Consider the following 57,377-nt stretch of genomic DNA (forward strand, 5'->3'; position numbering starts at 1 on the left):
ACGCCCCCGGGTTTGCAAGCGGCTTTTTTGACGTTGGCAACAGCACTGCGGTCGAGTTCCTTCGTGTATCCGGCCTCTGGTTGCGACCTTCAACGTCGCGGGCCCTCATGGTGAGTTCGAGGAACAGGTCCAAAACGAGAGGCCGTAGTACAAGCTACTCGGGACATTACTGGTTTTCCTATTCCTGATCTCGTCGACGCTTTGCCATGACCTCCGTTCAGAACCGCCGCACCCCAGCCTGCCTTCGCGCTCAGGCGTTGGCAGGTTTCTTGTAGACGCCGCCATGAGCCATGATCGCCCATGCCATCCGCGCCATCTTGTTCGCCAATGCGACCGCTACCAGCATTTTGGGTTTGCGCATAAGCATGCGAGCCAACCACGACCCCTCCGGCGCGCCGCCGCGCTTTTGCGTTGCTTGAATCGCCGACATGGCACCGATGATCAGCAAGCGTCTCAAATCGCGTTGCCCCATCTTCGATATCTTGCCCAGCCTTGTTTTGCCGCCCGTAGAATGCTGGCGTGGTGCTAGCCCGATCCAAGCCGCAAAGTCGCGTCCCTTGCTGAACACCTCTGGTGGTGCAGCCAGCACGGCAATTGATACAGCCGTCACCGGACCGATCCCCGGCATGGTCATCAACCTGCGCGCCACATCGTTCTGACGTGCGATTTGGCGGAGCCGCCTGGTCAGTTCATCAATGCGTTCGCTCAGCCCATCAATCATATCGAAGAACATTTGGCAGAGGCTCGTCACATCGGCTGGCAAGCGCTCGGCATTCTCAGCCACATCCCTCTCCAACCGAGGAAGATGTTGAGGGCCCTTCGGAGCAACAATCCCATGTTCTGCCAGATGCCCTCGCAGCGCATTGATTGTTTGGGTGCGCTGCCCGGTCAGCAGATCGCGGGTCTTGAGTACCATCGACTGTCCTTGTTGTGCGGTGGTCTTGGTCGCCACAAAACGCATGGTTGGCCGGGACGCTGCTTCAGCGATGGCCGCAGCGTCGTTCGCATCGTTCTTTTGCCGCTTCACGTAGGGTTTGACGTATTGCGGGGCGATCAGCTTGACATCGTGACCAAGTCCGGAAAGCTCCCGGCTCCAGTGATGCGCACCTGCACAGGCCTCCAGGGCGATGATACAGGGCTCAACCCGACCGAAAAACTCCAACACTCGGCCTCGCGGTAAAGCCTTACTAAAAACCTTCGATCCGTCCTCGGCCGCTCCATGTGCGTGAAATGAATTCTTGGCAATATCCAGCCCAACAATGCTAACCTTTTCCATGGGCGCTTCCTCCTCGTAGCAAGTTTCGACACCGCTACCTTGGCACAAAGATGCCGTGAGGGGGCGTCCACCCCATCAAGAGGGAGCGCGGCAACGTGCAGCCGCCCTACCTTGAAGCCTTCCTGCACCAGCAGGCCCCGCAGCATGCGGCTGCCCGCGAACGGGAATTCCATATAAGGCTTGTCGATCCGGTGCATCAGCTTCGGATCGGCGTCCGACACCGGGCGGGGCTTGTAACACACGCTGCCGCGGCTGATCCCCAGCATGATCGCCTGGCGGCTGACGCTCAGCTTGGCGGTGGGATCGATCTTTTTTGCGCGCGCCAACAGACCCGCCTTGCCGAGCGCGCCGGACAAAAAATCGTTCTCCAGCGTCAGCTCTCCGATCTTCGCATGCAGGGTCTTCACGTCGATCACCGGTTCCGGCGCGGCCTTCATACCGTTCTCGTCCTCCAAAGCCCGCAACCGCTTCGCAACCGACGGCTCCATGCCCCCATATTTCGGTTTGTATTTGTCGAACGTCGCCGAGCTGATCCCGAGCCGCCGACATAGATCAGCCGTCTTCTCGCCAGCTTCTTGTTACCTGATCATCGCAATAATCTGTTCATCCGCAAATCGTGCCTTCATGTGTCCGTCCTTTTGTTGGGCGGACTCTACACAAATCTGGAGAAGTTTTAGGGGTACAGATCAGGTTACCATCCAGCACATTCACCCCGGTCAGCCCCATCAAAGCGCCTAAATCCATTGTCCGGCCGACGATGCAGGCACCGTTGGGGGGCGTACTACAACCGCCCTTCCAGCCGTGAGTGGCTCGACCAATACAATCATGCAAACCATCGAGGACGCACAAGATCACGCTGCGCAATGGTTATGGATTCTGTGGTTGCCGCCGTTTGTCCAAGAGGTTTTTTCCCTTATAAACAAGAGATCAGTGCAGTCGTGTATCCGGCCTATCTATGCGGCTTTCACACGCCGCTGGCCTGTTCTCTGATAGCGGCCCTGTCAAGCGGCAAAGCTGAATATCCGTCCGGGGTCATGGTTCTCTACGAGGTCGCCATTTTTTCGCCTCACTATGGTTTTCGTCAGTGGATCGTCTCCAATGCGTGGTACGGGTTATGCGGAACAATCCACATCCCAGCAGCCAGCACGAGATCGATCAACCTGCACCCCTTCGGGACTTGGCTTCCCGCCTCCTCGGGCGAGAATTCAGGTCAAGCAATGGTCTCCTTTGTCCCTTTGAACTCGGTTTCCTTTTTCCACTGCGTCAGCATCAGCACCGCGATTTTCCGGGCGGTTGCGACTGCGGCCTTGGCAAACCCACGTCGTCCAGCAAGCCTTACCGCCCAGCTCTTAAGCGCCAAGAACCGCTGCACCCGATTGATCGAGGTACTTGCGGCCTCGACCAACGCACTACGCATGGCCTTATCACCGCATTTGAGATGCGGCCGGACCAGCCCATCTCGTCTGATTGATATCGTCGTGGCGTAAAGCCGAAGAAAGCGCCACCATCGCTCGCCCTGCGAAACTGCGCAGGATCGTCGACCAGCGCGAAAAAACTCAGCAAAACGATCGGGCCAACCCCAGAGATTGTCATCAGTCGTCGGGCTACAGAGTGGCTCTGCGCTTTGTAATTGACCGCACGATCCAGATCTGCCGTGGCATGGGCAGAGATGAACCCGGCCGCGATGACACGCAGCACTGGATCGCGCTCTGCTGCAGCAGCGAGCGGGTCGCGAAAGGCCTACCGCTGTCCAGCTTTCCCGATACCCGTCAAACGGATGCCGAAGGTCTGGAGAATTCCTCGAATATGGCCTTTGAGTTCCTTGCGAAGGCTGATCAACTCCGCACGCGCACTGATTAAGCAACGCAACAGATCCGATCTTCTCAACGAAGGTGGACTGATGTGAACCAACCCGCCACGCCCTCCGGGTCAGCCGGGCACACACCTCGGGCAACGGTCTTAATGTCTGCCTCAACGACGCAGATCGAAATCTGTTTTAGCGATACGTCCAAACCGGCATGGCACTCCATGATCGTTCTCCTAACAGCGTTTTCTGGAGAGGCCAATATACAGGACCTCGTTCGCCCCTGGAGAGCGACCGCCGCAATCACACCATCTATGGTGATCTGCGGACTGGGTCCAAATCGTTGATGCGAGCATCTGGCCCGAGTCCAGTGCTGGATGTCCCATTCCAGATCTGAAAGGTAGTCGCAGAAATTCGGACTGGTTTTTGGGGTGGATCGTATAGCGAAAGTGGCGATCTACTTTGATCACCGCTCGGAAATCTTGCGAAGATCGCAGTTTGGGGCGGAACGTTGGTCAGGGCTGCCGCCGAAGGAGTATAGTTCGTTTTCGCCCACAATCCTGCGGTTCGTGCCGGCGCCTCAGGCGCACTGCTTTGACGTCACGCCCCCTGCCCCCAGAGGCCAGCACCCCATCGCCTCGCCCCCGAGGCCGGTCTTTTCGGCCATCAGCGAATTACATCCCTACCGCGAGCCAAAGACGAGACCCTGAGCCAAGACGCCCACACATAAAAAAAACCGCCCCCGAAAAGGAGCGGCCTCTATCTGGCATAAGAATAAAGATCTTACTTGATCTTGCCTTCTTTATACTCAACATGCTCACGCTTAACCGGGTCATACTTGCGGATAACCATTTTTTCGGTCATGGTGCGGGCGTTTTTCTTGGTCACATAGAAGTGCCCGGTGCCCGCCGTCGAGTTCAGACGGATCTTGATCGTCGCCGGTTTCGCCATATCGTTTCTCCTGCGTGCGAGGGAAACTCATTTCCCCGCGAAATCCTAATATCGTGCGCTTATGCCTATGTCACCGTCCCGAGTCAACGCGATTTTCCTGCTTTTGCCGCATCTTTTTTAACTCTTGCCGGATCCGATCCCAAAGCCATGAAAACAAATTGCGCGGATGGCCTATAAGCCGGATTTTGTTCCGGGGGGTGCCCCCCTTCGATGACCATTCCTCTGGCCCCACTGTTACCAGTGGGATCTAGCTGCCAACCCGGGCCTCTGGGCTGAAGCGTCCCTGCTTTTGCCCGAAAGCAATCACATGAGGCCCCTATTCGGCATTGCTCCGGGTGGGGCTTGCCATGCCGTCCGTGTTGCCACGTCCGCGGTGGGCTCTTACCCCACCGTTTCACCATTGCCCTGACCTGCAGGGCGTTCTCTTCTCTGTGGCGCTTTCCCTTGGGTTACCCCAGCCGGGCGTTACCCGGCACCCTTGCCTCATGGAGTCCGGACTTTCCTCGCATGATACGGTTTCCCAAAAAGACTTCGCATCACACGCGGCCATCCAGCCATCCGCGCAAGAGGGGGATTACGCGTCCTTGGCCCTATGGTCAATTGCAAAGCGTGCGGCAAGGTCCTGCGCAAGCCCCGCATCAATAGGGTCCACAGGTCCGGTCGCGGCCGGACGAAACCGCAAACGAAAGGCCGCAAGCAGATCATCGGCAGGCACATCAGGATAGCCAAAGCGCCGCGCAAAACCGGCAAAGCCCGCAGGATCAGCCTCTGACGCACCTTCGGGCCAGACCGCCAAACCCGCCCGCGCCAGCCTTGCCCAATCGAAACGCGCCCCCGGATCGGACTTGCGCCCCGGCGCCATATCCGAATGGCCGATCACCCCTTGGGGCGGGATCAACCAGCGCGCCATGATCCCCGCCAGCAAACCTTCAAGCGCCGCCATCTGTGGTTCGGGGAAGGGTTCAAACCCGTCATTCGCCAGCTCGATCCCGATAGAGCGGGAGTTGATATCATCCAAGCCACACCACTGCCCCGCCCCGGCATGCCAAGCACGCGCGGCCTCTTCCACCAGCGCATGCGTGGTACCGTCATAATCAAGCAAGTAATGCGCCGAGACCTCGGCCACAGGGTCGCACAGCCGCGCATGGGCCGCCGCACAGCTCTCTATCGCGGTATAGTGGATAACGATAAGACTAGGCCGCAAGCCGTTCCGTCGCACACCGAAATTCGGGGACAAAGGCATGGGCCTTATTGCAAGGCGGTCCGGAAAGGCCGCGGATCCCAGCCACAGGCAAAACCGTCGCCATCGGGATCCAGCCCCTCACGGTCACGCGCGGGGCCGCCGTTGGCCAGAAATGCCTCTTGTGCCAGATCGGGCGAGGCGTATTTGGCACAGGTCACCAACGGGTCGCGGGTGAACAGGCCGCCACGCTTATACATCTGTGTACCGGGGGCATGTGTTGTCGACAGCGCAAATTCCACGATGTTCGGCCCTATATCACCGCTGCGCTGTGGCAGGGCGGTGGGGGCGATCACCTCATATTGCGCACGTTGTCTGGCTAAGCGTTCAGCATCACTTTCGATGGTCTCACGCCCCGCAACCGCGTCAAAGTTTTGTTCATCCGAAATGCCACCTGACCGCATTTCACCCGATTCCTGCCTGATGCCTGCGGGTGCATTACCGCGCGGGCGGTTGGCCTCGGGTGTCACGCTGCCTTGACCGATCACGCGGCCCGTCTGGATCCCCGTACCATTCTCGGCATTGTCGATCGCTGCGCGGGCTGTTTCGGGCGAGAACGTCGTAGGGCTTTGCGGCAGCGTGCCAAGCGGCGCGACCGCTTGGGTATCACGCTGGCGCACATAGTCGGAATAATCCCCGAACCCGACCCCTGCACCGCTATCGGGCACAGAGGGGGCACAGGCGGCGAGCGCCAACAGGACACAGATGGCTTTAGTCGATCGCATGCGCAACTCCGGCAGCAGCATTCTGAAAGCTGTGACCTACCACCATTTTTCCGGCTTGGCTACAAATCCTGCAGCTTGCTCCAACACATAGGCATGATTTAGCAAACCTGCCTCATCCCACGGTTTGCCGATCATCTGCAACGCAAGAGGCAGGGCCTTGCTGTCCAGCCCCACGGGAACAGAAATCCCCGGCAGGCCTGCAAGGTTCACGGTCACGGTAAAGACGTCATTGAGGTACATCTCAATCGGATCCGCCGTGGCCATTTCTCCAAGACCGAACGCGGCGCTCGGGGTGGCAGGTGTCAGGATCGCATCAATACCGCTGGCAAAGACCTTGTCGAAATCCTGTTTGATCAAGGCCCGCACGCGGCGCGCACGGTTGTAATAGGCGTCATAGAACCCTGCCGACAGCACATAAGTCCCGATCATCACGCGGCGCTGCACCTCATGGCCAAAGCCTTCGGCACGGGTTTTCTCATACATCTCGGTGATGCCATCGCCCGGCCCCAGCTTGGCGCGGTGGCCATAGCGCACCCCGTCATAGCGCGCGAGGTTCGAAGAGGCCTCGGCAGGTGCGATCACATAATAAGCAGGCAGCGCGTATTTGGTATGTGGCAGGGAAATATCAACAATCTCCGCGCCCGCATCCTTGAGCATCGCCGTGCCATCGGCCCAGAGTTTCTCAATCTCGGCGGGCATGCCCTCCATCCGGTATTCCTTCGGGATACCGATTTTCTTGCCACGGATATCGCCGGTCAGCGCCGCCTCGAAATCCGGCACGGGCAAATCGGCGCTGGTGCTGTCTTTGGGGTCATGACCCGACATCGCCTCCAGCATGATCGCCGCATCGCGCACCGATTTCGTCATCGGTCCGGCCTGATCCAAGGAAGAGGCAAAGGCCACCAGGCCCCAACGGCTCACGCGGCCATAGGTCGGCTTGATGCCCACGATGCCGGTAAACGCGGCTGGCTGGCGAATAGAGCCGCCCGTATCGGTGCCGGTCGCCGCCAAACACAAATCCGCCGCAACCGCCGCCGCCGAGCCGCCCGAAGACCCACCGGGCGTAAGCGCGCGATCATCCACCTTCCAAGGGTTGATGGCATTGCCGTAACAGGATGTCTCATTCGACGACCCCATCGCGAATTCATCCATGTTCAACTTGCCCAGCATCACCGCGCCGGAATTGAAAAGTTGTGTCGTCACGGTTGATTCGTATTCGGGTTTGAACCCTTCCAGAATCCGGCTGGCCGCCTGTGAGGCCACGCCTTTGGTGCAAAACAGATCCTTGATCCCCAAGGGGATGCCGCACATCGCAGGCGCATCGCCCGCTTTGATCCGTGCGTCCGCCGCCCGCGCCATCTCCAGCGCCATTTCGGGGGTTTTATGCACATAGGCGTTCAGCCCGTCACCCGCATCCATTGCAGTCAAACAGGCCATCGTCAGGTCGGTCGCAGTCACGTCACCCTTGCGCAGGGCATCACGGGCATCCGCGATGGTAAATTCATTGAGATGTGTCATTCCATCACCTTCGGCACTGCAAAAAATCCTTCCCGCGCATCCGGGGCGTTCTTGAGGATCTGATCCGGGATATTCCCCGCCGTCACGACATCTTCGCGCATCCGAAGATGCATCGGCGTGACCGAGGTCATCGGCTCCACCCCTTCGACATCGACTTCGTTCAGCTGTTCCATAAAGCCAAGGATGCCCGAAAGCTCCGTCGCCAATGCGGGCAATTCAGCCTCTTCCACCCTGATCCGGGCGAGTTTCGCGACCTTTCGGGCGGTATCGATATCAATGGACATGCGAGCCTCTTTTCTTGTGTTGCCTCGGGTTTACCCTTGGCGGGGGATGGGCGCAAGCGGGGTCACGGCGATCTTCGCAGCGAGACATCCATCCAGATCCCGTCCTTGGCCCGCACTGTCAAATGCGCGACCGGAACCGGCACCCGCCCTGCAACGGTCGCAAAGCAGAACTTTTGTATCAGAAGCGCCAGCAAAAGCGGCCCCTCAACCATCGCAAACCCCGCACCGGGGCACACCCGTGGCCCTGCGGAAAACGGAAGGAACGCATCACGCGCACTGGTTTTGGCGGCCTCACCCTGCCAGCGGTCAGGGTCAAACTCGTCGGGCCAGTCCCAGATCCGCTCATGGCGTTGCAGGTGCCACGGGCTCAGGACAATCTGCGCGCCCTTTGCAACATCACGCCCGCGAAAGGTTTCGGGACAGGTGTTTTCACGCACCATCATCGGCACAGGCGGGTAAAGCCGCAGCGTTTCACGGAACACATCGCGGGTAAATTTCAGCTTGCCCATTGCGGTAAATTCAAGCGGGTCGTCCAGCGTCATGGCCTCGGCCGCGACCCTGTCCTGCACATCGGGATACATCGCCAGCATATAAAGCGCCCAGCCAAGCGCCGAGGCGCTGGTCTCATGCCCCGCCAAAAAGAAGATCGCGACCTGATCGATCATATCCTCGGTGCCGAAAACCTTGCCGGTTTGCGGATCGGCCGTGGTCATGATCTTGGTCGCCAGATCATCGGGTGCTGTGCCTGCCGCAATCTCGGCGACGCGGGCCTCGGTCAACTGGCGGATCAACCCGCGGATTTTTTCCGCCGTTTGTTTGGTACGACGGGAATGAAACCGCGGAAACCAACGGGGCACCGGCAGAAAGGCCGCGAAATTCAGCAGCGGTGTTCACGCTGATAGGCTTGAAACTGGTCAAAGACCTCGGCCGCGATCTCATGTTCGATCGGGATGGAAAACAGCGTGCGAAAGATGACATCGGCGGCGGCATGGCTCATCTCCGGCTCGATCTCTTGCACGCCGGGTTGCAATCGGGCCGCGGCGGCCTGCCCCGCCGCGGCCATGGCGGGAAAGGTCTCTCGGATACGGCCGCCCTCAAATGCGGGGTCGATGATCCGGCGCTGTTGCTTCCATTGGGGACCGTTGGTCAGGAAAACCGACGCGCCAAGCAGTGGCTTCAGCCCCTCACGGATACGGTCGGATTTCGGGAAATCATCAGGCCGCCCGTTCAACACCAGCCGGATCAGGGCCGGATCATTGCACATATAGCTGCGGAAAAACGGGGTGCGGAATTCGGCCATCCACGCCCGATAAAGCCGCGCAGGCTGTGCCGAGAGGATATCGCGGCGAAACAGTTTCAGATAGCGCCAAAGCGAGACCTTATCGGGCCGCGCCGCGGGTTTGGGCGGGATCATGGCGCCACCGAGATATGTTTGTTCACCGCCCGCTCTATCCGTGATGCCGAGGCAGCCCGCCCCGCATAGCGCGCGCCAAGGGTTTGCGGCCCTGCGGTGATCTGGAAATAATCGTAATCCCTTGGCTGGTCAAAGGCGCAGAGATATTGGAAATGCAGACGAAAGAAGCGCCAGCGTAACTCTTGCCAGCGGGCGGGCGACAGGCTTTGCGTAAAGGCCGCCGAAAATACCAAGGGCCAACGCTTGCCCGCAGGCGCCACCCCCGTCACCGCCACCGGATCACACAGCGCAAAGGCGCAGCCATCGCCGGGGGCCGTCACATCAACCCATGTCAGCGCATCACTGGCCGAAAGATAGGCAAGATCGGCGCGCAACCGATGCGCCTTGGGCAAAAAGGACACCATTGGCACCACCTGCCCCAGCGACAGAAATGACAACACAGGGCCATCGGCGGGCACCCGCCCCGCGCGGATCAGATCAGCCAGAACCGACACCCCCAGATGCACCCCCGAGGAATGCCCGACGAGCAAAACCTCATCGACATCCTCGTGCAAAGCCTTGCAAATCGCATCACCGAAATCTTGCATCCGCACCTCAAGCTGCGGTGGGTTCATGCCTTGTAACTGGGCCGAATAGGCATAGTCATGCATCAGATAATAGGCGAAAATCTTATTGTCGATCCGCCGGAACCAGCGCAGCAGGGCCACAGCCCCTAACAGCCCCGCGCCAAACCCCATCAGCCAGCCCCAATCCGGCAGAACCATCGCACTAAGCGCCACCGCCCCGCGCAGCAAAAGCGCCGCCAACGCCAGCTGTCCCAGCAAGAACACCACCGGATAAAGCGCCGCAATCACCGGCCCCTTGCGCAGGCGCATCAACCGGAACAGCGCACCCGAGGCGATATAGATCCACGCCGTCCTGACCAGCTGTACATAGGTTGCAAGAATGCCCGTCGCCATCGAGTCCTTGACGATATCCGACCAGACCAGCACATCCACCTGCGTCTGAATCTGCCCGTTGATCTGCGCATTCACCTGCCAGCCATATGCCCCGCCAGCCTCTTTGGGCTTGATATCAAGGGAATAGCCGGAAATCCTTGCCTGCTCTGCCGCCTCTTTGCGGTAAAGCTCGCGGTAGCGGCGGGGGTGAAACGGATCATAGCCGGGGATGTAGAAAACGCGGCGGCGCGAAACGCTCTGATCGCTTTTCATCTCTCGCCCCTACGCTCAGCTCATCCCAGAGTGCTTAGCACCGGGAAGGTTTCCAATAACCAGAACGAGAATGCCGAAAATGCGCCCGTCAGCAGGGCCGCGCCAACCACAATCAGCAACACGCCCATCGCCCGCTCGATCGTCTTCATATGCCGTTTGAGTCGCGCCATCACACCCACCGCACGTTCAATAAACATCGCCGCAAAGATGAACGGCAAGCCCAACCCCAAGGCATAGACGCCAAGCAAGGTCGTGCCACGGGTCAGGCTTGCCTCATTTGCCGCCAGTGACAGGATCGCGCCCAGTTGCGGGCCGATGCAGGGCGTCCAGCCAAAGGCAAAGGCAAGCCCCAACAGATAGGCGCCAAAGGCCGACCCGCCCTGATCACCCGCATCCAGGCGCGCCTCACGGTCCAGCATGCCAATGCGGAAAACACCCAGAAAATGCAGGCCGAACACGATCACCACCACCCCCGAAACCTTGGACAAAATATCCTGATATTCCAGAAAAAACGTGCCAAAAATAGAGGCGGTGAAGCCAAGGAACAAAAAGACTGTTGAAAGCCCCAACACAAAGAAAAGCGCAGGCAGCAAGACCCGGCGGCGTGCGGAATTGCCCTTCATATCGTTCATGCTGATCCCGCCCATATAGGCCAGATAGGGCGGTACAATCGGCAAAACGCAGGGCGAAAGGAACGACAATACCCCGGCAAGAAGCGCCACAAACATCGAGGGAAAGAGGGCTGCGTCGATAAGGTCAATTCCGGCCATGCTGTGTCCTTTACTAATGCGCTGGTCTTAGCGCGTTCCACCCGCGCTTGTCACCTGAACAGATTGTCACGTTCGCGTGGCTTGCCCATAGAGAACCACCCACAGACAAGGGCGCGAGGTTTCCCCCGCGCCCCTCTTGTCATCCTGATCGCCTTTATCGGCTAAGGTTCCACCAACCGCGACGCTTTGGTTTCGCCTCTTCTGTCGCAGTCTCCTCGGCAGAGACCGCAATCGAAGCAGCCGGTTCGGGCTTGGCTTCGTCGACCGGTGCGGGCGTTGGTTCAACAACAGGTTCCGGCATTTGGGCAGCCGCAGGTTCTGCCTTGTCGGCCGAGGCGTCCTTATCAACGGGCGCTTCGGTCACCGCTGCCTCTTTAGGCTTGGCGGCCCGGCGTGTACGCGGACGCGGCTTCTTGGCAGGTGTCGTTTCTTTTTCAGCAGCGCTCTCGCCTTCGGCTTCTGTCGTTTCGGCAACGACCTTTGGCTTGCGGGTCCGGCGGGCTTTTGGCTTTTCTGCTGGCGCTTCGACTTCTGCTGGCGTGTCCGCAGCAACCCCTTCAACAGCTTCCGATCCCTCGGCGACTGCAACGGCCTCGACAGTTTCGCTAACAGCCTCTGCCTTTGGTTTGCGGGTCCGGGAGCGGGTTCGCTTTTTGGGCGCCTCTTCGGTGAAATCAACTTCGGCTTGCACCTCTACCGGTGCAGGCTCTGCCGGTGTAGGCTCTGCACTGTCGGGTGTATCGGACTCTTCATCCTGATTGTTATTGTCCTGATCGTTGTTGTCACCCTCATCAGAACCGCCATTCGAGCGACGGCGACGACGACGGCGGCGTTTTTTGCGGCCGTTGCCATCCTTTGGCTCCTCTTCGCTGCGGGTGACGGTGCTATCGTCCTCGCCGTTCTCTTCCTCTTCCGAGGGGATCTCCGGATCTTCGATGTCATCGGCATAAGCCCCCATCATCGAGGAATTCCCCGAAATCGCGGCAGAGGTTTCCTGCACCACACGCGTTGCGGTCTTGAACTTTTCAATGCTGTAATCGGGGCTGATCATCGCGGGATCACCTTCAATCCGGACGGCCATGCCATAGCGCGCCTCGATCGTGGCGATGTGCTCGCGTTTCTGGTTCATCAGGAAGTTCACCACTGCGATCGGCGCGCGCAACAAAACCTCGCGGGATCGCTTGCGCGTCCCTTCTTCTTCCAAAGAGCGCAGGATTTGCAGCGCCATGCTGTCATCGGAACGGATCAACCCCGTGCCATGACAATGGGCGCAAGGCTGGGTCGTGCTTTCCAACATGCCGGGGCGCAGACGTTGACGGCTCATCTCCAACAGGCCAAAGCCCGAGATGCGGCCAACCTGAATCCGCGCGCGGTCGGTTTTCAGCTTTTCTTTCAGGCGCTTCTCAACCGCGGCATTGTTGCGCCGGTCTTCCATATCGATAAAGTCGATAACGATCAGCCCGGCAAGGTCACGCAGACGCAACTGGCGTGCAACCTCTTCGGCGGCCTCCAGGTTGGTCTTGGTCGCCGTATCCTCGATAGAGCCTTCCTTGGTCGCACGACCAGAGTTGACGTCGATTGCAACCAACGCCTCGGTGATACCGATCACGATATAGCCGCCGGATTTCAGCTGAACGGTCGGGTTGAACATCCCCGCCAGATAGCTTTCGACCTGATAGCGCGCAAAGAGCGGCGTCGCGTCATTATAGGGCTGCACCGCCTTGGCGTGGGTCGGCATGATCATGCGCATGAAATCCTTGGCCACGCGGTAGCCTTCGGCCCCCTCGACCAGCACTTCGTCAATCTCGCGGCTGTAAAGATCGCGGATCGAGCGTTTGATCAGATTTCCTTCCTCATAGATCGCCGCTGGCGCCGAAGATTTCAGCGTCAACTCGCGGATCTGTTCCCACAGGCGCATCAGATATTCATAGTCGCGGCGGATCTCAGGCTTGGTACGCTTGGCCCCTGCCGTGCGGATGATCAGGCCTGCGCCTTCCGGCAGCTTGATCTCGGCCGCGATTTCCTTGAGCTTTTTGCGATCATTGGCTTGGGTGATCTTGCGGCTGATGCCACCACCACGCGCCGTATTGGGCATCAGAACGCAATAGCGGCCCGCTAGCGACAGATAGGTCGTCAGAGCCGCGCCCTTGTTGCCGCGCTCTTCCTTGACCACCTGCACCAGCATGATCTGGCGCACCTTGACCACTTCCTGGATCTTGTAGCGGCGCGCACGTGGGCGGCGCGGGGCGCGGATCTCTTCGGTCACATCCTCATCGGCAACCGATTCAATACCTTCGCCGGATTCCGAGGCGGTATCCATCGCGCGGTAGGGTTCTTCCTCGTCGTCGCTTTCGTCACCATCATCTGCGACATCGTCACCCTCAGAATCGCCGTTTTCTGCGTTCTCAGTTGCACCTTCATCACTGTGGGCGGCTTCGGCCCCACCTGCGGGCACATCGGTAACCGGCTCGGCAACCTCGGCCTCGGTGGCACCGTCGCCTTCGCTTTCCTCTTCCAGATCAACGACATCCATCGCCCCGATCTCGGCCGTTTTCACCGCGTCATCGTTGTTGGAGGATTGCGCACGAGACCCGCGCCGTCCACGGGATTTTTCCTTTTCGTCGCTGTCCTCGGCTTGGGCCAAAGCACGCTCTTCATCCAACAGCGCTTGGCGATCGGCCACAGGGATCTGGTAGTAATCAGGGTGAATTTCCGCGAAGGCAAGGAAACCATGGCGGTTTCCACCATAATCCACAAATGCCGCCTGCAAGGACGGCTCTACCCGCGTTACTTTTGCGAGATAAATATTTCCAGCAAGCTGGCGTTTGTTGATGGTTTCAAAATCGAATTCCTCAACTTTGTTTCCATCCACCACAACCACCCGAGTTTCCTCGGCGTGGGTGGCATCGATAAGCATCTTCTTGGCCATTATGTTCCATAGCACCCAGTCGCGCCCACCGCGCCGGAGATTTTCCGGGGGGGCGATTTGCGCGGATGTGGTGACTTGTCTGGGCGAGGCTGCGCATCGATAGCGGCAGGCTCGGCCGTAAAGGCCCCCCCTCAGCTATAGCTAAATTTTCTGCGCGGCTCATCGCGGTTTATCCTGAATGCATTACTGCACTGTTTGAAAGGCCCGCATTGTCAATGACTTGGCGGGCAAAAGAGGGGCCTTTCGGCCGGTGGTCCACCACGTGTCCATATCGACGAGCATCTTGCCCATCCAATATTCCGCAGCGTAAATCTGTCGCGCTTACCAAGTTTGTCACATACTCGGATTTGCGTATTGCAACAATAAGGCTACAAAGCCTGTAAATACAATGGCTAATATGCAGCCAAGCCCTTTTAGGCCGGATTTGCACCGGGTCGGGCGTTGACAAATCGTGCTGCACGACCGCGCGTTATCCCTGTTTTATCGCCAAAGGACGGCAAAATTATGACACAAGGCAGAGCCCCGCCACCGGTCACAGTTCTTGTATTGGCAGCGGGGGCATCACGGCGGATGCGCGGGGTGGACAAGCTATTGGAACCTGTCGCGGGCCAACCGTTGCTGCGCCGCATTGTAGGGTCTGCCCTTGGCACCGGCGCGCCGGTTCTGGTCGCCCTGCCCCGCAATAACCCCGCGCGCAGGGCCGCGCTCGCAGGGCTTGCAGCAAGCATCATACCGGTTGCCAATACCCAAGAGGGCATGGCCAATACACTCCGTAAAGGGGTGGCCGCCCTGCCCCGCACAAATGCGGTCATGGTGCTGCTGGCCGATATGCCGGAAATCGATACAAGCGACCTCGCCACCATGATCGCGGTCTATTGCACCGCCCCGCAAAAGATCCACCGCGCCACATCCCAAGACGGGGTGCCGGGCCATCCGGTCATCTTTCCGCCTTGGGCGCATGATGATCTATTGGCCCTGCAAGGGGACGCAGGCGCAAGGGCCGTGGTCACGAAACATGCAAGGGCGGTAATTGCCGTGCCCTTAACCGCAGCCCATGCCACCACCGATCTGGACACCCCCGAAGATTGGGCCAAATGGCGCGCCGCCAGCAATGGCGACTAGGCCGGTATTCAGTGGGCCAAGAGCTTGGCTTCGTGCTTTTTCAAGGTGCGGCGGGCGGCGGCATAATCCTCCAGGCCTTCCTTGGTTTTTAGCTCGGGGAACAGTTCAAGGATCTCGTTGCGTTGCGCATTGCCCATACCTTTCAGTGTATAATCGCCCGGCTGAAAGCTTTCAGTCCACGCCCCATCCGACAGCACAACCTCATGCTGTTCAAACATAAAATGGATATAGCTGGTGCCGATGCTGTCGACGTTGAAAATCCCCTTGCCACCCACAAGATGCTTGGCCGCGACCAGAACCTCATGCTCATCAAAGTAAAGCGATGTGCGGTCGTTGGACACCAAAATCCGGTGGTTCGGGCTGACCATCATATCCCGCTCTGGCAGGCCATGCCCAAGGCTGCCACGGCGGATCATAACCGGCCGCAGATGCGGGTTGACGGTCAGCGCACCCCAATCCATTTTCTTGACACCCGTCCAGCAGATTTGCTGAATACCATTATCGCGGGTGATCACCCGATCCCCGGCGGTCAAGCTTTCAACGGGAACCTCGCCTTTCGGTGTGGCGATCAATGTGCCCGGTGTAAAACAGGGGATGACATTTTCGATATTGGCAAAATCAAGATACCCTGCCGGATTGCCATCTTCGTCAAAGAAGCTGACCGTACCATCCTCGGGGTTGTCATCCGAATAAGCGATGCTGAATGGACCAGAGCCACGCAGGTCAAGCGTGTCATAATCATCCCCCTCTTCACCGCCATCAATGAACTCACGCGGGCCATCGGCCTCGGTGCCGCCTGAAGGGGTGTTCACGATGAACACGTCCCGATCGGCACCGCCAAACAGCACATCCGCGCCTTCGCCACCGATCAGCGTATCGCCGCCTTCAGCACCGACCAGCGTATCCGCGCCTTCGTCACCCGAGAGCAGGTCGTTGCCCTCATCACCACTCAGGAAATCATTGTCGAAACCGCCATAGAGCGCATCATCGCCTTCGCCGCCGCTCAGGCTGTCATTATCATCGCCACCATAGATCGTGTCATTGCCGCCGCCACCAAAGATCACATCAAGGTTGTTCTCAGGCCGCAGGTCAATGTCATCCGGCAAATTCAAAAGATCGGCAGCACCTTCACCAAGCCCGCCATAGATCACATCGTCGCCGGCACCGCCAAAGATCGTATCAGCACCCTCGCTGCCGACAATCGTATCGTCGCCGACACCGCCATACACCAGATCCGCATCGATACCGGCGTCAATGGAATCATTTCCGGTATCGCCAAAGATGGTATCCGCGTCATCTCCGGTGATGATCGTATCATTGCCCTGACCGCCATAAACAAGGTCGCGGTCGTCTTCGGGGTTGCTATCGGCTGGATAAAAGCCGGGATAGTCGATGTCGGGCAATGCGGACGAGCCCGAGGTCTTGATGAAATCATCCCCCTCCTGGCCGTAAACCGTATCCCTACCATCCCCAGCATAGAGGAAATCACCGCCCTCCTCGCCGCGCAGCACGTCATCGCCGACACCGCCATACACCAGATCACGACCCTCGCCTGCCCAGACCGTATCATCACCCAGCCCTGAATAGACGGTATCATCGCCAGCCCCTGCACGGACACGATCATCATCGGGACCATCCGTCGCAAAAAGCGCATCACCTGCATCCACCCGATCGGAATCGATAGGATCGATATAGGCACCATCGATAAGGTCGGCGCCATCAGTGCCGCGCACGATACCGTCCCGCGTAGGGTCCACGACCGAGATCGTTGCAACACCCTCATCGGTCAGCCCATCGGGGTCAATGACGGTATAGTTGATTGTGGCCGGACCGATAAAACCGTCATTTGGCGTAAAGGTCACGCTGCGGCCATCGGTATTGACCACAACCGTCCCGTTGGCAGAGGTCGGCGTCCCCGTCAGCGCCAAATCCGCATTCGGATTGTCGACATCCGTATCATTGCCAATCAGATCGACGACCACCGCCGTATCGAGATCGGTCACCTCCCGATCCTCAACCACGACAGGGGCATCATTGACCGGGGTGACCGTGACCGAAACCGTGCTGCTTGCCTCAACCCCGTCAGGGTTGCGCACCGTATAGGTAATCGTATCCTCGCCCACAAAATCCGGGTTCGGGGTATAGGCTAGCGTGCCGTCCTCATTCACGCTTACGCTGCCATTTTCGGCTGTGGGTGTGCCGGAAACCGTCAGCGGCTGGTCATTTGTTTCGGTGTCATTCGCCAGCACAGGAATGGCATCGATTGCAGTATCCTCCATGGTCGTAACCGCATCTGGGTTCGCGGTCGGGCCATCAGGTGCATTATCGACCGTATCGGACAGCGAGAACATCCCGACAGTGCCCTGAAACGGCGTATCCAGATTGTTCAGCGCACCGGCATCCGATTGCGACTGACCCGCACCGATGAGCCAAGGCTGGTTTATCGGCCCCTGATCCATGGTCAACCCCGCCGGCACTTCAGCCTCATAGCCGATATCGGTGGTCAGGTTGGAAATCTGCAACGTACCGCCAACAGCCGCATCCCATGAGTAGACCAGATTGATATCATCGCCTGGATTCACAAAACCGGCTTCGGTCTGGAAGGTCGCCGTATCACATCCCGATTCATGCGAAACCATGACAGATCCGTCAGGCATCACCTCGATCCGGTAGCCTCCGTCGGTTTCACTCAATGTATCCCGCGACAGAACCGTATTGGGTGTATCACCGACATGCGCACCCTGAGAGAACTGGATCTCCAAGGTGCCACTCGACATCTGGAACGTCTCATCAGGATAAATCTTTACCTTGTCATCTACGCCGTCGAGGACGACCTGACTGCCGTTTGACATTGCGCCATCAAGATAGACCCCGTTCTGCACACCGTTTTCCAAGGCGGAATCGGTTACAGTGGTGCCTGTTTCATCGAAATTATACAGCGCAAATACCGGCATCTACTTCATTCCTCACTACAGCAACTCAGACCCAAGAACAGTTAAGGTCGTCCCATCAAGCTCGGCATTGGTAGCCGAAAAAACAACGCGAACCAGACGCTCCGGTCTTTACGCGACAACGCAGCCAGCTCGATCGAGTGAGATAGAAAAGATAGGATTCCTGCGATGGGTATTAACCCAAATACGCCAATACTCCTATGAGCCATCATATATCAAAATGGCTCACATCCACTCTTACCAACCGCCCCCGCGGCCACAATCCTTCCCAGATTAAGGATCTGTTTACTATTACAAGGGTCAGGCGCTGTCGCAAAGGGAAATCAGTCAGGTATCAGCCGCCAATATCTGTTTGTTTTGGGGCAAAACAGTGGATTAACGCAACTTAACACCAAGGAGCACCAATTTCATTGTCTCCGAAATTGCCGGTCAACCTGTCCATATCGGCAGATTTTAAACTGTTTTTTCAATGTTTTCTTCTAAAGCGTGAGTGAATTGACCTTGACTGTAAACAAACAAGAAACCCAAGTCGGCACTGATTCCCCAATTAACCAATGATCAAAACAGCAACACCCGATAAGGTTGCAAACAGAACAGACGATATACCACAGCGGGTAATCACAGAGTATATAGTTAACAATACGGATGTTCTCCCGAATCACTTTATTCGGAGCTAAGATCTGGTGGCGCGAAATGGAACAACGAAACCACTCCTGCATAAGAATCAAAGATTGCGTCTTCGCATCAATCTATTAAAAATATCGGTAGCCAAAAGGTCAGGTCTGGTCCCGGCAAATCAATCACTATGCAGCGACCTGATAGCGGTTCAGGGCTTAGCTTATGCACCCGAGCATGAAGCGCAACAAAGTGGAGATCTGCGACAAGTTTGATCAACCTTACTCGTGATATACCAACGAGAACTGCGACCCAGTCGCGGAGTTCAACAACGACTTGGACAGGCAGCACCCAAAGAACTTGGCTTGCTGTAGGATGACGTTACTACAGCAAGCCAAAGTAACGGCCTACCGCGCTTACGATAATCGACCCGCTCCATTTTCCCACAAGCGCCAGTTCCATAGACAGCGAGAAAGCAAAAGAACAAAACAAGAGACAAGGAAAGATAGGCGGAGCAAATTCTGCTTCAACAATCCCTAGCCGTATAATTAGGCTTTCAAGAACATATTGAAATCAAACTGGTGCCCGAGGGGAGACTCGAACTCCCACGTCTTGCGACGGGGGATTTTGAATCCCCTGCGTCTACCATTCCGCCACTCGGGCCCAGTGAGAGCGATGTAACGCGCCTTGCGGGGCGCGTCAATCGGCTGTCTGTCCCAATTTTACACTTAAAGCGATTTTGCCGCTATGTCGGCGCCCTGAACCGGGGTCAGCACCGGCCCAGAGGTTTTTCGCACAGGCTGCGATGGCAATTTGCAAAGGGCTGCCCCGTCGCCGCTGAGCCTCGATTCGCCTGCAATTCTGTGCCCCGGCCAATCTTGCGTGGCGATACGGTCATACCCCAAGACCCCGTTGTCCCCTTGACGGCAATTGCACCGCGTGATGCAAGACCCCAAATCAACAGGAGCATCCATGATCCGCGCTTTATACAACTGGACGTTGGGTCTGGCCCAATCGCCCCACGCCTTATGGGCCCTGGCGATTGTGGCCTTCGTCGAAAGCTCGGTCTTTCCCATCCCACCTGATATCCTGATGATACCGATGATCATTGCGGCCCCGCGTCGTGCCTTTTTGATCGCAGGTATTGCCACTGTTGCCTCGGTTCTGGGCGGCGCCTTTGGTTACTTCATCGGCGCAGTGTTCTTTGAACAGATCGGCCTGCCGGTGTTGGAGTTTTATGGCAAGACCGAGAGCTTTGCCGGTTTCCAGCTTCGCTATAACGAATATGGTGCATGGGCTGTGTTGATCGCCGGTGTTACGCCCTTTCCCTACAAGGTCATCACAATCCTGTCGGGGGCAACATCCCTGTCATTCCCGGTTTTCATGCTGGCCAGTGTTATTGCCCGCGGCCTTCGCTTTTTCCTGATTGCGGCGCTGTTGTACAAATTCGGCGCACCAATACGTGATTTTATCGAACGCCGTCTTGGTTTTATGTTCACCCTTGCGGTTACCCTTTTGATCGCCGGATTTGTGGCAGTGAGGTATCTATGAGCCAACGAAACAGCACAATTTTGCTGGCAATGGCAGGCTCCACGGGGTTGTTGCTGGGGGCGTTTGCGTTTCAGTATATCGGCGGCATGTTCCCTTGTGAGCTGTGCCTCTGGCAGCGCTGGCCCCATGCGGCGGCGCTTGTCATCGGGGTATTTGCGCTGGTTTCACGTCTGCGCTTATTGCCCTATCTTGGCGCGCTTGCCGCCCTTGCATCCGCCGGGGTCGCGCTGTTCCATACCGGGGTAGAGCGCGCGTGGTGGGATGGCCTGGCCTCCTGTAGCGGCGGCTCCATAGGCGGGTTGAGCGTGGATGATTTGCTTAACCCAAGCGTCATTATTGCGGCACCTGCGCGCTGTGATGCGGTTGCATGGGAAATGTTTGGCCTGTCGATGGCGTCGTGGAACGGGATCCTGTCAGTTATTCTGGCGCTGATCTGGCTTGCCGCGGCACGGCAAGAGGCGGATTAGGCCGCCTCTGCCTTGGGCGGCGAAAGTGCGATAAGTGTGGACCCTTCTGCCGGTATGGTTTTGCTATCCTGCGCCACCAACCGCAAATCTCCTTTGGCGGGAAGTTCACAGAGCAAGACCGAATCCGGTCTGTCCTTGCGCCAATCCTCAAAGCTGTATTCCTCGGTCACCTTGGTGGCGCGCACGGTCCAGCCTTGGATCAACAGCGCCTCCAACTCATGATAGGTGCGACCGTCGCCCAACCTTCGCCCGCCAAGCGTGACCGGCAGGCTGTGGCGCTGGCTCTCGCTTTTGTCGCGCGGCAATTGCCAGACCTTGTCACGGCCGAACTCAGGCGCCAGATCGGTGGTGACCAATGTATTGTAGCTGTCATTATCCGTTGCTGCGAAAATCGTAGAAAAGCCGATGAATTCGACCTGGCTTTCGGCGGCTTCGGACAGGATATCGCCGTAAAAAACCGGCAGCCCGGCCGTGCGGGCAAGGCGCAAGCGGCCAAGGTTCATATCGGTGATCAGCACCGGGATCTCTGCCTTTTGCAGCGCCGCACCCAAGCCTGCCGTCAGCCGCGTACCGCCTACCAAAAGCACCCCCGGCACCTCGGCGGCGCGCAGACCCAAAAGGCTGGCCAGCGGGGTCAGGCCAAAGCCGTTGATCACCACGGTCGAGGCAACAAGCGCGAATGCCAGCGGCCCGATCGCGGCCCCATCCGCAATCCCCAAGCCGACCAACCTTTCGCCAAACAGCCCCGCCACGGCCATCAAGACCACGCCCCGCGGGCCGGTAAAAGCAACCAGAATTCGCTCGCGCAGCGGCAGGTCGGTGCCCAACAGCGCCACCATCACCGTGAAGGGGCGCGCCACAAGCACCACCAGCAACACAAACAACACCGCCCGCAGATCCAGCGCCAGCAGCGCCTCCATCTTCAGTCCCGCCGCCAGCAGGATAAACACGCCCGAGACCAGCAGGATCGTCGCGTGTTCCTTGAAGCGGCGCAGTTCTTCATAGCTGGGCAGTTGCGCATTGGCGATCACAAGCCCCATCACCGTTACCGCCAACAAGCCACTTTCATGCATCAAACGGTCGGTCAGGGCAAAGGCCCCCAATAACACAACAAAGAGCACCGGAATTTTCATATATTCCGGCACCATCCCTCGTCGGAACGTATAGGAAACACCCCGCCCCGCCAAAAAGCCGGTCAGCGTGGCAAAGAAAATCCCGTTGAAATAATGCACCGCCGCATCCGAGGCATCTGAATTGGTCGCCAGAACCTGCACCGCACCAAAGGCCAGCACCGCCGCAAGCGCGCCCACCGGATCGTTTACAATCGCCTCCCATTGCAACAAGGCCGCGGGCCTGCGCGACAGCCGCGCATGACGCAGCAAAGGCGCGATCACCGTCGGGCCAGTCACAATCATAATCCCGCCAAAGACCGCAGACGCCCCCCAGCCCAACCCGGCCCCGTAATGCACCGCCAGCGCCGAGGTCAGCCAGCCCAAGGGCGCGCCGATAATCACCAGCCGCCGCACCCCCTTGGCCGCATCCTGCAGCGCATGAAGGTTCAGCGTCAGCCCCCCCTCGAACAGGATCACCGCCACCGCGACCGAGATCATCGGCCCGACCAGATCCCCGATATCGCGCGCGGGGATAAACACCCCCGTCACCGGCCCGACGATCAGCCCCGCGACAAGCATCAGCACAATCGCGGGCATCTGGATGCGCCACGCCAACCACTGCGCCCCGACCCCGATCACCCCGACAAGGGCAAAAGCTTCGACCGGGCTCAGGCCCGCGGTTTCAAGGGCCATAGGGGCTTACCTTTTCTGTGGTGTGATCTGCGGATTGAAACAGGCGTGCGTGTTCTTGTAGTGCGAAACGGTCGGTCATCCCTGCAACATAATCCGCCACGATGCGCGCCAGCAAGGTTTGTGTATCGGCGCGGGCAACATCCTCGCGCCACTCCTCCGGCAGGGTTTCGGGATGCGACATATAAAGCGGGAACAGATCGCGCAGGGCCGATGTCACCCTTGCGCGCTCTTTCATCACGCTTGGCGCGCGGTACATGCGGGTAAAGAGGAAAGAACGGATCGCCTTCAGCTCTTGGTAAAGCGGTTTGGAAAAGCGGATCACGGTATCATCCATCGCACGAATATCATGCACCGATTGCGGATCGGCCGCCGTCAGCCGGATATTGGCCACCGCGATCACATCCTCGACCATACGGCCAAAGACACGGCGCAGGGCCTCATGCCGACGGCGCATCTTGTCAAGGCCGGGATGCAGCGCATCCACCTCCTCGAACGCGGGGCCGGTGACGGGCAGCTCCATCAGGTCATCCTCATTGAACAGGCCCGACCGTAACCCGTCATGCAGGTCATGGTGCGAATAGGCGATGTCATCGGCGATGGCTGCCACCTGCGCCTCGGCGCTGGCAAAGGTTTGCAGCTCCAGATCCCATTCGGCGTTCGCCTCGACCAGCGCATAGGGAAGCGCCTCACCCACACCCGCGACAACAGGGCCGTTATGCTTGGCGATCCCTTCCAGCGTTTCCCATGTCAGGTTCAGCCCGTCGAAATCGGCGTAATGCCGTTCCAGCCGTGTGACGATTCGCAGGGCCTGGGCATTATGATCAAACCCACCATAAGGGGCCATCAGATCGGACAGGGCATCCTCTCCGGTATGGCCAAAGGGGGTGTGGCCAAGGTCGTGCGCCAGGGCAATTGCCTCGGCCAGATCGGTGTTCAGACCCAATACCCCCGAAATCGTGCGCGCCACCTGCGCCACCTCGATCGAATGGGTCAGGCGGGTGCGGTAATAATCACCTTCATGTTCCACAAAAACCTGCGTCTTGTGTTTCAACCGCCGGAAGGCCGAAGAATGGATGATCCGGTCGCGGTCACGTTGAAAAGCGGAACGGAAAGACGACATCCGTTCGGGGTGCAATCGGCCACGGGTGGCGTCCGGCTGGCAAGCAAAGGGTGCGAGCATGATGTCAAACCTGTTGGGCCGCAATCGCGGCTATCATCTTACCCTATAAGCGATTCTGTTAAAGATGGCACCCACCCTGCACATGTCTTGTCGCATTGATCCCGCGCCCCTATATTGGGGATACGTCCCATGACCGATAGGCCCTGATATGACATTGACCCTGCCCCCCCGCGTGACCGACCGTGCTTTTGCCCGACTGGCCGAGATTGCCGAGGAAGCGGGCGAAGTAAAGGCCCTGCGCGTGGCCGTAGAGGGTGGCGGCTGTTCCGGCTTTCAATATGATATAAGGCTTGATGAGCCTGCCCCCGATGACACCATCTTTGAAAAGGACGGCATGAAGGTGCTGGTGGATGAGGTATCGATGCCGTTTCTTGCCAATGCCGTGATCGATTTCACCGAGGAGTTGATCGGCGCGCGTTTCGTGATCGAAAACCCGAATGCCAGCAGCTCTTGCGGCTGTGGAACCTCCTTTTCCATGTAGGCCCTTTTCCATGTAGGCTTGTCCCTTGGGGCCTGCCCCCTTAGAACAGGGCAAAACAGGGGGCCACATGAAACTTGCGACATTCAACATCAACGGTATCAAAGCCCGCATTGACGCGCTGCCCCGCTGGCTGGAAGCGGCAAAACCCGAAGCCGTGGCCTTGCAAGAGATCAAATCCGTCGATGAAAACTTCCCACGCACCCTGTTCGAGGATATGGGATACCAGGTCGAAACCCATGGGCAAAAGGGGTTTAACGGTGTTGCGATCCTGTCCCGCCTGCCGTTGGAAGATATAGTGCGCGGGTTGCCCGGTGACGAAAGTGACGAACAAGCGCGCTGGATAGAAGCCACCGTGATGGGCGATCGCGCCGTTCGTCTGTGCGGGCTTTATCTGCCCAACGGCAACCCCACGCCGGGACCGAAATATGACTACAAGCTGGCATGGATGGCCCGGATGGAGGCGCGCGTGGCCGAATTGCTGTGCCTTGAGGAACCCTTGGTGGTTGCGGGTGATTACAACGTCATCCCCCAGCCCGAAGATGCCGCAAACCCGATGGCATGGGCTGACGATGCGCTGTTCCTGCCCGCCACCCGCGCCGCATTCCGCCGCATCGTGAACCTTGGCCTGACGGATGCCTTTCGCGCGCAAAATCAAGCGCCGGGGCAATACAGCTTTTGGGACTATCAGGCCGGCGCATGGGAGAAAAACAACGGCATCCGCATTGATCACCTGCTTTTATCTCCACAAGCGGCCGATCTATTGCGCGATTGCCGGATTGACCGCGAAGTGCGCGCCGAGGAAAAGCCCTCGGATCATGTACCGGTCTGGATCGACCTCGCCGCCTAGTGCGGGGTGGTCACATCGTGGCTGTAAATCCAGTCATACCGCTTTAATGCCAAACCCGGCGCCATCGCCCCGCCCAGCCGAAGACCCATATGCGCCACGCTGCGCATCGGTTCACGCAGGTGATAGGCGCGAGCATTGCCATTGGCAGCTTGAACGATTCGCGTGCAACGTTGCGCCCGTGCGGCTTGATAGGCAGGCAAACCCTTGTCCGGCCCCAAGCGATCGAGGCAGTCGGTCAGTACCCAAGCATCCTCCAGCGCCATATTCGCGCCTTGGGCAAGAAACGGCAGCGTGGGATGCGCTGCATCGCCAAGGATTGCCGCGCGATTGCCATGCCAACACTTCGCCACCCGATGACGGAACAAGCCCCACAGCCAGACCTCGTCGACCTGCTCCAACCACTGTTGCACACGCGGGTTGAACCCTTCAAAGGCCAGCCTCATTTCCATCGGATCATCGCGCATGTTCCAGTTTTCTTCTGCCCATTGGCGCCGTTCTTCGACCGCAACAATGTTGCGCAAAGTGCCGCCACGCAGGGGATAGCTGACCAGATGGCGACCCGCACCCATGTGCACCTCGGCCTCGGGCGCTGCATCCGCTTCTGCCGGGATCAGGGCGCGCCATGCAACCTGATGGGTGAAAAACGGTGCCGCCGCCCCGTTGAGCGCCGCGCGCACCTTGGAATGCAGCCCATCCGCGCCGATCAGAAAATTGACATTGCGTTCCGCCCCTTGGGCAGTGATGAGGCGGGGCTGGCTGCCCGAAAGGTCCACCTCCTCGATGCGCTGCAAAAGTTGCATCTCAACGCCTGCATCCTCGGCGGATTTGCGCAAAATCTCGATCAAATCAGCGCGGTGCATAAGATGGAAAGTCTGGCCGCGGCTGGTCAGGTCCAATCGCGTTACCGTATCGCCGCTATACCCGTCGCGCAGATGCACCGCCTGCCCGACAACAGACCCCGCATCCGACGCGCTTTGCAGACCAAGCGCACGCAGCACCGCCGCCCCGTTGGGCGAGACCTGCAACCCCGCGCCGACCTCACGGATCGCATCTGCCTGTTCCAAAAGCGTAACCTTGGCCCCGCGCTGTGCAAGGGCAGTGCCGACCGCCAACCCGGCAACGCCAGCGCCCAGAACCGTGATATCCATATTTTTCAACATCGTCTTCCGGGCCTTCCGAACGCAGCAAGGCCAGACCAACGGGTCTGGCCTTGGCTCATGACACCGCCACCAGTCGTGACGGATAAATCAATCTTCGCGGTGAACCCGTTCCCGGCGTTCGTGTTTTTCCTGCGCTTCCAGTGTCATGGTCGCAATCGGGCGCGCATCAAGCCGCTTGAGGGAAATCGGTTCACCCGACGCCTCGCAATAGCCGAATTCGCCGTTTTCAATACGCCGCAGGGCAGCATCAATCTTGGCCACCAGTTTGCGCTGCCGATCACGGGTGCGCAGCTCCAGCGCGCGGTCGGTTTCTTCGGATGCGCGGTCGGCAACATCGGGCACTGCGCGGGCAGAACCCTGCAAGACCTCGATGGTTTCGGCAGATTGGTCCAGCAGTTCTTGTTTCCAAGTCGCCAGTTTGCGACGAAAATATTCCAGCTGGCGATCATTCATGAATGGCTCGCTTTCAGCCGGGCGGTAATCGTCGGGAAGAAAGGACTGTGCCTTCATCTCGTGAATCTCCAGTTGCTCGATCGTGTCCGACAAAGGGATATTTGACATTCCAAACACTCCTGTTAGCGGTGCATTAAAGGAAGCCGTGGCAATTGTCACTAGCGGTTGCGAGATTTTGATGGCGCGGATAGGTTCGGCACGTAAAATTAAGAGGGGCTACAGCCAGAAGATGAAATTTGCGTCCACAGACAGCTACATAGCGACCGAAGATCTGACCGTTGCCGTTAACGCCGCCGTTGTTTTGCAACGCCCCTTGCTGGTGAAGGGCGAGCCCGGCACCGGAAAAACCGAGCTGGCGCGGCAGGTGGCGCAATCGCTTGGCATGCCCTTGCTGGAATGGAACGTCAAATCCACCACCAAGGCGCAACAAGGCCTCTATGAATATGACGCCGTCAGCCGCTTGCGCGACAGCCAGCTGGGCGACGAACGTGTGCATGACGTCAAGAACTACATCCGCAAGGGCAAGCTCTGGCAGGCCTTCGAGGCCGAGGAACGCGTGGTTCTTTTGATCGACGAGATCGACAAGGCCGATATCGAATTCCCCAACGACCTGTTGCAAGAACTCGACCAGATGGAGTTTTTTGTCTATGAGACCGGCGAGATGGTCAAGGCGCGCCACCGCCCCATCGTCATCATCACCTCCAACAATGAAAAGGAACTGCCCGACGCGTTTTTGCGCCGCTGTTTCTTTCACTTCATCCGTTTCCCGGAAATGGAGACCCTGCGCCGGATCGTCGAGGTTCACTTTCCCGGCATCAAGGACGGCCTGCTGACCGCCGCCCTCACCCAGTTTTACGAGCTGCGCGAGGTGCCCGGCCTCAAGAAAAAACCCTCCACCAGCGAGGTTCTTGACTGGCTGAAGCTGCTCTTGGCCGAGGATCTGGGCCCCGAAGATCTGGCGCGCGACAAGGTGTCCCTGCCGCGTCTGCACGGGGCCTTGCTCAAGAACGAGCAGGACGTGCATCTGTTCGAGCGTCTGGCCTTTATGGCGCGCGGGCAACGCTAGGCCACGCATAGACAGCCGGGGCGGGACGTGCGAGTAAACAAAAAAACCGACGGGCAGGCAAAGGCCGCCCTGTTTTGGGGGTAACTGAATGATCGTTTTGGGCGCAATTCTTATCGGGGCCATTCTTGGCGCCGGCCTCGCGCATAAGCGCGGCGGCAAGATGCTGGACAAACTGCAATATAGCGCCGGTTTCGGCATTGCCTTGGGTATTTTGGGCCTGTTTATCACCGTCTTTTTGAACCGCGCCTACTGATCCGATGTTCTTGCCCTTCTTCGAGACATTGCGAAAGCACGGGGTTCCGGTCAGCCTGCGCGAATACCTCTCCTTTCTCGAAGGGGTTGTGGCGGGGCTGGTCACCTATGACGTTGACGGGTTCTACTATCTGGCACGGCTGACGATGGTAAAGGACGAGCGGCACCTCGACCGTTTCGATCAGGCCTTTGCCGCCAGTTTCAAGGGGCTGGAATCGGTCACCCCCGAGGCCATCATCGACGCGCTGGACCTGCCCGAGGACTGGCTGCGCAAACTGGCCGAAAAGCACCTCAGTGAGGAAGAACGCGCCGCGGTTGAGGCCTTGGGCGGCTTTGACAAGCTGATGGAGACATTGAAAAAGCGGCTCGAGGAGCAAAAGGGTCGGCATCAGGGCGGCAATAAATGGGTGGGCACAGCGGGCACATCGCCCTTTGGTGCCTATGGCTATAACCCCGAGGGCGTGCGCATCGGCCAGAAAGAGGGCCGCCACGGCCGCGCCGTCAAGGTCTGGGACAAGCGCGAGTTCAAGAACCTCGACGATTCAGTTGAACTTGGCACCCGCAACATCAAGGTCGCCTTGAAACGGCTGCGCAAATGGGCCCGTGACGGTGCCGCCGATGAGCTGGACCTCGACCACACCATCCGTGCCACCGCCGAACATGGTTATCTCGATGTGAAAACCCGCCCCGAGCGCCGCAACGCCGTCAAGGTCTTGCTGTTCCTCGATGTTGGCGGCTCTATGGACCCCTATGTCAAAGTGGTGGAGGAACTCTTTAGCGCGGCGCGGTCCGAATTTCGACATCTGGAGCATTTCTATTTCCACAACTGCGTCTATGAGGGGTTGTGGCGCGACAACCGCCGCCGCTGGGATGCGCAAACCCCGACATGGGAGGCCTTGCGCACCTACGGACCAGACTGGAAATGCATCTTTGTCGGTGACGCCAGCATGAGCCCCTATGAGATCCTCCACCCCGGCGGTGCGAACGAGCATTGGAACCAGGAATCCGGTCAGGTCTGGCTGGAACGCTTTTGTCAGCAATGGCCCTCACACCTCTGGATCAACCCGACACCGGAACGTTACTGGGACCACAGCCATTCGATCCGCCTGATCCGCGACATCACCCAAGATCGTATGGTGCCGATGACGCTGGACGGGATCACCCGCGGAATAAAGGCCATGACCCGGTGACGCATTATTGCGCATCCGCCCTTTTCCACGGCTCATTGCGCCCCATATTCATTCCATGATCAAATTTTTGCCCATCCTGCTGCCCTTGCTCATGGCCTATGTCATGTACCGCTTTTCGGCGTGGCAAACGGGCAAGCATCTCGATAAATCCTCTGCCCCGCTGCGCGACCCGCAGTTGGAGCCGTTGCTGGACCGGATGGCCGCCGCCCTTGAGGTGCCAAGGATCGCGGTGCATGTCTATGATGTAGAGCCGGTAAACGGGCTGGCCGCCCCCGACGGGCGGATTTTCCTGACGCGCGGGTTTATCGACCGCTACCGCCAAGGGATCGTCAGCGCCGAGGAAATCGCCTCGGTCATTGCGCATGAATTGGGCCATGTCGCCTTGGGCCATACCAAACGGCGGATGATTGATGTGACGGGGCAGAACGCGGCCTTCATGATGATCGCGACCCTGCTTGGCCGGTTTATCCCGATCATCGGCGTCTTTATCGCCTCCTATGTGACGCGCGCCTTGGGGGCGGGCCTTTCGCGCCGGGATGAGCATGAGGCCGACGCCTATGCCAGCGCCCTTTTGGTCAAGGCGGGCATCGGGACCGCAGCGCAAAAATCACTGTTCACCAAGCTGGACCGGCTGACGGGCGCGGGGGGTGCCGAGGTGCCGCAATGGCTGCGCTCCCACCCGAGAACCGATCTGCGGATTGCCGCCATTGAGGCGCGCGAAAAGCAGTGGGGGCTGGTCTAACGCCCCTGAAACTGCGCCACCGTAATGCCCGCTGCCTGTAGTGCCTCCCGGACGGCCCGTGCAATGGTCACCGCATTTTCCGTATCCCCATGCAGACAGATCGTATCAATTGGCGTGGGGATATGCTTGTCGCTTTGGGTGATAATCGCCCCTGCGCGAAGCATCTTTACCATGCGCGCGGCGGCGGTTTCGGCATCATGGATCACCGCCCCCGGCAACTTGCGGTCAACCAATGTCGCATCATCATTATAGGCACGATCGGCAAAGACCTCGGCCACCCATGGGCCACCAAGCGCCTCTGCCGCCTCTTGCTGGGCCGTGGCAGAAATCGCCACCAGAATGATGTCGGGGGCCACATCCCGCGCCGCCTGAAAACAGGCCGTGGCGGTATCCGCATTCTCGGCGGCCATATTGGCCAAAGCCCCGTGCAGCTTCAAATGCCGCAACTTGCCGCCCGCCAAGGCCGCCATCCCCTGCGCAGCACCCAGTTGATAGGCAACCATATTCCGCAACTCGGCATGGCTTAGCGTCAGGCGACGACGCCCGAAGCCCTGCAGATCGGCAAAGCCCGGATGTGCGCCCAGCCCCACCCCCTGCTTAATGGCCGCCGCCATCGTGGAGGCCATCACCGAAGGGTCGCCCGCGTGAAAGCCGCAAGCGATATTGGCCGAGGTGATGATCGGCAAAAGCCCCGCATCATCGCCCATCCCCCAAGGGCCGAACCCCTCGCCCATATCCGCGTTTAGATCGACGGTCAGTGTCATAAATCCTCCGTTCCGGTAATCATCCCAGAGATAAGCTGATAGGACAGCAGATCCGCGATATCCTCTGGCGCGCGCAGGCGCGGGCGGCATCGGGCGGCAAGGGATTGGCGCGAGGCGCGATCTTTGGCCTCAATCTCAAGCGCCTGATCCAGTGTAACAAAGGCAAACCGCACAGCCGCCCCCGCAGGGAGCTGCGCCAGCATCGGCAGGTCAGCCGGAATAACCGTGCCAATACGCGGATAGCCACCGGTGGTCTGTGCCTCGGGCAGCAAGATATAGGGCGCGCCGTCACCGGGGATCTGGATATCTCCCTTGGTGATAATCTCGGACAGGATCGACTGACCCGACGACAGGCCGAACCCCTCCCCCTCGGGCAGCAGCCGCACGCCCTGACGGTTGGCACGGGCATCGCGGCAAAAGCAGGTACGGGTAAAGCGGGCCAGCGTTTCGGCATCAAACAGATCGGTCTGCAAAGAGGCCAATATCCGCGCGGTCCCGCCCTGAAACCGGTCCTGAACGGATAAAACCTCCCCCACCGGCCCACCGGAATCGGGACCAAGAGGCAGGGATTGGCCCGCCGCCAGCACCGACCCCAAACCCGCCGCCAGATGTACCGCCCGCGCACCTAGGACCGGCGCGGTATCAATGCCCCCGCCAAGCGTCAAATAGCCGTAAACACCCGCACGCGCGCCACCGATGGTCAAGGTTGCCCCCTCCGGCAACAGATGGCTTGCGTGCCATGCAATCGGTGCGCCATCAATCGCCGCCGCCATAGGCGCGCCCGTCAAGGCAATGCGCAGGGGGGAAGTGGCGGTAAAGCTGCCCCCGAAACCGGCCATTTCCAATGCGGCAAGATCAGGGGCCTGACGCAAAAGCGCCGCCCCTTCCGCCAAGGCCAATCTATCCGCAGCGCCCCCCCGCGACAGGCCAGAGGCAATATGTCCCGGTCGGCCAAGATCTTGAACTGTAACACCCGGACCGGCAGAAAGAATCTGCAAGACGCTCATCTGATCGCCTCCGGTTTTGCGCCGCCATTGCTGGCACCGTCACGCTGAATATTGGCATATTCTTCGGCAGAGACCGCATAGAACTGCACCTCATCCCCCGCGCGCAGGGCGAATGGATCGGGGGCCTCGGGCATAAAACACCGAAACGCGGTTTGCCCGACATGCCGCCAGCCCGTGGGGGAGGCATTGGCAAACAGCACAAACTGGCGCAGCGCAACGACCAAGGCACCGGCCGACACCTGCGGGTTGATCACCTCTTGTCGCGGGATATCCCACGCGGGGGGCAATTCACCCAGATACGGCTGGCCGGGCGCGAAACCAAGCGTCAGCACCCGCGTGCGGGCCGCTGACAGATCGGCAATCGCCTGTTGCACGTCAAGCCCTGCAAGCCCCGCCGCCTCGGCCAGCTGGGGTGCTGCATCCGTGCCGTAAAGGGTCGGAATGCGCCAGAAGCGACGGCCTTGGGGCGGCGGCGCATTGTACCAATCGCGACTGTCCAGTAAACTCTGTAACTGCGCGGTCAAATCCGCATGGCGCAAATGCAGCGGATCAAACCGCAGGTAAACCGATGTCAGCGCGCTTGAGGTTTCCTCTACCCCCGACCAGTCTTCATCCTCTACCGCCGCACGAAAGGTCAGGGCGGCGCGGTTTGCAGGCTCGGTCAACCGGTCGGCGAAACGCACCAACAGTCCGTCAAGGCCGACCGGCACAATGCGCGGCCATTCAAGGCTTTGGGGGGCTGTCGTCACATCCGCACCTTTTGCATATTCACACACCCATGCTGGCACCCGCACCCCCAAAGGGCAAGGCCCGCATCAGATCCGGCGCAGCGCCAGCACCGCGTTCAACCCGCCAAAGGCAAAGGCATTCGACAGCGCCACATCCACCCGCGCCGCCCGCGCCTCATTGGGGACCACATCCAGCGCGCAATCGGGGTCAGGGGCCTCATGGTTGATCGTCGGCGCAATCACCCCGTCCCGCAGCGCCATGATGCAGGCAAGCAACTCTACCGCGCCTGTGCCGCCGATCAAATGCCCGTGCATCGATTTGGTCGAGGAAATCATCAGCCCCTCGGCATGCGCCCCGAAAACATCGCGCACGGCGGCACATTCGGTCTTGTCATTGGCCGCCGTCCCCGTGCCATGCGCATTGATATAGCCGACCTCGCCCGCATCAATCCGCGCATCCCGCAGCGCCCCCGCAATCGCCCGCGCGGCCCCCTGCGCCGATGGCATCACAATATCAGAGGCATCCGAAGTCATGGCAAAGCCCACCACCTCGGCCAGAATTTCGGCCCCGCGGGCGCGGGCATGCTCCAACTCCTCAAACACAAAGACAGCAGCCCCTTCGCCCTGCACCATACCGTTACGGGTCAGGCTGAAGGGGCGGCAACCGTCCTGCGACATGACGCGCAAACCCTCCCAGGCCTTGATCCCGCCAAAGCACAGCATCGCCTCAGAGCCGCCCGTCACCATCGCCCGCGACATGCCCGCGCGCACCATATGGAACGCCTGCCCCATCGCATGGTTGGAGCTGGCACAGGCCGTCGCCACGCTATAGCTCGGCCCGCGCAACCCGTAAGCCATCGAGACATGGCTGGCGGCGGCATTGTTCATCAGCTTGGGGACGACAAAGGGATGCACACGGTTTTTCCCCTCGGCATAAACCGCGCGGTAGTTTTCATCCGAGGTGGTCAACCCGCCCCCGGCCGTGCCCAGCACAACGCCCGCCTCATCGCCAAGCGCGCCGTCAAACGACAGGCCCGATTGCGCCACGGCCTGTTTGGCCGCGATCAGGGCAAATTGGGTGAAGCGGTCATAAAGACCCAGCATCTGACGGCTGAAATGCGCCTGCGGGTCCCAGCCCTTGACCTGCGCGCCGATGCGCACAGAAAGGCGGTCCACATCGGGGATATCCAAAGGACCGATCCCGCAACGTCCCTCGGCAAAACCGGCAAATGTGCCCGCCACATCCTGTGCCAGCGCATTCACCGTGCCGGCCCCGGTAATCACAACGCGTTTCACGGCGTTTGCTGATCGATCAAGGCCTGCACCGCCGCGGTGATGCTGCGCACAGAGCTGATGTCGAAATTGCTCTCCTCGGGGGCATTGGCGTTGAATGGGACGGAAATCTCAAAGGCCTCCTCGATCGCGAAAATCGCCTCAACCAACCCGAGACTATCGACCCCGAGGCTTTCAAGCGTGCTGTCGGGTGTGACATCGGCCACATCCAGCATCGCCTGCTCTGCAATGATGTTGCGTATCTTTTCCTCAGTCGTCATGGCCTACACCTTCACGTTTTGTCAGAGCCTTGCACCGAGGTTTTCATCCAGCGCGGCAAGCGGCGCAAGGCCTTTTGCATCTCCAGATGGGTTTCCATTTTCACCGCCGGATAGCCAAGCAAAACCCGCCCCGCCGGTGCATTGGTAAAGATCTTTGTGGCCCCGCCCGCGATCACATCATCGCCAACGAAGATATTGTCATTCACACCGCATTGCCCCGCCAGAACCACGCGGTTCCCGATGCGCGACGACCCCGCAATCCCGACCTGCCCGCAAAGCAAACAGTCCTGCCCGACCTGCACGTTATGCCCGACATGCACAAGGTTATCGAGCTTGGTCCCATCGCCAATAGAAGTGTTGCGGATCGTTCCGCGGTCGATACAGGCATTCGCGCCGATTTCGACATCATCCCCGATGCTGACCGCCCCCAGCGAATGAATCCGTGTCCAGCTTTGTGCCGTCACACCGTCACGCTTGCCAAGGGTTTCGCGGATTTCCTCGACGCCCGATTTTTCCGGCGTCACAAAGGAAAAGCCATCGGCGCCAATCACCGCGCCGGGCTGGCAAATGAAGCGGTCGCCAATCTCTACCCGTGCGCCAATCCGCGCGCCTTGCAAAATCAGCGCATCCGCCCCGATCCTTGCGCCCTCGGCAATAGAGACATGGCTCGCAATCCGCGCATTGGGGCCAATCACCACCCCCGCGCCGATCACCACAAACGGCGCAATTGCAGCCCCCTCACCGATCTGTGCCGAAGGGTCCACCACCGCCATGGCATGAACGCCATCCGCGATCACCGGCCCTGCGTCCAACATCCGCGACAGTCCGGCCATCGCAAGCCGTCCGCGCGGCGCAAAAATCGCGGCCTTCAGACCCAAGGCCTGCCAATCGGCCCCCTGCCAAAGCAGCGCGGCAAGCGCGCGCCCCTTGCCGATACCATCCGCATATTTCGGATCCATCGCCAAGGCGAGATGGGCGGCCGAGGCCAAGGCAGGCTCTGCCGCGCCCTCGATCACGATGGACAGATCTCCCGCAGCCTCTGCGCCCAGGGCTTTTGCGATCTCAGCTATACTATGGCCCATAGCCGTCTCCTTTTCGGGGGCAAACCGCCCTTTGACCAAGGATTTAGCCTTGATGCGCCCCCAGTACCACCCCGGCATCCGTCAAGGCGCGAAAAATCGCAGCGTCACGCCCGTAAACATCCCGGCGATATTCCATCCGTCCCGAAGCCGATGGATAGGCCGTGAAATACACCAGATGTACCGGCACCGGCACCTCAAGGCTTACATTGGTTTCCCGGCCGCTCTTGAGATAGCTCTGGAACAGCCCCACCGGATCATCCGCCTGCGCCGCAAGCAGGGCATAGGCGAAATCGAACGGGTCGCTTAGCCGGATGCAGCCATGGCTGAAGGCGCGCACTTCGCGGTTAAACAACGACTTTGACGGCGTGTCGTGCAAATAAATGTTATAGACGTTGGGGAACATGAATTTCACCAACCCCAGCGCATTGCTGCTCGAGGGGGGCTGCTTCATCGAATAGGGAAAGGTGCGTGCCGAATAGGCCCCAAAATTGATCGACGAGCGCGGCACGACACGTCCCCGGCTATCCACAACATTCAAATGTCCCACCGCGTTCGGATTGCGCTGCATCATCGGCAGGTATTCTTTGGTTGTGATGGAACGTGGGATATTCCAAGTCGGGTTAATGACCAGATATTCCATCTCATCCGAAAATTCCGGCGACTGACGATCCGCATTCAGCGCCCCGATCACCGAACGGGTGGTAAAGGTCACGCGACCATGGTCAACGATCTTGGCGGTGAAATCGGTAAGATTGACCCAAATATGACGCGGGCCCCGATCGATGTTCATCCAGCGTTCCCGCTCCATCGCGACGATGACGGATTTCAGCCGTTCTTGCGGAGAGGTATTGAGCTGTTTGATCGTACCGGCACCGGCAACGCCATCTGCCTCCAAACCCATATCGGTCTGGAAGGCTTGCACCGCCTTCTGGATTGCGGCGTCATAGCTGGCTGTCACACTGCGCGGCAAATAACCCAGCGCCACCAAACGGTCGCGAAGCTGCATCACTGCGGGGCCCGTCGCACCGGGTTTCAGGCTTTGTGCTCCAATTTTCGGCCCCCAATCGCTGCGCTGTTCCAGTTCATATTTGGCACGCATCAATTGGGCATAGGCCTGTGTGCGCGGCGGCAGTGATTTGAGAAACGCCACCGGCCCCGAGGCCGCAAAAGCCTCTAGGTTGGCGCGGCGGTCGCGGACTGGCACCTGATGCTTGATTTCGTTCAAAACCTTGGCGGGAACCAGCGCACCGGTCTGCACATCACGCGCATAATCCAGCAGGGCGCGGGTCATGCGCACATCCAGCCGACCACGGTCGCCCTCGGTGCGCGCCGCCTTTGCCGCGGCAATCAAACCCGCCACATCATAGCGCGCGACCGGCAACCCATGCACACCCGCATTCGACAAAGCCGCCACCAAGGCCATGCGCCGGGCCTCGTGCTCTGGTCCTGTCCAGATCGGCGCATAGCCGGAATCATGATAGAATCCGGCGATCGCCTGATCGTCTGCCGCCGCCTCAGCGACCGATTTACGAAAGGCGCTGGCCTCTTTGTCGATAGAAAAAGCGACCTCTACCTGTGCCATTGCCGGATTCGTCGCAGCACCACCCATCAGTGCAAAGACAAGAAAAGCCTTCGCCCCTTGGATCAACGGGAGGGGAAGGACAGTGTGAAAACGCATAAGAACCTCTAGCAGCAGTACAACAAGGACCAAAGGCACCAAGATGCTGTGTGTGTCCACCATCAAACCTGTCAAAAGGGCGCAAACTGTCGCATTTCGGGCACATGGCATGTTTCTGCCACAGTATCCGCAACCCAAGCCTATGTTAAGCAAATTTTTGCCTATTGGGGCGCATCCTCTGCAAGGTGAGCAATCCGCTATTGGGTTGCGATTCGAGTTGTGTAATAAGAAAGGCGCACTTGGGCAGAGTAGCAATAAAGGCCACGCCAAAGTGGCACAATGCAAGTGACGGGACAGGCGTTCAGAATGACGAATGAAACATCGACAATGATCTCGCGGCGCGGGCTGCTTGGCGCATTTGCGGCAACCGCAGTATTGGCGACGCCAACATACAGCCATGCTTTCAGCTTCCTTCGCGGGGCCGGCGATATCCGTCGCTTGAAAATGTACTCCGGTCGTACTGGTGAAAATCTGGATACGATCTATTGGGTTGACGGCGATTACATCAAAGAAGCGATGGCCGAGATCAACCACTTCATGCGCGACTGGCGCACAGGCACCTCCATCGACATTGATCCGCGCACTGTTGATATCATGGCGGCCTCGCACCGTTTGATGGATGCATCCGAACCTTATATGATGCTTTCTGGCTACCGCAGCCCGAAAACCAATGCGATGTTGCGCTCCAAATCACGCGGCGTGGCCAAGCACTCGCTGCATATGGTCGGACAAGCAGCCGATCTGCGCCTGAAGTCCCGCTCTATCGGGCAAATGGCAAAAGCGGCCAAGGCCTGTGCATCCGGCGGTGTCGGCTCTTACAGCCGGTCAAACTTTGTCCATATGGATTGCGGCCCTGTACGCAGCTGGGGCGGCTGATCTTGCAAATATTGCAACCGAAGGCACCCTGAGGGGTGCTTTTTTTTATGGGCTATCGACAGCTGCCCACCCCAGGTGGCGGCTCTTATCTCCGACGGAACGTCAGATAGTGCTGCGGGCGCCCCTCACGGATCGCTTTTTGCTCATAGCGGGTTGAAATCCAATCCTCCCAAGGGGTTGCGGATTGGCTGACAAGGTCAAACCCCGCGACCGGCACCTCTTCCAAAGCCTGGCGCACATAATCGCAAATATCGGTCGCCACGCGGAACTCTGCCCCCGGTTTCATCACCCGCGCCAAGGGCAGCAGATGGTTCGGGGTTACAAACCGGCGGCGGTGGTGGCGCGCCTTGGGCCAAGGGTCCGGATAATTCAGAAAGGCTTTATCAATGCAGGCATCGGGGAGGATATCAAACAGCGCCCGCACATCCTCGGGGTGGACGCAAAGGTTTTCCACCCCCGCCGCCCGGATCTTACCCAAGAGCATCGCCACGCCGTTCACATAGGGTTCACAGCCGATGATCCCCACCTCGGGATAGCGCGCCGCCATATGCACAAGATGCTCGCCCCCGCCAAAGCCGACCTCCAGCCACAAGGGCCGCCCGTCGGCAAAGAAACCGGCAGGATCGACCACATGCCGGTCGGGGTTGTCGGCCTGACTGGTGCCAGCGGGACGCAGCGCTTCCAGATCCTCTTCCAGATAGGTTTTCTGGCTGGCCCGCAGCGTTTTGCCACGATGACGCCCATAGAAATTACGGCGCTCCGTTATTGTTTTGGTGTGATCGTCAGACATCTCGGCCCCCTTGGCTGCGCGCCGGCGTAGCCCGTCACGGTCCAGAGGTCAAGCACAACAGCCCCCGATCCGGAAACAGCGTTGCAATTCCTGCCCCATACGGCGAAGCTGACCCGAACCATGCCAAGGACCCCATGATGAAGACGATCTATCTGCTCAACGGCCCCAACCTGAACCTTCTGGGCAAACGCCAACCCGAGATCTACGGGCATGAAACCCTTGCCGACGTAGAGCGCGATTGCACGGCCTTGGCCGGTGACTTGGGTCTGAAACTGGTCGCATTTCAATCCAACCATGAGGGCGCGATCATCGACAAGATCCATGAGGCCCGCGACAAAGCAGCCGGTATCGTCATCAACCCCGCCGCCTTTACCCATACGTCGGTCGCGATTCTGGATGCGCTGAACGCCTTTGACGGGCCGGTGATCGAGGTCCACATCTCAAACGTTCACAAGCGTGAGGCGTTTCGCCATCACTCCTATGTCTCGCAGCGGGCCGAGGGGGTAATCGCGGGGTTGGGCACCGAAGGATATAAGGCCGCGCTGCGCCATCTCGCGGTTTTGCTGGGGTAAAAAACAGGTGGCCCCTAAGCCACCCGTCGCAACCTAAGGGTTTAGCCCTCGATCTTGGTCAGATCCGCCACCGGCGCACAAGCGGCGCGGATACGGTGAAGCAGGTTGAGGCGATTGCGGCGGATAACCTCGCTATCGGCATTGACCTGCACCGCCTCGAAAAACGCATCAATGGGCGCGCGGAGCTTGGCCAGTTCGGCCATGGCGGTAGCGAAATCTTCGGCCTCCATCGCGGGTTTGATCGTGGTCTCGGCGGTGTCGAGGGCGGCAAACAAGGCGCGCTCGGCATCGGTCTCGGCAAATTTGATATCCGCCCCGTAAGAGTATTCGACGCCGTCCTTGGTCTCTGCCTGGGTCAGGATGTTATTGGCGCGTTTGAACCCTTGCAGCAGGTTCGTGCCATCCTCCGAGGTGATGAACCCGTTGAGCGCGCGGGCGCGGTTGACCAGCAGCGTCAGATCATCATTGCCGGGCATCGCGATGCAGGCATCGATGATGTCGTGGCGAATACCCTCATCGCGCAGGAAGACTTTTAGGCGGTCGTGGAAGAAGGTGAGGAGAGAGTCTGCTGCCGTCATAGCCGAAGTCAACTTTTCGTCTACAGCCTTCAGTCCGAGACTTTTCGCTTCTGCGGACATAGCCTCTTTCATCGCATCTAGCGTTTTTCCGTAGCCCAATTCAGCTAGCCCATCAATTGCTTGATTTGCTCCCACTGTTTTTGATTGTAGCCAAGTTTCAAACGAATGGCCAAAAACAGCTTTAAACAATGACATTTTCAAGGGTAGCCGCATCCCATTCCCCAGCACCAACCGGATAACCCCAAGGGCTGCGCGGCGCAGGGCATAGGGGTCCTTGCTGCCGGTGGGCTTTTCGTCGATCGCCCAGAACCCCGTCAACGTATCGATCTTATCGGCCAGCGCCACAGCGATCGAAACCGGATCACTTGGCACATCATCGGTGGGGCCAAGGGGCGAGTAATGGGCCTTGCAGGCATCGGCCACCGCATCGGGCAGGCCAGCGGCGCGGGCATAATATCCGCCCATGGTGCCTTGCAGCTCGGGGAATTCGCCGACCATGGCCGATTGCAGATCGGCTTTGGCAACACGTGCGGCTTGTTCGGCCAGATCGGGATCGGCATCGACCATCGGCGCGATTTCACGCGCAAGCGCGGCAATGCGCTGCACCCGGTCGGCCTGACTGCCCAGCTTATTGTGGAAGGTGACCGAGGCAAGCCCCGCGCCCATACCGTCCAACCCTTTGGCCGCAACGGTGCGCAGATCGTTTTCCCAAAAGAATTTCGCATCCGACAGCCGCGCCGAGAGCACCTTGTTGTTGCCCGCCAGAATGGTCGCGCCATGATCGGCGGTTTCACGGTTGGCAACGGTCACAAAGCCTTCGATCCGGCCTGTCTTGGGGTTGCGGACCGAGAAAAACTTCTGATGCTCTTTCATAGAGGTTTGCAGCACCTCAGGCGGCAAGCCCAGAAAATCCTTACCGATGCGGCCCAGCAAGACCACCGGCCATTCGACCAGCCCCGCAACCTCGGTCAAGAGCCCCGCATCGGGGACCACTTCCAACCCCGAGGCAAAGGCCTGATTTTGGGCGTCCTGCCAGATCGCGGCCTCACGCTCGGCCGGGTCCAGCATCACGAAGGCGCGGCGCAGCTTGGTGCAATAATCGTCAAAACCTGTCACCGCAAAGCGGCCAGGTGCCATGAAACGGTGGCCCTCGGTGGTGTTGCCCGATTGCAGATGGTCAATCGTCACCGGCACGACCTGCGCGCCATCCTCGGCCGAGAGGATGCACAGGATCGAATGCAGCGGGCGCACCCAACGCAAAGAGCCCGCACCCCAACGCATGGATTTGGGCCAAGGGAAATTGCGGATCGCATGTTCCAGCACCCCGGCGATGATATTGGGCGCCGAACGGCCCGGTTTTTCCATCACCGCGAAATAGACCTGCCCCTTTTTGTCATCGCGGATCTGCAACTGGTCCTGGGTCAATCCGGTAGAGCGTAAAAACCCCTGCAAGGCGGCCTCGGGCGCGCCGACCTTGGGGCCTTTGCGTTCCTCGCGCACGGGTTTGCTTTCGGCCAAAAGCCCCTCGATCGTCAGGACCAAACGGCGCGGCGTGGAAAACGCACCGGCAGAGGCATAGGTCAGACCCGCCTCGACCAGCCCGTCGGTGACCAGCTTTTTAAGGTCAGCGGCGGCGCGGGCCTGCATGCGGGCGGGGATTTCCTCGGAAAACAGTTCAAGCAGCATATCGGGCATGGGTTATTTCTCCGGGCAGTCGGCGGGGGCGGGCTCGCCGTTGAAAACGACCTCTCCGCAGTGATTGATCTGGTTCCACGCAAAGGCGCGGCCGTCGTCCATGATGGCGACAACACGGTCGATACCGTATTGGATGTTTTCCTCGCCCAAATAGGCCACGGCACGCCCTTCCTCCAAGGCTTCGCCTATGGCCTTGGCATCGAAACACTCAAACCAACCGGGAGCGACCAGTGGTGTGGCACCTTCATAGATACGGTAGGTCTCTGTCAGCATCGCCATGCTTTGCGGTGTGCGGAAACAGGCGCGGAACCGGATGGGGGAACTGTCAGCGTCAATCCCCTCAAACCCCTCGATCAGCAAGGGCTCTGCCACGCCGTCCAGCGTGGTCATGCGAATTTCGGCCGCGGGGCTGCTGGCCTCTACCGTCTGGTAGTAGCCATAGACTTGAAGGTAATAGATGGCAGCCCCTGCCAGAAGTGCGGATATCACGATTGCCCCTACGAATATTCTGCCGATCACAGCGTTTCCAGTTCTGCCCCTGCGGCTTCGGTTTTCACGAAGGCATCGGCACAGGCGCGGGCCAAGGCACGCACCCGGCCGATATAGGCCTGACGTTCGGTCACCGAAATCACGCCACGCGCGTCGAGCAGGTTGAACAGATGGCTGGCCTTGATGCATTGATCATAGGCGGGATGCGCCATGATGATGCGCCGCCCCGCGCTGTCCACCGTATCGGCGGCAAGGGTGGCAAGACATTCGGCCTCGGCATCCTTGAAGTGCTGCAAGAGCGTATCTGTGTTGGCCTGATCAAAGTTCCAGCGGCTGTATTCCTGTTCGGTCTGGCGGAACACATCGCCGTATTTCAGCGCAATCGGCGCGTCGGGATCATTATAGGGCATATCCATAACGTGATCGACGCCCAGAATATACATCGCAAGCCGCTCCAGCCCATATGTCAGCTCACCCGAAACCGGATGGCAGTCATGGCCGCCGACCTGCTGGAAATAGGTGAACTGGCTGACTTCCATGCCGTCACACCAAACCTCCCAGCCAAGGCCCCATGCGCCAAGGGTCGGGCTTTCCCAGTCATCCTCGACAAAGCGGATGTCATGCAGATCCATGTCGATACCGATGGCCTCAAGCGACCCAAGATAGAGCGCTTGCAGATCCGGCGGGCTGGGTTTGATCAGCACCTGATACTGGTAGTAATGCTGCAAACGGTTCGGGTTCTCGCCGTAACGCCCGTCGGTCGGACGGCGCGACGGCTGAACATAGGCCGCGGCCCATGGCTTGTTGCCCAATGACCGCAGGGTCGTGGCAGGGTGGAACGTACCTGCGCCAACCTCCATGTCATAGGGTTGCAACACAGCACAGCCCTTACCGGACCAATAGGTCATCAAGCGCAAGATGATCTCTTGAAAACTGCGCGGGGGGGTCGGCTTTTGGGTCATGCGCATCCCTTTGCGGCTGAAACGGGTTTTGCGCATTGAATAGGCAAAGGGCCCGACAGGGTCAATGCCCCGCTTGTTCGCTTGATTGTGACGCGCAAAAAACGTCTGAAGGGGCTGCCTACTCTGGCAATCCATGCGATTTTATGGTTTCGCACATTTATCAAGAATGACACGCACCGAAACGAGGGCCCCATGCCAAAGTACCTATCACTCTTTACCCTCCTATTTTGGTCTTTCTTTGCCAGCATGGCCGCCGCCCAGGATCGCGCATGGGTGCAGATAGAGGCCCGCCCCACCCTTGCCCAAGCCGAAGAACGCGCCCGCGCCTATGCCTCTGCCTTCAGCGATGTGGCCGGGTTCCATATGGTCTCAGGCTGGTATGCAATCGCGCTTGGCCCCTATGACCCCGATGCGGCTTCGCGTCGGCTGACACAGCTGCGCCGTGACAATCTGATCCCCGCCGACAGCTTTGTTACCACAGGCGGACAGTATCTTTCAGGCTTCTGGCCTTTGGGGCAAGACCCTATGACCGCCCCGCCAATCGGGGCCGCCTTGCCCGAGCCTGTTGTCACCGCCCCGCTTGCGCCAAGCACTGACCCCGCGACAATCCCCCAGCCCTTCACCGAGCCCGAGGAAACCCTGCAACAGGCCCGCCGCTCTGAGCAGGCGCTGCCGCCAGAGGCGCGCAAGGATTTGCAGGCCGCCTTGAAGTGGTTCGGTTTTTATGATGCCGCCATTGACGGCGCTTTCGGGCGGGGCACGCGTGCCTCTATGGCCGCATGGCAAACAGCAAAGGGTCATGAGCCAACGGGCGTCATGACGACCAAACAGCGCGCCCAAATCATCACCGAGCGCGATCTGGTCGTCGCCGATCTGGGATTGCAGACCATCACCGAGGAAGAGGCCGGGATCGAGGTTTCCCTGCCGATGGCCTTGGTCAATTTCGATCACTATGAGCCGCCCTTTGTCCATTTTGCGGAAAAGGACGGATCCGGCCTGCGCGTCGTGCTGATTTCCGAACCCGGAGATCCGGCGGTGCTGCGCAGCCTTTATGACATCTTGCAAAGGCTGGAGGTTGTTCCCCAGAACGGTGCCCGCAGCCTGACCGACCGCGGCTTTACCATCGATGCCCGCGATGAAAACCTTGCCTCACGCAGCGTTGTCGACCTAAGCGGCGGGTTGATCAAAGGCTATATGCTGATCTGGTCGCCCGAAGCCGAAGACAAGGCCCGCAATGCCCTGAAGGCAATCGAGAGCAGTTTCAAAACGATCGGCGGGCGCGCGCTTGATCCGGGCCTGGTGTCGTTGGATGATGCCAAGCGCCGTAACCTTTTGGCCGGAATGGAAGTGCGTAAACCCAAGCTGTCGCGCAGCGGGTTCTTTGTGTCAGATACGGGGGCGGTTCTGACCACCACCGAGAGCTTGCAAAGCTGTGGGCGCATCACGCTGGACCATAATATCGACGCCACGGTGACTTCACAGGATGATACCAACGGACTTGCTGTGCTGACGCCGGTGAAACCGCTGGCGCCGCGCTTTATCGCGGAGTTTGCCGACAGCCCGCGCATCGGCACCGAGGTCGCGCTGGCCGGCTATTCCTATGAGGATGCCCTGCCCGCCCCCACGCTGACCTTTGGCGCAGTGGAAGATACCAAGGGGCTGGCCGGTGAGACAGGTATCGCGCGGCTCTCGCTGTCGTCCTTGCCCGGCGATGCAGGCGGTCCGGTGATGGATGGCAAGGGGGCCGTGCTGGGCATGTTGATCCCCGCAACCGCCACGGATGGCCGCGTGCTGCCCGGTGAGGTCTCTTTTGTCGCCGATGTGACCAGCATCAAGGCCGTTCTGGACCGCGCAGGCATCGCCCCCGTTCAGCAAACCAGCCGCGCGGCCCCGCTGCCGCCAAGTGACCTGACGGAACGTGCAATGTCGATGACAGTGCTGGTATCCTGCTGGGAATAGCGCCTCAGGTCCGCCAGAAACGGGCCATGAACAGCACATAGACCGAGAGCAGTTCCAACCGGCCGACCAACATGCCCAGGATCATGATCCAGCGCGCAAGGGCGGGAAACCCGTCCACAGCGCCGGTCGGCCCGACCTCGGTCCCGAAAACAGGGCCGATATTGGCAACGGCGGTCCATGCGCCGGTAAAGGCGGTTCTGGTCTCTAGCCCGGTCAGCGACAGCGCCACGGCGACCACGCCGAACGTCAGAATGAACAGGGTAAAAAACACGATGACCGAGTTGATCACATCATCGCCCACGCGCCGCCCTTCATAGCGCACCTCCAGCATCGCCGAAGGGCTGTGCAACCGGCGGATCTGCACCTTGATCGCCTCTAGCAGGATCAGATAGCGGAACACCTTGACCGAACAGCCGGTAGAGGAGGTACAGCCCCCGATCAGCCCCACCATGATCAACACCACAAAGGGAAACGGCCCCCAGGTTGACAGATCAACCGAGGCAAAGCCCGTGCCCGAAAAGGTCGATACGATGTTAAAGCTGCTCTCACGGATGGATTGCACAAAGGGGCGGTCAAAGCTGTACATCTCATAGGCGGTGACGGCCAGAGCGGCATAGGCATTCCAGCGCACATAGGCCCGCACCTGCGGATCGCGCCACAGCGGTTTCAGATCGCCCTGCGTGGCCTGAACAAAGCGGATAAAAGGCATCGAGGCGAGCAACATAAAGACAATCGCCACCAGCTCCATCGAATGGACAAACTTGCCGAAAGAGGCATCCGAGCTGGAAAACCCGCCTGTCGATACCGTGGTCAGCGCATGGACGACAGCGTCATAGCCGCTCATCCCCAAGGCGAAATAAGCCGCGGCGCAGGCGATTGTCAGGACGATATAGATCTGGATCAAGGCGCTGGAAATATCCAGCGCACGCGGCAGGATCTTGCCCAAGGTATCAAAGCCCTCGGAGCGGAAAAACTGCATCCCCCCGACCTTCATCACCGGCAAAAAGATCAGCGCCACGATCACGATCCCCAGCCCGCCGAGCCACTGCAAGATACCGCGCCAAAGGTTCACCCCCGGCGGCAGCTCATCCAGCCCCTCGAAAACAGTGGTGCCGGTTGTGGTCATCCCCGAGACCGCCTCGAACATCGCATTGGTCAGCGTGGCATTGGGTTCCCCGAACATAAAGGGCAAGGCGCCAAAGGCCGGAAGTGCGACCCAAGTGCCCGTGGTCAGCACAAAACTCTGGCGCAGGGTGATGCCCTGCCCCTTTTCGGTGGCATTGGCACAAGAGAGTGACAAAAGCGCGCCCATCAGACAGGTCAGCACCGCAGCCTCCAGAAACGCCTGCCAGTTCGGGCTGCCGGAAAAGTAATCCAGTGCCATCGGAAACAGCATCATCGCCCCGAGTGTGGCGACAAGCAGGCCGATAATATATCCCACAGGGCGAAGATCAATCATGCCAAAGACTTGCTGCGCTTCGCCCGCACTGTCAACCGGGCCCGAACTGCCCTAGCCGACATGAAACAGCGTGGTAAAAAGCTTGGGGTCAAGGCTGGTCGCCGCAAAGGTATCGCCGATGGTCAGGACACTGACGGCATCATGGCTGTGCAGGCTTTCTTGATGGCTGGCGATGATACGGAAATCACCCACCCGCCGGTCAGCCTGCAATTGGGCGCAAAAGCTGCGCGCGGCATCCTCGACAAAAATCGGGTTGGCGGCGTTGAGTTCGGCAAAGGCCTGTTCATCCTCGCGCTTGACCATCACTTGGGTTTCGGTCGGCACGGCGGCGCGGGCAAGGTCGATAAGATCTTCGAACCAAAGGCATTTTTCGCCCACCAGCTCCACCGAGATCCTTGCGACCGAACGTTGGCTATGCGGGGTCGCAAGCTGGTTGCGGGTGCGGCGGGCGTGTTCGGACAGCTCCAGCGAACAGGGGCAGGTGCTGGAATAAACATAGTCCAGATGCATGATGGTCTTGCGCGCCCCGCCCGTATCCACCAGCTCCAGCGCGATATCGTAATATTGCCACCCCGACAGCCCCGAACGCAGGCTCTCGATCTTCATCGGGAAGGAAAACCGCATCTGGATCCGCGCGTCAAAACTGTCGAGATCGCGTTTATAATCCTCCAAGGCCCGCTCTATCACCTTGTAGCTGAATGATTTTTCGGCATAGGCATAGAATGAGCGCATGATCCGGCTCATGTTGATGCCTTTTTTCTCGGCCTCAAGGCTGACCGATCCGGTGACGCTGGTTTCCAGCACCACATCCGCCCCATCGCGGGTATGATAGCGGATCGGCAGGCGGAAATTCGAAATCCCGACATGCTGGATCACGGTCCGCTCTCCCTTGATCAGACTGGAGGGACCGTTCTGCAAATCGGGCAGACCCGCCTTATACTCTGCATCCACCTCGAAATCTGCCGGGTATTCCGTTGAAAACGCGGGGTAAACCCCAAGCTCTGCCACCTCGGCCGCGGGGGCCTGCGCCGCCCAGGACTGCAAGACGGCCAAGGCCGCCTCGGCGTCGCTGCGGTCAGGCGGCGTGCTCTTGTTGTGGATGTTCATGGCAGCTCCCTTCACGGGTCAGAAATTCACCCCCAACATAGTGCGGGTGAAGCGCTTTTCCAAACCGATTCGCACCAGCGGATCAGATCGCGTCCAGACCGGCGCGCAGATCCGCGATCAGGTCATCCGCATCCTCCAGCCCCACCGACAGGCGGATCAGCCCCGGCGTGATGCCAAGCGCCGTCTTTTGTGCGTCGGGCAGGCGTTGGTGGGTCGTTGTCGCCGGATGGGTCGCAATCGACTTCGCATCGCCCAGGTTGTTAGAGATCTTGATGATGTCCAAGGCGTTCATAAAGCGGAACGCGGCCTCCTTGCCGCCCTTGATATCAAAGGCAAGCATGGTGCCACCCGTCCCCATCTGCCGCGCGGCCAGATCGGCCTGCGGATGGCTGTAAAGGCCGGGATAGATGACATTGGCCAGACGCGCATCGCCTTCCAGCGCGGTCGCGATCTTGGCCGCAGTTTCGGCCATCGCACGACACCGCAGATCCATCGTGGCCATGCCGTTCAGCATAATCCAGGCGGTAAAGGGGCTCATGGAGCCGCCGGTATGTTTCATATAAGGTTCGGCCACCTTGCGGATAAAGTCGCGCGTGCCGCAGATCACCCCGCCAAGCGCACGGCCCTGCCCGTCCACATGTTTGGTCGTGGAATAAACCACCACATCGGCACCTTGTTCCACCGCGCGGCTAAAGATCGGCGTGGCAAAGACATTGTCCACCACCACAATCGCGCCGACCTTATGCGCGATTTTCGAGACCGCCTCAATATCAACAAGCTCCAATGTGGGGTTTGACATCGCCTCAAAGAAGACCGCCTTGGTGCCGGGCACGCAGGCCGCCTCCCATGCTGCCAGATCGGCGCCGTCAACAAAGGTGACCTTGACACCAAACCGTGTCAGCACCTCTTCGAGGATATAGAGGCACGACCCGAACAGCGCGCGCGACGAGACCACATGATCGCCCGCCTTCAGCATCGAGGTCAGCGCGCCGGAAACCGCCGCCATCCCGCTTGCGGTGGCAAAAGCATCTTCGGTGCCCTCGATCGCGGCCATACGGTCTTCGAACATGCGCACGGTGGGGTTGCCGTAACGGGCATAGATGAACTCATCCTCGCCCGCTTTGATAAACCGTGCCTCAGCCGACTCGGCGCTGTCATAGACAAAGCCCTGCGTCATAAAGATCGCCTCGGCCATCTCGCCATACTGGCTGCGGCGGCTGCCTTCATGCACCAGTTGCGTGCGCGTTTTCCATGTCTTTGCCATATCGGCCCCCGGCAGTTAAAAAACACCGGAGACTCAGAGGGTGCAAAGGCAATGCCCGAACCCTCTTTAGCGGTTTATTTATCGTGGCCCGCAATCCGGTAACAAAGCGCCACATCGCTGCCTTAAACCCGGCTGCGCGAAACGTCAACGCTCCTTGCTTGGGAACCAGAACCCCTGCTTGTGCGTTCGTTTATCTATCGGCAAAAAATTTTCAGGGAATAGCTTTCATATGGCATCAGACACACTTGAGACCGCGCAGACAATCGACCTCGATCCCCGCAAGGCAATCGTCCGCATAGACGGCTGGCTTGACGGTTTGATCGGGCTGTTGCCCAATATAATTGTAGCGCTGATCTTTGCGGCCCTCATGTGGTATGTGGCCCGAGGCGTGGGCTTTGGCATCCGGCGCACCCTGGCTGCGCGTAAGCGCGATAATCTGGGCGATATTCTGGCCAGTTTTGCCCGCTGGTCGGTGTTCATATTTGGAGTGATGATCGCACTGACCATAGTATTGCCCAACCTCAACCCCGGTGATCTGGTCGCAGGGCTTGGCATCGGCACCGTCGCCATCGGCTTTGCCTTCAAGGACATCCTGCAAAACTGGCTGGCCGGTTTGCTTTTGCTCTTGCGCCAGCCCTTTGGTGTCGGGGATGAGATCGAGGTCGGCAGCCATTCCGGCACAGTGGAACGCATCGAAAGCCGCGCAACCCTGATCCGCACCTATGACGGGCAACGCGTGATCATCCCCAACGCCGAGCTTTATACCGATGTGGTGCAAGTGATCACCGCCTATCCGACGCGCCGCCTGCAGATGGATTTTGGCATCGGCTATGACGATGATATCGACACCGCCTGTCAGGTCATGCTGGACGCTGTCGCGGGCATTGAGGGGCTGGAGGCCGACCCCGCCCCACAAGCCTTGCCATGGTCGCTTGACGCGTCATGGGTCACGATCCGGCTGCGCTGGTGGGTAAAGTCAGACGGGCCGATCATCGGGACGCGGGTCGAGGTGCTGAAATCCGTCAAACGCGCCTTGGATGATGCGGGCATCGACATCCCATTCAACGTCCAAACCCATCTGTTCCGGGATGAAACCCCGCCAGAATTGGCCCAAAAGCGGGCCGAGGCGGTTGCAAACCTGGCCCGCGCCCCGCGCGAGTCATAAGGTCAGGGCCCTTCCTTCGGCGGCTCGATCCCGTATTTCGAAAAGATCCGACTTTGGGTCATGAAAAACAAAAACAGAGCCGCCGTCAGCCCGAAGGTCTTGAAATTCACCCAGGCCTCGGTCGAGAACCCGCGCCATATCACCTCATTCAACACAGCAAGGGTGACAAAAAACAATACCAGCCGTTTGGTCAGGATCATCCAGCCTTCCTGTTGCATCGGCAACATTTCCCCCATCACGGACTTCAGATAGGATTCCCCACGCAGCAGGCCAAACCCCAAGATACCCGCGAAAAGCGCATAGATCATCGTGGGTTTCATCTTGAAGAACCGCTCGTCATTCAACCAAACCGAAAGCCCGCCAAAGAGCACCACCAGAACCACAGTCATGATCTGCATATTCGAGAGCTTGCCCGTCAGCGCCCACAAGATCCCCGTCGAGATCAGCATCAGCGGAATAAAGGCCGCCGTAACCACGATAAACCCGTCATACTCGGTGCCGCCAAAGGTAAAAACCTGATCCTTCAGTTTGATATAGCCGATGAAAAACGCAGCCACCGGCCCCAGTTCCAAAAGCGCCTTCAGCCCGCCGCTGATCTTCTTTTCCGCCATCTGTTGTCCCATCATCCTTGGTATCGCCGCCCCGGTTGCGCCTAGTTACCCGTTCTTTAACGGGACGCCAACCGAACAATGCAGGCAATCACGGCTTTGGGTTCATAACGCGTCAGCCCTTGCGCCTCGAGGATGTAATCAAATCATAAGCGACCAACCCCGTGGTAAAAAGCGAGATGATCACCAGATCGGGGCTTGGCACCGCCCGGATCAAAATCCCGATGAAGCCTGCAAAGGCGATAAAGGCGAGGATCGCTAAAAATCGGTTCATGCGGTTTCTCCTGCCGTGTCAATCCAGTCGTAAAGCCATTGCGCCGTGCGCAGCAGCCGCGCATCGCCGCCACGCGGCCCGATCAGTTGCACCCCCATCGGCATGCCGTCCACTTCCAATATAGGGATGGTCACAGCGGGCGTGCCGCACAGCGTCCAGATCCCGTTGAACCGCGGGTCGCCGGTCGTCTCACGCCCCGGTGCGGGGCCAAGGGCGGCGGGACACAGGATCGCATCACAACGCTGGAACACCTCATCCAGCATGGCATTCAAAAGCTTCGGCCAGTCCAATGCGGCGATATAATCGCGGGCGAGGATGGTATTGCCCTCGGCAATCGCCTCGTTCAGGGTATCGGACAGGCCCCCGCGCGCGGCATAGCCGTGAAAACAACGCGCCATTTCGGCAAAGTTGATGCGGCGGCGCTCTGCCTCGGCCTTGGCGAAAAGATCCGGCAGGGTGATATCGAATGCCTGCTCGCCCAAGGCTGTGCCCAGCTCGGCTATCGCGCTTAGGGTTTGCGGGTCGGCATGTTCCGATCCCGGCATTTGCAGGCAGGCAAAAACCGGCGGCAGCGGCGCCCCCGCATCCACCGTACGCAACAGGCCGGGCGGCGGCACAGGAACGCCGTTTTGTTCAGGCGCAAACAGAACATCGCAGATCAGCGCCGCCTCACGCGGGCTGCGCGCAAATACGCCCATCGTATCAAGGCTGGGCGATTGCACCAGCGCCCCTTTTGTCGAGATCGCACCGAACGTCGGCTTGAACCCCGTGGTCCCGCAAAATGACGCGGGGCGAATGACAGAGCCGCCCGTCTGCGTCCCCACCGCCAAAGGCACCATCCCCGCCGAGACCGCCGCCGCCGATCCCGAGGATGACCCCCCCGGCGTGCGGTTCGGGTCATGCGGGTTACGGGTGGTTGAGGGCTGCATGAAGGCCAGCTCTGTGGTGACGGTCTTGCCCATAATCAGCGCACCCGCCGATTTCAGCCGCTTGACCAGATCGGCATCCATGCGCGGCACCCTGCCTGCATCCACAGGCGTGCCGTTTTCCGTGGGAATGCCCGCGGTGTCGATCACATCCTTTATTGCCACCGGCACCCCGTGCAAAGGCCCGATGGGTCGTCCCGCTTGCCGCATCCGATCCATCGCCTCGGCCTGATGGCGGATATGATCGGCGTCATACCACGCAAAGGCGCCGATCTCCGGCTCTACTGCATTGATGCGCGCAAGATAGGATTCGGCGGTTTGCGCGACCGAGACCTCTCCCTTGGCCAAAGCATCGCGCAAGGCCAAGGCATCCGTATATTTCCGATCAATTTCCATAGAACTGTCCCGGCAGGTAAAAGACGATTTGCGGGAAGACATACATCAACACCATCGCAATGAACACGCAGCCAAGGAACGGCAGGCAGCCTGCAAAGATCTGGGTCAGCTTTACCTCGGGCGGGGCGATGCCCTTGAGGTAATAGGCCGACATCGCCATCGGCGGCGTCAGGAAACTGGTTTGCAGGTTCAGCGCCACCAAGACACCAAAGAACAGCGGGTCAATTTCAAATATCACCAGAAGCGGCAGGAAGATCGGCACAAAGATGATGATGATCTCGGACCATTCCAGCGGCCAGCCGAGCAAAAAGATGATCACCTGCGCAAGGATCAAGAACATCAGCGGGGTGAGGTTAAGCGATTGCACGAACTCGCTGATCACATGCTCTCCGCCCAGATATGAGAACACCGAGCTGAAGGTATAGGAGCCCACGAACAGCCAGCACACCATCGCCGTGGTCCGCAGGGTCAGATAGACGCTTTCGCGCATCCGCTGCCATGTCATCGCGCGGTACAAAAACGCCAGCAAAATCCCGCCAAGCGCACCGATAGAGGCCGCCTCGGTCGGCGTGGCAAGACCGAAGAGGATCGATCCAAGCACGGCAAGGATAAGGAAGGCCAGCGGCACGAAAGAGGTAAAGATCATCCACAACAGCTTGCCCGCGGGGACATCCGGCACCTCGTCCTTGGTGGGGCGCGGCGCGACGCTTGGTTGCAGGATCGACCGCCCGATCACATAGGCCAGATACAGACCTGTCAGCGTCAGCCCCGGCAGCAAGGCCCCCGCATAAAGCCGCACGATCGACACATTGGAGGCCGCCGCGTAGACGATCAGCATGATCGACGGCGGGATCAAAATCCCCAAGGTGCCGCCCGCGCAGATAATCCCGCTGGCAAAGGACGGGTCATAACGCGCCTTGAGCATCGAAGGCAGCGCCAGCAACCCCATCAGCGTTACCACTGCACCCACAATCCCCGTAGCCGTCGCAAACAGCGCGCAGGTTATAAGTGCGGCAACCCCCATGCTGCCCGGCATCCGCCGTGACGCGATATTGAGCGTCTCAAACAGCCGGTTCACGATATTGGCACGTTCAACAATATAGCCCATGAAAAGGAACAGCGGCACGGCCGTCAGCACCTCGTTGCTCATGACATTATAGGTTTGATTGACGAAAAGATCGAATATTCGACTGTTGAACAGCCCCTCCCACCAGGCGCTGGTCTGATCCCACCAAGAGGCAGTATCGGCATCCAGCCGGTCATAGGACCGCCACATCCGGCGCGCATCGAAATAGGCGTAATAGCCAAAGCCGATACCCATCGCCATCAGCGTAAACGCAATCGGAAAGCCAAGGAAAACGAAGACGATAAACAGCCCCAACATGAAAAGGGCGATTTGTGGATCGGTCATGGATGGGCGTCCTTTTCGGCTTTGCTCGCCTGCTGCATCAATAGGTCTTCGGTCTCGAACACGTCTTCATCCGCCTCCAGCCATTCGCCGGTGCGGATACAGTGGATGCAACGAAATACCTCGGCGATGCCTTGGATGAACAACAAGACACCGGCCACCACGATCACGGTTTTGAACTGGTAAATCGGGATGCCTGCCGGGCTGCTGACAGAAACCTCGCCATATTGCCACGACCGCGCGGCATATTTCCAACCGGCAAAGATCAGCGCCAGCACGCCGGGAAAAAAGAACAGGATATAAAGCACCAGATCCACCCGTGCCTGCCAGCGTGTCGACCATAATCGGTAAAGGAAATCCCCCCGCACATGGCCGCGCCGCGACAGGGTATAGGCCCCGCCCATCATGAAAAGCGTGCCATACATAATAAAGGACATATCCAACGCCCAAGCCGTCGGGCTGTTAAGGACATACCGCACGAACACCTCATAGCCCGTGCCAAAAGACATCAGCACAATAAGCCAGGCAAAGGTTTTGCCGAACCATGCAGAGACAGCATCGGCGAACCGGATATAGCTATACATTAAAAATTCCCCAAGGTTTGCGAAAATGCCCCCGCCCGAAAGGACAGGGGCCACGCCATCAAAGTTTCAGGCGGTCAGGGAAATAGTGGTTATAGGCCAGCCCGTAATCGGGCGCGTTCATCAGCTCATAGAACACGACGTCCTTGACCCATGCGCGCTGGCTGTCGAGGCATTTCTTCATGTAGGGATCGGCTTCCAGCTCCGGGATCAACTCATCCCAAGCGGCGATCTGGGCGGCCAGAATCTCATCCGAGGTGCGGACGATATTCACCCCTGCCTCTTCCTCCAGCCATTTCAGGTCGGCGGAATAGCGGCGCGCGGCCTTGGCGACGTTGGCCGTGGAAACCGCCTCAACCCCGTGGATCAGGATCGCCTTGAGGTCCGGTTCCAGATCCTCCATCAACAGACCGTTGAACAGGAACTCGAAACTTTCCGAGGCTTGGTGATAGGAGGCCAACAGATAGTTCTTGGCCACATCCTGCGCACCGAAATCACGGTCCGAGGAGGGGTTGTTGAACTCAAACGCGTCGATCACGCCGCGCTCCATCGCGGGCACAATCTCACCGCCCGGAAGCTGGGCCACCGACATGCCAAGCTTGGCCAGAAGATCGGCTGCCAAGCCAACGGTGCGGTATTTGAAGCCCTGAAGCTCTGCCACGCTGGAGACGGGATTTTTGAACCAGCCAAAGGGCTGTGCGGGCATCGGAAAGGCCATATAGCCGTCGATATCAAGGCCCATGATGTCCTGTGTCAGCTCATCATAAAGCGCCTTGCCGCCGCCCTCATAGAACCAGTTCAGCATCGTCGTGGCCGACCCGCCAAACACAGGGCCGGTGCCAAAGAGCGATGCCGCCTTATGCTTGCCGTACCAATAGACCGGTACGTCATGGCCGATATCCAACAGCCCGTCATTCACCGCGTCAAGCACCTGAAACGCGCCGACAACGGCCCCCGCAGGCAACAGGTCAATCTTGAGCCGCCCGCCCGACATCGCCTCGACACGGGTCACATAATCCTGCGCCATCTCTTGCCAGACGTTGGACGACGGCCAGGCCGATTGCATCTTGAGCACCTTTGGCGCCTGCGCCAAAACCGCAGGGGCAGCCAATGCGCCAAGGCCCGCAGCCCCGCCCCCCAATGCCGATTTTTTCAGAAATGACCGTCGGCCCATATTCTGCGTATCTGTCACGTTAATCCTCCCAGATTATCCATGTCTGGTGCCGTAAAAGGCACCGACCGTTTTAACATCATAAGCCACCGATCTGGCAGCCGTCCAATGATTGCTCCGTCCCGTTTATGGGAACAGATCTCTTCCTCCCACCATATGTCTAGGATGGAAATTTGACCGAGTAAACAAAAATGCTGCCCGATACCAAGCACGCGCGTTAAGCAAAGATCATCAAAAGCAGCCCTGACCAGCGCGGCTATTTTCGGATGAGACAAGCCCTACGGCAAGACGATACGCGTGTTGCCCCGACCAAGGGCGCATGCCAATTCACCATCGGGGCGCCTGTCGGTGACAAGACAGCCGATCTCGGAACTGTCAGCGATTTTTACCAGATGACGCTGCCCGAACTTGCTGCCGTCAATCAAAAAATGACGCGTCACGCTTTGCTCCATCATCCTGCATTTCACCGCCGCAAAGCTGTCAATGGATTCGCTTACCCCCGCCTCGCTAAGGGCCGACGCCCCCAGAAAACAGGCATCAACATAATAGCGCCGCAGAAATTCACAGGTCTCTGCACCGACCAAGGCGGCCTCATCATTCAGATAGGTTCCCGGCGTCATGATCACCCGCGCTTTTTCCGAGGACCCAAGGATCATCGCAACCTGTAGGCTGTTGGTTATAACCGTGACCTGCCTGTGCAAAACAACAAGTGCACGGGCGAATTCCATCACGGTCGAACCGGCATCCACCATCAAATTCTGGCCGTCCTGCACAAGATGGGCCGCTTTATGGGCCAGCCGCCGCCGTTCTTCCAGCCGTTCGCGCTGACGCTCATCCAGCACCCGATGCGTGCCCGAGGCACAGGGCGATGCCCCGCCATGGGATTTCTGTAGCAGCCCCTGCGCGCTTAGATCCGCAATGTCACGCCGCACGGTTTCCGTTGTCACGCCGAACTGTGCCGCCAGATCGACAACACGCACATGCGGTGCCAATCTCAACTCTAGCAGGATTTGGCTATGCCGGTCGGTTTTCTTTAAGCTGAGGTGATCCGGGCCGCCACTCATAGTCGTCTCCAGATGAAAAATATGGACATTGCCAAAACTATTACCGAATAATATTGCAAACCAAAACATAAAGTGTTGCTATTCACAACAATCGCACCGCCCATTCGATGCGGGAACAACCAGGGAGGAGACAATATGTCCAAGGACAGAATTTTTACGGCAGGGCTTTTTGCAGCCATCGCCATGACCGGAACCGCCGCACTCGCACAAGAGGATTGCGTCGAGCGCGGTGCGCTGGATGCCATGTATTGTGACGCGAACGGTGATCTTGTTGCCGATGCGCCGACCGATCCCAGCAAGCTCAAAGATCCGTCAACGCTGGTTTTTGCCTATACCCCGGTTGAGGATCCCGCGATTTACGCCGACATCTGGACCCCCTTTATCGACCATATGAAAGAGGTCACCGGCAAGGATGTGCAGTTCTTTGCCGTGCAGTCCAATTCGGCCGAGGTTGAGGCGATGCGCTCCGGCCGTCTGCATATTGCGGGGTTCTCGACCGGGCCTACGCCTTTTGCGGTGAACCTTGCCGGTGTGGAACCCTTTGCGATCATGGGCGCGGATGACGGTCAGTTCGGCTATAAGTTGCAAGTATTTACTCAAGCCGATAGCGACATCAAGGAAATGGCGGACCTGAAGGGCAAGCGCGTCGCCCATACATCGCCAACCTCGAACTCGGGCAATCAGGCGCCGCGCGCATTGTTCCCCGATCTGGGCGTTATCCCCGATCAGGATTATGAGGTGACCTATTCCGGCAGCCATGACCAGTCGATGCTGGGCGTGGTCGCAGGCGATTATGACGCGGCCCCCGTTGCCTCTGAGGTCGTCGACCGCATGGCAGAGCGCGGCCTTTATGATACCGCGGACGTGCGCCTGGTTTGGGAAAGTGATCCTTTTCCGACGACCTCTTACGGACTGGCCCACGACCTGACACCCGAGCTCAAAGAAAAGATCAAAGAAGCCTTTTTTACCTTTGATTTTGCAGGGACCGCCTTGGGCGAAGAATTCACCGGCGTCAGCAAATTCATCCCGATCACCTACAAGGATCAATGGGCCGTTATCCGCCAGATCCAATCGGCAAACGGTGTGGAATACACACCACAAGGTCTTGCTGCGGAATAATTTTTCTTGTCGGGGCCGGCCCTTGGGATCGGCCTCGCTAATAAGGCGTCAAACATGCTGAAAATTACTGACCTCGTCAAACGCTACGGCGACGGCGA

52 protein-coding genes, 1 tRNA gene, 1 other RNA gene, 2 pseudogenes and 1 riboswitch (1 of these 57 running past the window's edge) are annotated in these 57,377 nt (G+C 59.1%); of the genes and pseudogenes, 16 read left to right on the plus strand and 40 right to left on the minus strand.

What is annotated here, in order from left to right:
* Positions 1-250 precede the first annotated feature (250 nt).
* The 3 genes and pseudogenes from AKU94_RS10600 to AKU94_RS20435 all read right to left on the minus strand — a co-directional run bounded on the left by AKU94_RS10600 (position 251) and on the right by AKU94_RS20435 (position 2,869).
* Positions 251-1,276, minus strand: coding sequence for an IS110 family RNA-guided transposase (locus AKU94_RS10600; protein WP_050525391.1), 1,026 nt, complete (start codon positions 1,274-1,276; stop codon positions 251-253).
* Positions 1,277-1,671: 395 nt separating this feature from the next.
* A pseudogene (locus AKU94_RS20430) lies at positions 1,672-1,902 on the minus strand (transposase); the annotation flags it as partial.
* Positions 1,903-2,611: 709 nt separating this feature from the next.
* The gene (locus AKU94_RS20435; protein WP_232295749.1) at positions 2,612-2,869 is read right to left on the minus strand and encodes a transposase; all 258 of its coding nucleotides are present in this window, start codon (positions 2,867-2,869) and stop codon (positions 2,612-2,614) included.
* 18 nt (positions 2,870-2,887) lie between these two features.
* Between AKU94_RS20435 and AKU94_RS20440 the strand changes: the two genes are divergently transcribed.
* Entirely contained in the window at positions 2,888-3,136 is a 249-nt protein-coding gene (locus AKU94_RS20440; protein WP_232295752.1) for a hypothetical protein, read from the plus strand.
* Between the two features lie 727 nt (positions 3,137-3,863).
* Here AKU94_RS20440 and rpmG read toward each other — a convergent pair.
* From rpmG to AKU94_RS10655, 10 genes and pseudogenes are all read right to left on the minus strand, one after another.
* A complete protein-coding gene (gene rpmG, locus AKU94_RS10615) occupies positions 3,864-4,031 on the minus strand; it encodes a 50S ribosomal protein L33 (protein WP_050527256.1) in 168 nt (55 codons plus the stop codon).
* A 158-nt stretch (positions 4,032-4,189) separates the two neighbouring features.
* Positions 4,190-4,593: RNase P RNA component class A (gene rnpB, locus AKU94_RS10895), an RNA gene on the minus strand.
* A 12-nt stretch (positions 4,594-4,605) separates the two neighbouring features.
* A complete protein-coding gene (locus tag AKU94_RS10620) occupies positions 4,606-5,274 on the minus strand; it encodes an N-acetylmuramoyl-L-alanine amidase (protein WP_050527257.1) in 669 nt (222 codons plus the stop codon).
* 5 nt (positions 5,275-5,279) lie between these two features.
* Positions 5,280-5,996, minus strand: coding sequence for a hypothetical protein (locus tag AKU94_RS10625; RefSeq protein ID WP_050527298.1), 717 nt, complete (start codon positions 5,994-5,996; stop codon positions 5,280-5,282).
* 36 nt (positions 5,997-6,032) lie between these two features.
* Entirely contained in the window at positions 6,033-7,514 is a 1,482-nt protein-coding gene (gene gatA / locus AKU94_RS10630) for an Asp-tRNA(Asn)/Glu-tRNA(Gln) amidotransferase subunit GatA (protein WP_050527258.1), read from the minus strand.
* Entirely contained in the window at positions 7,511-7,798 is a 288-nt protein-coding gene (gene gatC / locus AKU94_RS10635; RefSeq protein ID WP_050527259.1) for an Asp-tRNA(Asn)/Glu-tRNA(Gln) amidotransferase subunit GatC, read from the minus strand. Before gatC ends, gatA begins: the two co-directional genes overlap by 4 nt.
* A gap of 62 nt (positions 7,799-7,860) precedes the next feature.
* Positions 7,861-9,212 (minus strand): annotated as a pseudogene (locus tag AKU94_RS10640) (cytochrome P450).
* Positions 9,209-10,423: a hypothetical protein gene (locus AKU94_RS10645; RefSeq protein WP_050527260.1), complete on the minus strand. Its 1,215-nt coding sequence runs from the start codon at positions 10,421-10,423 to the stop codon at positions 9,209-9,211. Before AKU94_RS10645 ends, AKU94_RS10640 begins: the two are co-directional and overlap by 4 nt.
* A 20-nt stretch (positions 10,424-10,443) precedes the next feature.
* Complete coding sequence (locus AKU94_RS10650) at positions 10,444-11,193, minus strand: cytochrome c biogenesis CcdA family protein (RefSeq protein ID WP_050527261.1); 750 nt, start codon at positions 11,191-11,193, stop codon at positions 10,444-10,446.
* Positions 11,194-11,347: 154 nt separating this feature from the next.
* Positions 11,348-14,122: an Rne/Rng family ribonuclease gene (locus tag AKU94_RS10655; protein ID WP_050527262.1), complete on the minus strand. Its 2,775-nt coding sequence runs from the start codon at positions 14,120-14,122 to the stop codon at positions 11,348-11,350.
* Between the two features lie 504 nt (positions 14,123-14,626).
* On the opposite strand from AKU94_RS10655, the gene AKU94_RS10660 reads away from it, so the two are divergent.
* A complete protein-coding gene (locus tag AKU94_RS10660; RefSeq protein ID WP_050527263.1) occupies positions 14,627-15,244 on the plus strand; it encodes a nucleotidyltransferase family protein in 618 nt (205 codons plus the stop codon).
* Positions 15,245-15,252: 8 nt separating this feature from the next.
* On the opposite strand, the gene AKU94_RS10665 is transcribed toward AKU94_RS10660, so the two are convergent.
* Both AKU94_RS10665 and AKU94_RS10670 read right to left on the minus strand, forming a co-directional pair.
* Positions 15,253-18,198 carry a Hint domain-containing protein gene (locus AKU94_RS10665; RefSeq protein ID WP_050527264.1) on the minus strand — a complete coding sequence of 982 codons (2,946 nt, stop codon included), beginning with the start codon at positions 18,196-18,198 and terminating at the stop codon, positions 15,253-15,255.
* A gap of 1,191 nt (positions 18,199-19,389) precedes the next feature.
* Positions 19,390-19,473 (minus strand) — tRNA-Leu (locus AKU94_RS10670).
* Positions 19,474-19,782: 309 nt separating this feature from the next.
* On the opposite strand from AKU94_RS10670, the gene AKU94_RS10680 reads away from it, so the two are divergent.
* Positions 19,783-20,361: a YqaA family protein gene (locus tag AKU94_RS10680; RefSeq protein ID WP_050527266.1), complete on the plus strand. Its 579-nt coding sequence runs from the start codon at positions 19,783-19,785 to the stop codon at positions 20,359-20,361.
* Positions 20,358-20,828 (plus strand): disulfide bond formation protein B, encoded by a 471-nt coding sequence (locus AKU94_RS10685; protein WP_050527267.1) that lies wholly within the window; start codon positions 20,358-20,360, stop codon positions 20,826-20,828. The genes AKU94_RS10680 and AKU94_RS10685 overlap by 4 nt, the downstream gene beginning before the upstream one ends.
* On the opposite strand, the gene AKU94_RS10690 is transcribed toward AKU94_RS10685, so the two are convergent.
* Both AKU94_RS10690 and AKU94_RS10695 read right to left on the minus strand, forming a co-directional pair.
* Entirely contained in the window at positions 20,825-22,633 is a 1,809-nt protein-coding gene (locus tag AKU94_RS10690; protein ID WP_050527268.1) for a cation:proton antiporter, read from the minus strand. The genes AKU94_RS10685 and AKU94_RS10690 overlap by 4 nt on opposite strands.
* Positions 22,623-23,813, minus strand: a complete 1,191-nt coding sequence (locus AKU94_RS10695) for a deoxyguanosinetriphosphate triphosphohydrolase (protein ID WP_050527269.1) — start codon at positions 23,811-23,813, stop codon at positions 22,623-22,625. The genes AKU94_RS10690 and AKU94_RS10695 overlap by 11 nt, the downstream gene beginning before the upstream one ends.
* Before the next feature lie 154 nt (positions 23,814-23,967).
* On the opposite strand from AKU94_RS10695, the gene AKU94_RS10700 reads away from it, so the two are divergent.
* Both AKU94_RS10700 and xth read left to right on the plus strand, forming a co-directional pair.
* Positions 23,968-24,294, plus strand: a complete 327-nt coding sequence (locus AKU94_RS10700; RefSeq protein ID WP_050527299.1) for a HesB/IscA family protein — start codon at positions 23,968-23,970, stop codon at positions 24,292-24,294.
* A gap of 67 nt (positions 24,295-24,361) precedes the next feature.
* The gene (gene xth / locus AKU94_RS10705; RefSeq protein WP_050527270.1) at positions 24,362-25,141 is read left to right on the plus strand and encodes an exodeoxyribonuclease III; all 780 of its coding nucleotides are present in this window, start codon (positions 24,362-24,364) and stop codon (positions 25,139-25,141) included.
* On the opposite strand, the gene AKU94_RS10710 is transcribed toward xth, so the two are convergent.
* Both AKU94_RS10710 and dksA read right to left on the minus strand, forming a co-directional pair.
* A complete protein-coding gene (locus AKU94_RS10710) occupies positions 25,138-26,301 on the minus strand; it encodes an FAD-dependent monooxygenase (protein ID WP_050527271.1) in 1,164 nt (387 codons plus the stop codon). The genes xth and AKU94_RS10710 overlap by 4 nt on opposite strands.
* A gap of 87 nt (positions 26,302-26,388) precedes the next feature.
* The gene (dksA, locus tag AKU94_RS10715) at positions 26,389-26,811 is read right to left on the minus strand and encodes an RNA polymerase-binding protein DksA (RefSeq protein WP_050527300.1); all 423 of its coding nucleotides are present in this window, start codon (positions 26,809-26,811) and stop codon (positions 26,389-26,391) included.
* Between the two features lie 172 nt (positions 26,812-26,983).
* On the opposite strand from dksA, the gene AKU94_RS10720 reads away from it, so the two are divergent.
* The 4 genes from AKU94_RS10720 (at position 26,984) to AKU94_RS10735 (ending at position 30,004) form a co-directional block, all read left to right on the plus strand.
* Entirely contained in the window at positions 26,984-27,820 is an 837-nt protein-coding gene (locus AKU94_RS10720) for an AAA family ATPase (RefSeq protein ID WP_050527272.1), read from the plus strand.
* 88 nt (positions 27,821-27,908) lie between these two features.
* Positions 27,909-28,073: a hypothetical protein gene (locus tag AKU94_RS20025; RefSeq protein WP_050527273.1), complete on the plus strand. Its 165-nt coding sequence runs from the start codon at positions 27,909-27,911 to the stop codon at positions 28,071-28,073.
* Positions 28,074-28,077: 4 nt separating this feature from the next.
* Positions 28,078-29,262, plus strand: coding sequence for a vWA domain-containing protein (locus AKU94_RS10730; RefSeq protein ID WP_050527274.1), 1,185 nt, complete (start codon positions 28,078-28,080; stop codon positions 29,260-29,262).
* Positions 29,263-29,317: 55 nt separating this feature from the next.
* Positions 29,318-30,004 (plus strand): M48 family metallopeptidase, encoded by a 687-nt coding sequence (locus AKU94_RS10735; RefSeq protein WP_050527301.1) that lies wholly within the window; start codon positions 29,318-29,320, stop codon positions 30,002-30,004.
* Here the strand turns inward: AKU94_RS10735 and AKU94_RS10740 are convergent.
* From AKU94_RS10740 to AKU94_RS10770, 7 genes are all read right to left on the minus strand, one after another.
* Positions 30,001-30,768, minus strand: coding sequence for a LamB/YcsF family protein (locus AKU94_RS10740; RefSeq protein WP_050527275.1), 768 nt, complete (start codon positions 30,766-30,768; stop codon positions 30,001-30,003). The two genes, AKU94_RS10735 and AKU94_RS10740, sit on opposite strands and share 4 nt — an antisense overlap.
* Positions 30,765-31,775: a 5-oxoprolinase subunit C family protein gene (locus AKU94_RS10745; RefSeq protein ID WP_050527276.1), complete on the minus strand. Its 1,011-nt coding sequence runs from the start codon at positions 31,773-31,775 to the stop codon at positions 30,765-30,767. The genes AKU94_RS10740 and AKU94_RS10745 overlap by 4 nt, the downstream gene beginning before the upstream one ends.
* Entirely contained in the window at positions 31,772-32,524 is a 753-nt protein-coding gene (locus AKU94_RS10750) for a 5-oxoprolinase subunit B family protein (protein WP_050527277.1), read from the minus strand. The genes AKU94_RS10745 and AKU94_RS10750 overlap by 4 nt, the downstream gene beginning before the upstream one ends.
* 66 nt (positions 32,525-32,590) lie before the next feature.
* Entirely contained in the window at positions 32,591-33,799 is a 1,209-nt protein-coding gene (locus AKU94_RS10755; RefSeq protein ID WP_050527278.1) for a beta-ketoacyl-[acyl-carrier-protein] synthase family protein, read from the minus strand.
* The gene (locus tag AKU94_RS10760) at positions 33,796-34,056 is read right to left on the minus strand and encodes an acyl carrier protein (RefSeq protein ID WP_050527279.1); all 261 of its coding nucleotides are present in this window, start codon (positions 34,054-34,056) and stop codon (positions 33,796-33,798) included. The genes AKU94_RS10755 and AKU94_RS10760 overlap by 4 nt, the downstream gene beginning before the upstream one ends.
* Positions 34,057-34,067: 11 nt before the next feature.
* Complete coding sequence (locus AKU94_RS10765) at positions 34,068-35,138, minus strand: UDP-3-O-(3-hydroxymyristoyl)glucosamine N-acyltransferase (protein ID WP_050527280.1); 1,071 nt, start codon at positions 35,136-35,138, stop codon at positions 34,068-34,070.
* A 43-nt stretch (positions 35,139-35,181) separates the two neighbouring features.
* Positions 35,182-36,816 carry a L,D-transpeptidase family protein gene (locus AKU94_RS10770; protein WP_408633690.1) on the minus strand — a complete coding sequence of 545 codons (1,635 nt, stop codon included), beginning with the start codon at positions 36,814-36,816 and terminating at the stop codon, positions 35,182-35,184.
* Between the two features lie 306 nt (positions 36,817-37,122).
* Here AKU94_RS10770 and AKU94_RS10775 point away from each other — a divergent pair, with 306 nt between their 5' ends.
* Positions 37,123-37,692, plus strand: coding sequence for a YcbK family protein (locus AKU94_RS10775; RefSeq protein WP_050527281.1), 570 nt, complete (start codon positions 37,123-37,125; stop codon positions 37,690-37,692).
* Between the two features lie 85 nt (positions 37,693-37,777).
* On the opposite strand, the gene trmB is transcribed toward AKU94_RS10775, so the two are convergent.
* Entirely contained in the window at positions 37,778-38,482 is a 705-nt protein-coding gene (trmB, locus tag AKU94_RS10780; protein ID WP_050527282.1) for a tRNA (guanine(46)-N(7))-methyltransferase TrmB, read from the minus strand.
* 134 nt (positions 38,483-38,616) lie between these two features.
* On the opposite strand from trmB, the gene aroQ reads away from it, so the two are divergent.
* Positions 38,617-39,054 (plus strand): type II 3-dehydroquinate dehydratase, encoded by a 438-nt coding sequence (aroQ, locus tag AKU94_RS10785; protein ID WP_050527283.1) that lies wholly within the window; start codon positions 38,617-38,619, stop codon positions 39,052-39,054.
* Between the two features lie 41 nt (positions 39,055-39,095).
* Here the strand turns inward: aroQ and glyS are convergent, their stop codons facing one another.
* From glyS to AKU94_RS10800, 3 genes are read right to left on the minus strand one after another with little or no spacing between them, the layout of a single operon-like run.
* Positions 39,096-41,327 (minus strand): glycine--tRNA ligase subunit beta, encoded by a 2,232-nt coding sequence (gene glyS / locus AKU94_RS10790; protein ID WP_050527284.1) that lies wholly within the window; start codon positions 41,325-41,327, stop codon positions 39,096-39,098.
* Positions 41,328-41,330: 3 nt separating this feature from the next.
* Positions 41,331-41,816 (minus strand): DUF6446 family protein, encoded by a 486-nt coding sequence (locus AKU94_RS10795; RefSeq protein ID WP_408633691.1) that lies wholly within the window; start codon positions 41,814-41,816, stop codon positions 41,331-41,333.
* A gap of 26 nt (positions 41,817-41,842) precedes the next feature.
* Complete coding sequence (locus tag AKU94_RS10800) at positions 41,843-42,778, minus strand: glycine--tRNA ligase subunit alpha (RefSeq protein WP_050527304.1); 936 nt, start codon at positions 42,776-42,778, stop codon at positions 41,843-41,845.
* 192 nt (positions 42,779-42,970) lie between these two features.
* Here AKU94_RS10800 and AKU94_RS10805 point away from each other — a divergent pair, with 192 nt between their 5' ends.
* Positions 42,971-44,737, plus strand: a complete 1,767-nt coding sequence (locus tag AKU94_RS10805) for a serine protease (RefSeq protein WP_050527305.1) — start codon at positions 42,971-42,973, stop codon at positions 44,735-44,737.
* 4 nt (positions 44,738-44,741) lie between these two features.
* Here the strand turns inward: AKU94_RS10805 and AKU94_RS10810 are convergent, their stop codons facing one another.
* The 3 genes from AKU94_RS10810 to metZ all read right to left on the minus strand — a co-directional run bounded on the left by AKU94_RS10810 (position 44,742) and on the right by metZ (position 48,567).
* Positions 44,742-46,196, minus strand: coding sequence for a TrkH family potassium uptake protein (locus AKU94_RS10810; RefSeq protein WP_050527285.1), 1,455 nt, complete (start codon positions 46,194-46,196; stop codon positions 44,742-44,744).
* Positions 46,197-46,247: 51 nt separating this feature from the next.
* The gene (gene folE2, locus AKU94_RS10815; protein WP_050527286.1) at positions 46,248-47,303 is read right to left on the minus strand and encodes a GTP cyclohydrolase FolE2; all 1,056 of its coding nucleotides are present in this window, start codon (positions 47,301-47,303) and stop codon (positions 46,248-46,250) included.
* Between the two features lie 82 nt (positions 47,304-47,385).
* Positions 47,386-48,567: an O-succinylhomoserine sulfhydrylase gene (metZ, locus tag AKU94_RS10820; protein WP_050527287.1), complete on the minus strand. Its 1,182-nt coding sequence runs from the start codon at positions 48,565-48,567 to the stop codon at positions 47,386-47,388.
* A 45-nt stretch (positions 48,568-48,612) separates the two neighbouring features.
* Positions 48,613-48,690, minus strand: a riboswitch (SAM riboswitch).
* Between the two features lie 106 nt (positions 48,691-48,796).
* Here metZ and AKU94_RS10825 point away from each other — a divergent pair.
* Positions 48,797-49,732 carry a mechanosensitive ion channel family protein gene (locus tag AKU94_RS10825; protein ID WP_050527288.1) on the plus strand — a complete coding sequence of 312 codons (936 nt, stop codon included), beginning with the start codon at positions 48,797-48,799 and terminating at the stop codon, positions 49,730-49,732.
* Between the two features lie 2 nt (positions 49,733-49,734).
* On the opposite strand, the gene AKU94_RS10830 is transcribed toward AKU94_RS10825, so the two are convergent.
* The 7 genes from AKU94_RS10830 to AKU94_RS10855 form a co-directional block, all read right to left on the minus strand.
* Entirely contained in the window at positions 49,735-50,343 is a 609-nt protein-coding gene (locus AKU94_RS10830; RefSeq protein WP_050527306.1) for an inner membrane-spanning protein YciB, read from the minus strand.
* Between the two features lie 112 nt (positions 50,344-50,455).
* Complete coding sequence (locus AKU94_RS20030) at positions 50,456-50,614, minus strand: hypothetical protein (RefSeq protein ID WP_198144894.1); 159 nt, start codon at positions 50,612-50,614, stop codon at positions 50,456-50,458.
* Positions 50,611-51,936, minus strand: a complete 1,326-nt coding sequence (locus AKU94_RS10835; protein ID WP_050527289.1) for an amidase — start codon at positions 51,934-51,936, stop codon at positions 50,611-50,613. The genes AKU94_RS20030 and AKU94_RS10835 overlap by 4 nt, the downstream gene beginning before the upstream one ends.
* Entirely contained in the window at positions 51,926-53,347 is a 1,422-nt protein-coding gene (locus AKU94_RS10840) for a TRAP transporter large permease (RefSeq protein ID WP_050527290.1), read from the minus strand. The genes AKU94_RS10835 and AKU94_RS10840 overlap by 11 nt, the downstream gene beginning before the upstream one ends.
* On the minus strand, positions 53,344-53,928 hold the full coding sequence (locus AKU94_RS10845; RefSeq protein WP_050527291.1) for a TRAP transporter small permease subunit: 585 nt from the start codon (positions 53,926-53,928) through the stop codon (positions 53,344-53,346). The genes AKU94_RS10840 and AKU94_RS10845 overlap by 4 nt, the downstream gene beginning before the upstream one ends.
* A 58-nt stretch (positions 53,929-53,986) precedes the next feature.
* Positions 53,987-55,099, minus strand: a complete 1,113-nt coding sequence (locus tag AKU94_RS10850; protein ID WP_050527292.1) for a TRAP transporter substrate-binding protein — start codon at positions 55,097-55,099, stop codon at positions 53,987-53,989.
* Positions 55,100-55,374: 275 nt separating this feature from the next.
* Positions 55,375-56,160, minus strand: a complete 786-nt coding sequence (locus AKU94_RS10855; protein WP_050527307.1) for a DeoR/GlpR family DNA-binding transcription regulator — start codon at positions 56,158-56,160, stop codon at positions 55,375-55,377.
* 183 nt (positions 56,161-56,343) lie between these two features.
* Between AKU94_RS10855 and phnD the strand changes: the two genes are divergently transcribed.
* Together phnD and phnC are read left to right on the plus strand one after the other, a co-directional pair.
* Entirely contained in the window at positions 56,344-57,279 is a 936-nt protein-coding gene (gene phnD, locus AKU94_RS10860) for a phosphate/phosphite/phosphonate ABC transporter substrate-binding protein (protein WP_408633692.1), read from the plus strand.
* Between the two features lie 54 nt (positions 57,280-57,333).
* A protein-coding gene (phnC, locus tag AKU94_RS10865; RefSeq protein WP_050527294.1) for a phosphonate ABC transporter ATP-binding protein crosses the window boundary here: on the plus strand, positions 57,334-57,377 show its beginning. Its footprint extends 727 nt past the window's final position; only the first 44 of its 771 coding nucleotides appear in the window; it begins with the start codon at positions 57,334-57,336; the stop codon falls past the right edge of the window.

The sequence above is a fragment of the Pseudorhodobacter aquimaris genome (assembly GCF_001202025.1).
In the GTDB taxonomy this organism is placed as follows: Bacteria; Pseudomonadota; Alphaproteobacteria; order Rhodobacterales; family Rhodobacteraceae; genus Pseudorhodobacter; species Pseudorhodobacter aquimaris.

Bases quoted from the DNA above. Each gene is read 5' to 3' on its own strand.
- AKU94_RS10600 (WP_050525391.1), bottom strand. From the start codon at position 1,276: ATGGAAAAGGTTAGCATTGTTGGGCTGGATATTGCCAAGAATTCATTT.
- AKU94_RS20435 (WP_232295749.1), bottom strand. From the start codon at position 2,869: ATGACAATCTCTGGGGTTGGCCCGATCGTTTTGCTGAGTTTTTTCGCG.
- rpmG (WP_050527256.1), bottom strand. From the start codon at position 4,031: ATGGCGAAACCGGCGACGATCAAGATCCGTCTGAACTCGACGGCGGGC.
- AKU94_RS10620 (WP_050527257.1), bottom strand. From the start codon at position 5,274: ATGCCTTTGTCCCCGAATTTCGGTGTGCGACGGAACGGCTTGCGGCCT.
- AKU94_RS10625 (WP_050527298.1), bottom strand. From the start codon at position 5,996: ATGCGATCGACTAAAGCCATCTGTGTCCTGTTGGCGCTCGCCGCCTGT.
- gatA (WP_050527258.1), bottom strand. From the start codon at position 7,514: ATGACACATCTCAATGAATTTACCATCGCGGATGCCCGTGATGCCCTG.
- gatC (WP_050527259.1), bottom strand. From the start codon at position 7,798: ATGTCCATTGATATCGATACCGCCCGAAAGGTCGCGAAACTCGCCCGG.
- AKU94_RS10645 (WP_050527260.1), bottom strand. From the start codon at position 10,423: ATGAAAAGCGATCAGAGCGTTTCGCGCCGCCGCGTTTTCTACATCCCC.
- AKU94_RS10650 (WP_050527261.1), bottom strand. From the start codon at position 11,193: ATGGCCGGAATTGACCTTATCGACGCAGCCCTCTTTCCCTCGATGTTT.
- AKU94_RS10655 (WP_050527262.1), bottom strand. From the start codon at position 14,122: ATGGCCAAGAAGATGCTTATCGATGCCACCCACGCCGAGGAAACTCGG.
- AKU94_RS10660 (WP_050527263.1), top strand. From the start codon at position 14,627: ATGACACAAGGCAGAGCCCCGCCACCGGTCACAGTTCTTGTATTGGCA.
- AKU94_RS10665 (WP_050527264.1), bottom strand. From the start codon at position 18,198: ATGCCGGTATTTGCGCTGTATAATTTCGATGAAACAGGCACCACTGTA.
- AKU94_RS10680 (WP_050527266.1), top strand. From the start codon at position 19,783: ATGATCCGCGCTTTATACAACTGGACGTTGGGTCTGGCCCAATCGCCC.
- AKU94_RS10685 (WP_050527267.1), top strand. From the start codon at position 20,358: ATGAGCCAACGAAACAGCACAATTTTGCTGGCAATGGCAGGCTCCACG.
- AKU94_RS10690 (WP_050527268.1), bottom strand. From the start codon at position 22,633: ATGGCCCTTGAAACCGCGGGCCTGAGCCCGGTCGAAGCTTTTGCCCTT.
- AKU94_RS10695 (WP_050527269.1), bottom strand. From the start codon at position 23,813: ATGCTCGCACCCTTTGCTTGCCAGCCGGACGCCACCCGTGGCCGATTG.
- xth (WP_050527270.1), top strand. From the start codon at position 24,362: ATGAAACTTGCGACATTCAACATCAACGGTATCAAAGCCCGCATTGAC.
- AKU94_RS10710 (WP_050527271.1), bottom strand. From the start codon at position 26,301: ATGTTGAAAAATATGGATATCACGGTTCTGGGCGCTGGCGTTGCCGGG.
- dksA (WP_050527300.1), bottom strand. From the start codon at position 26,811: ATGAAGGCACAGTCCTTTCTTCCCGACGATTACCGCCCGGCTGAAAGC.
- AKU94_RS10720 (WP_050527272.1), top strand. From the start codon at position 26,984: ATGAAATTTGCGTCCACAGACAGCTACATAGCGACCGAAGATCTGACC.
- AKU94_RS20025 (WP_050527273.1), top strand. From the start codon at position 27,909: ATGATCGTTTTGGGCGCAATTCTTATCGGGGCCATTCTTGGCGCCGGC.
- AKU94_RS10730 (WP_050527274.1), top strand. From the start codon at position 28,078: ATGTTCTTGCCCTTCTTCGAGACATTGCGAAAGCACGGGGTTCCGGTC.
- AKU94_RS10735 (WP_050527301.1), top strand. From the start codon at position 29,318: ATGATCAAATTTTTGCCCATCCTGCTGCCCTTGCTCATGGCCTATGTC.
- AKU94_RS10740 (WP_050527275.1), bottom strand. From the start codon at position 30,768: ATGACACTGACCGTCGATCTAAACGCGGATATGGGCGAGGGGTTCGGC.
- AKU94_RS10745 (WP_050527276.1), bottom strand. From the start codon at position 31,775: ATGAGCGTCTTGCAGATTCTTTCTGCCGGTCCGGGTGTTACAGTTCAA.
- AKU94_RS10760 (WP_050527279.1), bottom strand. From the start codon at position 34,056: ATGACGACTGAGGAAAAGATACGCAACATCATTGCAGAGCAGGCGATG.
- AKU94_RS10765 (WP_050527280.1), bottom strand. From the start codon at position 35,138: ATGGGCCATAGTATAGCTGAGATCGCAAAAGCCCTGGGCGCAGAGGCT.
- AKU94_RS10770 (WP_408633690.1), bottom strand. From the start codon at position 36,816: ATGCGTTTTCACACTGTCCTTCCCCTCCCGTTGATCCAAGGGGCGAAG.
- AKU94_RS10775 (WP_050527281.1), top strand. From the start codon at position 37,123: ATGACGAATGAAACATCGACAATGATCTCGCGGCGCGGGCTGCTTGGC.
- trmB (WP_050527282.1), bottom strand. From the start codon at position 38,482: ATGTCTGACGATCACACCAAAACAATAACGGAGCGCCGTAATTTCTAT.
- aroQ (WP_050527283.1), top strand. From the start codon at position 38,617: ATGATGAAGACGATCTATCTGCTCAACGGCCCCAACCTGAACCTTCTG.
- glyS (WP_050527284.1), bottom strand. From the start codon at position 41,327: ATGCCCGATATGCTGCTTGAACTGTTTTCCGAGGAAATCCCCGCCCGC.
- AKU94_RS10800 (WP_050527304.1), bottom strand. From the start codon at position 42,778: ATGACCCAAAAGCCGACCCCCCCGCGCAGTTTTCAAGAGATCATCTTG.
- AKU94_RS10805 (WP_050527305.1), top strand. From the start codon at position 42,971: ATGCCAAAGTACCTATCACTCTTTACCCTCCTATTTTGGTCTTTCTTT.
- AKU94_RS10810 (WP_050527285.1), bottom strand. From the start codon at position 46,196: ATGATTGATCTTCGCCCTGTGGGATATATTATCGGCCTGCTTGTCGCC.
- folE2 (WP_050527286.1), bottom strand. From the start codon at position 47,303: ATGAACATCCACAACAAGAGCACGCCGCCTGACCGCAGCGACGCCGAG.
- metZ (WP_050527287.1), bottom strand. From the start codon at position 48,567: ATGGCAAAGACATGGAAAACGCGCACGCAACTGGTGCATGAAGGCAGC.
- AKU94_RS10825 (WP_050527288.1), top strand. From the start codon at position 48,797: ATGGCATCAGACACACTTGAGACCGCGCAGACAATCGACCTCGATCCC.
- AKU94_RS10830 (WP_050527306.1), bottom strand. From the start codon at position 50,343: ATGGCGGAAAAGAAGATCAGCGGCGGGCTGAAGGCGCTTTTGGAACTG.
- AKU94_RS20030 (WP_198144894.1), bottom strand. From the start codon at position 50,614: ATGAACCGATTTTTAGCGATCCTCGCCTTTATCGCCTTTGCAGGCTTC.
- AKU94_RS10835 (WP_050527289.1), bottom strand. From the start codon at position 51,936: ATGGAAATTGATCGGAAATATACGGATGCCTTGGCCTTGCGCGATGCT.
- AKU94_RS10840 (WP_050527290.1), bottom strand. From the start codon at position 53,347: ATGACCGATCCACAAATCGCCCTTTTCATGTTGGGGCTGTTTATCGTC.
- AKU94_RS10845 (WP_050527291.1), bottom strand. From the start codon at position 53,928: ATGTATAGCTATATCCGGTTCGCCGATGCTGTCTCTGCATGGTTCGGC.
- AKU94_RS10850 (WP_050527292.1), bottom strand. From the start codon at position 55,099: ATGGGCCGACGGTCATTTCTGAAAAAATCGGCATTGGGGGGCGGGGCT.
- AKU94_RS10855 (WP_050527307.1), bottom strand. From the start codon at position 56,160: ATGAGTGGCGGCCCGGATCACCTCAGCTTAAAGAAAACCGACCGGCAT.
- phnD (WP_408633692.1), top strand. From the start codon at position 56,344: ATGACCGGAACCGCCGCACTCGCACAAGAGGATTGCGTCGAGCGCGGT.